Origin of the sequence: Streptomyces sp. NPDC096132 (assembly GCF_044763345.1) — a bacterium.
Classification (GTDB): Bacteria; Actinomycetota; Actinomycetes; order Streptomycetales; family Streptomycetaceae; genus Streptomyces.
The window spans coordinates 16294-73964 of the sequence record NZ_JBIWGA010000001.1; the positions used below are offsets into that span (position 1 = coordinate 16294).

The 57671-nt window shown below is 71.9% G+C and carries 39 protein-coding genes and 1 other RNA gene (1 of these 40 running past the window's edge); 19 read left to right on the top strand and 21 right to left on the bottom strand.

The window, feature by feature from the left end:
- Positions 1-208 precede the first annotated feature (208 nt).
- On the bottom strand, positions 209-787 hold the full coding sequence (locus tag ACIRF9_RS00070; protein ID WP_403813900.1) for a GNAT family N-acetyltransferase: 579 nt from the start codon (positions 785-787) through the stop codon (positions 209-211).
- Between the two features lie 281 nt (positions 788-1068).
- Between ACIRF9_RS00070 and secA the strand changes: the two genes are divergently transcribed.
- Positions 1069-3912 carry a preprotein translocase subunit SecA gene (gene secA, locus ACIRF9_RS00075; protein WP_403813903.1) on the top strand — a complete coding sequence of 948 codons (2844 nt, stop codon included), beginning with the start codon at positions 1069-1071 and terminating at the stop codon, positions 3910-3912.
- 236 nt (positions 3913-4148) lie between these two features.
- Here the strand turns inward: secA and ACIRF9_RS00080 are convergent, their stop codons facing one another.
- Positions 4149-4739 carry an Rv3235 family protein gene (locus tag ACIRF9_RS00080; RefSeq protein ID WP_403813906.1) on the bottom strand — a complete coding sequence of 197 codons (591 nt, stop codon included), beginning with the start codon at positions 4737-4739 and terminating at the stop codon, positions 4149-4151.
- A gap of 324 nt (positions 4740-5063) precedes the next feature.
- On the opposite strand from ACIRF9_RS00080, the gene ACIRF9_RS00085 reads away from it, so the two are divergent.
- The gene (locus ACIRF9_RS00085) at positions 5064-5579 is read left to right on the top strand and encodes a DUF6912 family protein (RefSeq protein WP_403813909.1); all 516 of its coding nucleotides are present in this window, start codon (positions 5064-5066) and stop codon (positions 5577-5579) included.
- Between the two features lie 59 nt (positions 5580-5638).
- Positions 5639-6307, top strand: a complete 669-nt coding sequence (locus ACIRF9_RS00090) for an HAD family hydrolase (RefSeq protein WP_403813911.1) — start codon at positions 5639-5641, stop codon at positions 6305-6307.
- A gap of 53 nt (positions 6308-6360) precedes the next feature.
- On the opposite strand, the gene ACIRF9_RS00095 is transcribed toward ACIRF9_RS00090, so the two are convergent.
- Complete coding sequence (locus ACIRF9_RS00095) at positions 6361-6927, bottom strand: DJ-1/PfpI family protein (RefSeq protein ID WP_403813914.1); 567 nt, start codon at positions 6925-6927, stop codon at positions 6361-6363.
- A gap of 940 nt (positions 6928-7867) precedes the next feature.
- On the opposite strand from ACIRF9_RS00095, the gene ACIRF9_RS00100 reads away from it, so the two are divergent.
- Positions 7868-12823 carry an NAD-glutamate dehydrogenase gene (locus tag ACIRF9_RS00100; RefSeq protein WP_403813917.1) on the top strand — a complete coding sequence of 1652 codons (4956 nt, stop codon included), beginning with the start codon at positions 7868-7870 and terminating at the stop codon, positions 12821-12823.
- Positions 12824-12890: 67 nt separating this feature from the next.
- On the opposite strand, the gene ACIRF9_RS00105 is transcribed toward ACIRF9_RS00100, so the two are convergent.
- Both ACIRF9_RS00105 and ACIRF9_RS00110 read right to left on the bottom strand, forming a co-directional pair.
- On the bottom strand, positions 12891-13763 hold the full coding sequence (locus ACIRF9_RS00105) for an ABC transporter ATP-binding protein (protein ID WP_403813920.1): 873 nt from the start codon (positions 13761-13763) through the stop codon (positions 12891-12893).
- Positions 13756-14673, bottom strand: coding sequence for an ABC transporter permease (locus tag ACIRF9_RS00110; RefSeq protein ID WP_403813923.1), 918 nt, complete (start codon positions 14671-14673; stop codon positions 13756-13758). The genes ACIRF9_RS00105 and ACIRF9_RS00110 overlap by 8 nt, the downstream gene beginning before the upstream one ends.
- Before the next feature lie 191 nt (positions 14674-14864).
- Here ACIRF9_RS00110 and ACIRF9_RS00115 point away from each other — a divergent pair, with 191 nt between their 5' ends.
- Entirely contained in the window at positions 14865-15500 is a 636-nt protein-coding gene (locus ACIRF9_RS00115) for a TetR/AcrR family transcriptional regulator (RefSeq protein ID WP_403813925.1), read from the top strand.
- A 49-nt stretch (positions 15501-15549) separates the two neighbouring features.
- On the top strand, positions 15550-16194 hold the full coding sequence (locus tag ACIRF9_RS00120; protein WP_403813927.1) for a response regulator: 645 nt from the start codon (positions 15550-15552) through the stop codon (positions 16192-16194).
- 66 nt (positions 16195-16260) lie between these two features.
- On the opposite strand, the gene ACIRF9_RS00125 is transcribed toward ACIRF9_RS00120, so the two are convergent.
- The 3 genes from ACIRF9_RS00125 to ACIRF9_RS00135 all read right to left on the bottom strand — a co-directional run bounded on the left by ACIRF9_RS00125 (position 16261) and on the right by ACIRF9_RS00135 (position 19578).
- Positions 16261-17190 (bottom strand): ADP-ribosylglycohydrolase family protein, encoded by a 930-nt coding sequence (locus ACIRF9_RS00125; protein WP_403813930.1) that lies wholly within the window; start codon positions 17188-17190, stop codon positions 16261-16263.
- Between the two features lie 93 nt (positions 17191-17283).
- Positions 17284-18270, bottom strand: coding sequence for a UDP-glucose 4-epimerase GalE (gene galE, locus ACIRF9_RS00130; protein WP_403813933.1), 987 nt, complete (start codon positions 18268-18270; stop codon positions 17284-17286).
- Positions 18271-18333: 63 nt separating this feature from the next.
- Positions 18334-19578 carry a glycosyltransferase 87 family protein gene (locus tag ACIRF9_RS00135; RefSeq protein ID WP_403813936.1) on the bottom strand — a complete coding sequence of 415 codons (1245 nt, stop codon included), beginning with the start codon at positions 19576-19578 and terminating at the stop codon, positions 18334-18336.
- 92 nt (positions 19579-19670) lie between these two features.
- On the opposite strand from ACIRF9_RS00135, the gene ACIRF9_RS00140 reads away from it, so the two are divergent.
- Positions 19671-21254, top strand: coding sequence for a glycosyltransferase family 39 protein (locus ACIRF9_RS00140; RefSeq protein ID WP_403813939.1), 1584 nt, complete (start codon positions 19671-19673; stop codon positions 21252-21254).
- Here ACIRF9_RS00140 and ACIRF9_RS00145 read toward each other — a convergent pair.
- Positions 21202-21705, bottom strand: coding sequence for a MarR family winged helix-turn-helix transcriptional regulator (locus tag ACIRF9_RS00145; protein WP_403813942.1), 504 nt, complete (start codon positions 21703-21705; stop codon positions 21202-21204). The genes ACIRF9_RS00140 and ACIRF9_RS00145 overlap by 53 nt on opposite strands.
- 142 nt (positions 21706-21847) lie before the next feature.
- Here ACIRF9_RS00145 and ACIRF9_RS00150 point away from each other — a divergent pair, with 142 nt between their 5' ends.
- Positions 21848-22261, top strand: a complete 414-nt coding sequence (locus ACIRF9_RS00150; RefSeq protein ID WP_403813945.1) for an organic hydroperoxide resistance protein — start codon at positions 21848-21850, stop codon at positions 22259-22261.
- A gap of 52 nt (positions 22262-22313) precedes the next feature.
- On the opposite strand, the gene ACIRF9_RS00155 is transcribed toward ACIRF9_RS00150, so the two are convergent.
- The 9 genes from ACIRF9_RS00155 to ACIRF9_RS00195 form a co-directional block, all read right to left on the bottom strand.
- Positions 22314-23894 carry a hypothetical protein gene (locus ACIRF9_RS00155; protein ID WP_403813948.1) on the bottom strand — a complete coding sequence of 527 codons (1581 nt, stop codon included), beginning with the start codon at positions 23892-23894 and terminating at the stop codon, positions 22314-22316.
- Between the two features lie 122 nt (positions 23895-24016).
- Positions 24017-25318, bottom strand: coding sequence for a hypothetical protein (locus tag ACIRF9_RS00160; protein ID WP_403813951.1), 1302 nt, complete (start codon positions 25316-25318; stop codon positions 24017-24019).
- A 60-nt stretch (positions 25319-25378) separates the two neighbouring features.
- On the bottom strand, positions 25379-27595 hold the full coding sequence (locus tag ACIRF9_RS00165) for a CDP-glycerol glycerophosphotransferase family protein (protein ID WP_403813953.1): 2217 nt from the start codon (positions 27593-27595) through the stop codon (positions 25379-25381).
- A gap of 8 nt (positions 27596-27603) precedes the next feature.
- Complete coding sequence (locus tag ACIRF9_RS00170; protein ID WP_403813956.1) at positions 27604-29808, bottom strand: CDP-glycerol glycerophosphotransferase family protein; 2205 nt, start codon at positions 29806-29808, stop codon at positions 27604-27606.
- Positions 29809-29859: 51 nt separating this feature from the next.
- Positions 29860-32115, bottom strand: coding sequence for a CDP-glycerol glycerophosphotransferase family protein (locus tag ACIRF9_RS00175; RefSeq protein WP_403813959.1), 2256 nt, complete (start codon positions 32113-32115; stop codon positions 29860-29862).
- A 153-nt stretch (positions 32116-32268) separates the two neighbouring features.
- On the bottom strand, positions 32269-33120 hold the full coding sequence (locus ACIRF9_RS00180; protein WP_403813962.1) for a carbohydrate ABC transporter permease: 852 nt from the start codon (positions 33118-33120) through the stop codon (positions 32269-32271).
- Positions 33117-34457 (bottom strand): carbohydrate ABC transporter permease, encoded by a 1341-nt coding sequence (locus ACIRF9_RS00185; protein WP_403813965.1) that lies wholly within the window; start codon positions 34455-34457, stop codon positions 33117-33119. The genes ACIRF9_RS00180 and ACIRF9_RS00185 overlap by 4 nt, the downstream gene beginning before the upstream one ends.
- Positions 34458-34464: 7 nt before the next feature.
- The gene (locus tag ACIRF9_RS00190) at positions 34465-35847 is read right to left on the bottom strand and encodes an ABC transporter substrate-binding protein (protein ID WP_403813968.1); all 1383 of its coding nucleotides are present in this window, start codon (positions 35845-35847) and stop codon (positions 34465-34467) included.
- A 215-nt stretch (positions 35848-36062) separates the two neighbouring features.
- A complete protein-coding gene (locus ACIRF9_RS00195; protein ID WP_403816029.1) occupies positions 36063-39923 on the bottom strand; it encodes an FHA domain-containing protein in 3861 nt (1286 codons plus the stop codon).
- 400 nt (positions 39924-40323) lie between these two features.
- Here ACIRF9_RS00195 and ACIRF9_RS00200 point away from each other — a divergent pair, with 400 nt between their 5' ends.
- From ACIRF9_RS00200 to ACIRF9_RS00215, 4 genes are all read left to right on the top strand, one after another.
- Entirely contained in the window at positions 40324-42057 is a 1734-nt protein-coding gene (locus ACIRF9_RS00200) for a serine/threonine-protein kinase (protein ID WP_403813969.1), read from the top strand.
- 111 nt (positions 42058-42168) lie between these two features.
- Entirely contained in the window at positions 42169-43425 is a 1257-nt protein-coding gene (locus ACIRF9_RS00205) for a serine/threonine-protein kinase (RefSeq protein WP_403813972.1), read from the top strand.
- A gap of 176 nt (positions 43426-43601) precedes the next feature.
- Positions 43602-44708: a peptide chain release factor 2 gene (gene prfB / locus ACIRF9_RS00210; RefSeq protein WP_403813975.1), complete on the top strand. Its 1107-nt coding sequence runs from the start codon at positions 43602-43604 to the stop codon at positions 44706-44708.
- Positions 44709-44978: 270 nt separating this feature from the next.
- Entirely contained in the window at positions 44979-45830 is an 852-nt protein-coding gene (locus ACIRF9_RS00215) for a hypothetical protein (RefSeq protein WP_403813978.1), read from the top strand.
- 108 nt (positions 45831-45938) lie between these two features.
- Here the strand turns inward: ACIRF9_RS00215 and ACIRF9_RS00220 are convergent, their stop codons facing one another.
- The gene (locus ACIRF9_RS00220) at positions 45939-46130 is read right to left on the bottom strand and encodes a hypothetical protein (protein WP_055639109.1); all 192 of its coding nucleotides are present in this window, start codon (positions 46128-46130) and stop codon (positions 45939-45941) included.
- 246 nt (positions 46131-46376) lie between these two features.
- Here ACIRF9_RS00220 and ftsE point away from each other — a divergent pair, with 246 nt between their 5' ends.
- The 7 genes from ftsE to ACIRF9_RS00255 all read left to right on the top strand — a co-directional run bounded on the left by ftsE (position 46377) and on the right by ACIRF9_RS00255 (position 56264).
- Complete coding sequence (gene ftsE / locus ACIRF9_RS00225; RefSeq protein ID WP_059203505.1) at positions 46377-47066, top strand: cell division ATP-binding protein FtsE; 690 nt, start codon at positions 46377-46379, stop codon at positions 47064-47066.
- A gap of 42 nt (positions 47067-47108) precedes the next feature.
- Positions 47109-48026, top strand: a complete 918-nt coding sequence (ftsX, locus tag ACIRF9_RS00230) for a permease-like cell division protein FtsX (RefSeq protein ID WP_403813983.1) — start codon at positions 47109-47111, stop codon at positions 48024-48026.
- Positions 48027-48094: 68 nt separating this feature from the next.
- The gene (locus ACIRF9_RS00235) at positions 48095-49261 is read left to right on the top strand and encodes a S41 family peptidase (protein WP_403813986.1); all 1167 of its coding nucleotides are present in this window, start codon (positions 48095-48097) and stop codon (positions 49259-49261) included.
- A 98-nt stretch (positions 49262-49359) separates the two neighbouring features.
- The gene (gene smpB / locus ACIRF9_RS00240) at positions 49360-49902 is read left to right on the top strand and encodes an SsrA-binding protein SmpB (RefSeq protein ID WP_403816031.1); all 543 of its coding nucleotides are present in this window, start codon (positions 49360-49362) and stop codon (positions 49900-49902) included.
- Between the two features lie 98 nt (positions 49903-50000).
- Positions 50001-50395, top strand: a transfer-messenger RNA (tmRNA) gene (ssrA, locus tag ACIRF9_RS00245).
- Positions 50396-50696: 301 nt separating this feature from the next.
- Positions 50697-55637, top strand: coding sequence for a ricin-type beta-trefoil lectin domain protein (locus ACIRF9_RS00250; protein ID WP_403813989.1), 4941 nt, complete (start codon positions 50697-50699; stop codon positions 55635-55637).
- Positions 55638-55661: 24 nt separating this feature from the next.
- Complete coding sequence (locus tag ACIRF9_RS00255; RefSeq protein WP_403813992.1) at positions 55662-56264, top strand: contact-dependent growth inhibition system immunity protein; 603 nt, start codon at positions 55662-55664, stop codon at positions 56262-56264.
- 44 nt (positions 56265-56308) lie between these two features.
- Here ACIRF9_RS00255 and ACIRF9_RS00260 read toward each other — a convergent pair whose 3' ends face one another.
- The gene (locus ACIRF9_RS00260; protein WP_403813995.1) at positions 56309-57310 is read right to left on the bottom strand and encodes a LacI family DNA-binding transcriptional regulator; all 1002 of its coding nucleotides are present in this window, start codon (positions 57308-57310) and stop codon (positions 56309-56311) included.
- Positions 57304-57671, bottom strand: partial view of an alpha-xylosidase gene (gene yicI / locus ACIRF9_RS00265; protein ID WP_403813997.1) — the 3' end only. It continues 1900 nt past the right edge of the window; the window shows 368 of its 2268 coding nt (coding positions 1901-2268); its start codon lies beyond the right edge, outside the window; the stop codon is at positions 57304-57306. Before yicI ends, ACIRF9_RS00260 begins: the two co-directional genes overlap by 7 nt.

Below are 57671 nucleotides of genomic sequence, written 5' to 3' on the forward strand. Positions count from 1 at the left end.
GCGCGGGGGGGGGGGGGGGCCGGGGGGGGGGGGGGGGGGGGGGTTGGGGGGGGGGGGGGGGGGGGGGGGGGTTTCGCCCCCGCCGGCCCTGCCCTTCCCGTCCCCGGGGGCTGCCGCCCCCGGACCCCCGCTTCGGCCCTGAAGGGGCCTCGTCCTCAAACGCCGGACGGGCTGAAGACGCGTACCCCCGACTCGGCCTCCGGACGGCTCAGGACATGTACCCCGGTGTCGGCAAGTACGGTGCCGCCGACGGGAGGCCCAGGTCTGAGGGGAGGAGGGAGGCGATCCAGCAGTCTCGGCGTACGCCCTTGTTGTTGATGGCTGAGCGGAGGGTGCCTTCCAGGGTGAAGCCGGCGTGCTGGGCGACCGCGCGGGAGGCGGTGTTGCCCACTTCGGCGCGCCATTCGACGCGGTCGACGGCGAGGTGGGTGAAGGCCCAGCGGGCGGCGGTGAGGGTGGCCTCGGTGGTGTAGCCGCGGCCGCGGTGTTCCTTGGCGGCCCAGAAGCCGACCTCGGCGGTGCCGAGGGTGCGCATGGTGAGGCTGAGCATGCCGGTGAGGGCCCCGTCGGGGAGGAACACGCCGAAGGTGTACATCGAGGCGGTGGCCCAGCCTTCGGGGGCGATCTGCTCGGTGAAGCCGCGGGCGTGTTCGGGGAGGTAGGGGGAGGGGATGGTGGTCCAGCGCTGGATGTCGGGGTCCTGGGCGGCGGCGTACACGGCGTCGGTGTCGTGGGGGCCGACGGGGCGCAGGACCAGGCGGTCGGTGGTGAGGGTGACGGGCTCCATCGGGGGATTGTGGTGGGGTGCGGTCGGGGGACGCCATCGGTTTGCGGGGTGTGAGCGGGTGATCACAATTCGCGCAATTCGTGGTGGGTGGGCGGCACTATCGGCGGGGACCGGACGTTGTCCTGTTTGAAGAAGATTTTGGAGCGTGTGCGCGACAGTGTGCGGTCCTCGCCACGGCAGGCCTCCCGGGGTGGCGGGGTCCTCGCATACGATGGCCGTTGCTCAGTAAGTCAAATGGAAACCGACCGTCCCAGGCCCGACCGGCAAGGAGACCAACCCCCGTGTCCGTCCTCTCGAAGATCATGCGTGCAGGCGAAGGCAAAATCCTGCGCAAGCTGCACCGCATCGCGGACCAGGTCAACTCCATCGAAGAGGACTTCGTCGACCTCTCCGACGCCGAGCTGCGGGCCCTCACCGATGAGTACAAGCAGCGGTACGCCGACGGTGAGAGCCTGGACGACCTGCTGCCCGAGGCGTTCGCCACGGTGCGTGAGGCCGCCAAGCGCGTCCTTGGCCAGCGTCACTACGACGTGCAGATGATGGGTGGTGCCGCCCTGCACCTCGGCTATGTCGCCGAGATGAAGACCGGTGAGGGCAAGACGCTCGTCGGCACGCTTCCCGCGTACCTGAACGCGATCTCCGGCAACGGCGTGCACCTGATCACGGTGAACGACTATCTGGCCGAGCGCGACTCGGAGATGATGGGCCGTGTCCACCGGTTCCTGGGTCTGTCCGTCGGCTGCATCCTGGCGAACATGACGCCGGCCCAGCGCCGCGAGCAGTACCAGTGCGACATCACGTACGGCACGAACAACGAGTTCGGTTTCGACTACCTGCGCGACAACATGGCGTGGGCGAAGGACGAGCTCGTCCAGCGGGGCCACAACTTCGCCATCGTCGACGAGGTCGACTCCATCCTGGTCGACGAGGCCCGTACGCCGCTGATCATCTCCGGTCCGGCCGACCAGGCCACGAAGTGGTACGGCGACTTCGCCAAGCTCGTCACGCGCCTGAAGAAGGGCGAGGCGGGCAACCCGCTGAAGGGCCTCGAGGAGACCGGCGACTACGACGTCGACGAGAAGAAGCGCACGGTCGCGATCCACGAGGCCGGTGTGGCCAAGGTCGAGGACTGGCTGGGCATCGACAACCTGTACGAGTCGGTGAACACGCCGCTGGTCGGCTACCTGAACAACGCCATCAAGGCGAAGGAACTGTTCAAGAAGGACAAGGACTACGTCGTCATCGACGGCGAGGTCATGATCGTCGACGAGCACACGGGCCGTATCCTCGCCGGCCGCCGCTACAACGAGGGCATGCACCAGGCGATCGAGGCGAAGGAAGGGGTGGACATCAAGGACGAGAACCAGACGCTCGCCACGATCACCCTGCAGAACTTCTTCCGCCTCTACAAGCGTCACGACCTGGACGGCAAGGAGAGCCCGGGCCTGTCCGGCATGACCGGTACGGCGATGACCGAGGCCGCCGAGTTCCACCAGATCTACAAGCTCGGCGTGGTTCCGATCCCGACGAACAAGCCGATGATCCGCAAGGACCAGTCGGACCTGATCTACCGCACCGAGGTCGCGAAGTTCGAGGCGGTCGTCGACGACATCGCCGAGAAGCACGAGAAGGGGCAGCCGATCCTCGTCGGTACGACGTCCGTCGAGAAGTCGGAGTACCTGTCGCAGCAGCTGTCCAAGCGCGGTATCCAGCACGAGGTGCTCAACGCCAAGCACCACGAGCGTGAGGCGCAGATCGTCGCCCAGGCCGGTCGCAGGGGCGCGGTGACGGTGGCCACCAACATGGCCGGCCGTGGTACGGACATCAAGCTCGGCGGCAACCCCGAGGACCTCGCGGAGGCGGAGCTGCGGCAGCGCGGCCTCGACCCGGAGGAGCACATCGAGGAGTGGGCGCACGCCCTGCCCGCCGCGCTGGAGAAGGCCGAGCAGGCCGTCAAGGCGGAGAAGGACGAGGTCGAGGAGCTCGGCGGGCTCTACGTGCTGGGGACCGAGCGGCACGAGTCGCGTCGTATCGACAACCAGCTGCGCGGTCGTTCCGGCCGTCAGGGCGACCCGGGCGAGTCCCGTTTCTACCTGTCGCTGGGTGACGACCTGATGCGTCTGTTCAAGGCGCAGATGGTCGAGCGCGTGATGTCGATGGCGAACGTCCCGGACGACGTGCCGATCGAGAACAAGATGGTCACGCGCGCGATCGCGTCCGCGCAGTCGCAGGTCGAGCAGCAGAACTTCGAGACCCGTAAGAACGTCCTGAAGTACGACGAGGTCCTCAACCGTCAGCGTGAGGTCATCTACGGCGAGCGGCGCCGTGTCCTGGAGGGTGAGGACCTGCACGAGCAGATCCAGCACTTCATGAACGACACGATCGACGCGTACGTCTCCGCGGAGACCGCCGAGGGCTTCCCGGAGGACTGGGACCTGGACCGCCTGTGGGGCGCGTTCAAGCAGCTGTACCCGGTGAAGATCACCGTGGACGAGCTGGAGGAGGCGGCGGGTGACCGGGCCGGTCTGACGGCCGAGTTCATCTCCGAGTCCATCAAGGACGACATCCACGACCAGTACGAGGCGCGGGAGACGCAGCTCGGCTCGGAGATCATGCGTGAGCTGGAGCGGCGGGTCGTGCTGTCGGTCCTGGACCGCAAGTGGCGTGAGCACCTCTACGAGATGGACTACCTCCAGGAGGGCATCGGCCTGCGCGCGATGGCGCAGAAGGACCCGCTGGTCGAGTACCAGCGTGAGGGCTTCGACATGTTCGCCGCGATGATGGACGGCATCAAGGAGGAGTCCGTCGGCTACCTGTTCAACCTGGAGGTCCAGGTGGAGCAGCAGGTCGAGGAGGTGCCGGTCGAGGACGCGGCTCCGGTCGACATGGAGAAGCAGGACGTGGTGCCGGCGCAGGCGGGCGCGCGTCCGGAGATCCGCGCCAAGGGGCTGGACGCTCCGCAGCGGCGGAACCTGCACTTCTCCGCACCGACCGTGGACGGCGAGGGCGGCACCATCGAGGGTGACTTCGACGCCGACGACGAGCCGGTGCGGTCCGAGGCCGACGGTCTCACGCGCGCGGAGCGCCGCAAGCAGGCGAAGGCCGGGCGGCGCCGCAAGAAGTAGCAGCGTGCGGGTCCGCGGGGCCGTTGCCGAGGGTGACGGTGTCGTGGGGTGCGCGAGGGCTTGAGGGCCGGGTCACCTGGGGTGTCCCGGCCCTTTTGCGTGCCCTTCGGTGTGCTGATGGGCGCGGCCCTCGCCTTGAAGCCTTGGTGGGGCTGAATCCCTGCTGGGCCGTGGGCGCCCTGGAAGAGGCGCGGCAGACGCGTCAGGGGCGGCCTGGTGGCCTGTGGGGGGCCTCCTCAGTCGTCCTGGGTGTGCGGCTTGCGGGGGCCTCCCACTTCCACGGCTGTGCAGCGCCAGCGGCGGTCGGCGCCGAGCTCCAGGCGGAAGGCCAAGGCGCGCAGGCGGTCGCCGGCGCCGATGCGGGCGAAGGCCTCGATCGCGCCGGGGCGGGGGACGTAGTAGCCGATGTCCCGGACGATCGGGCGGACGCCGTGGGTGGTGCGCAGGGGGCCGTGTTCGGCGAGGTCGGAGAGGTCGTCGTAGGCGCGGCCCTTGGTGTGGCGGAGCATCGAGTGGACGGGGCGTTGGCCGCTGAGGACCGCGAGGAGGCGGTCGGCGAAGAGGTCGGTGGGGCGGGGCTGGGCCGGTGGGCGGTGGGAGTTGTGGGTGGGGTGGGGGGATGCGGGCCGGGGCTGGGGCTGGGGTGTGGGCGGTTGAGTCGGGCGGGGCTGGGGTGTCGGGGTCTGGGGCGTGTGGGTGGGTGTTGGGGGTGGGGTCGGGCGGGTCTGGCGGGTGCGGGGTGGGGTGTCTGTGGGGCGGCGGGTGTCCCGGCGGCCCGGAGGGCGGGTGCCGGGCGTGCGCTGGAGCCTCGTCATGACCTTGTTCATCGTGTCCCCGTTCGATCGGCCTGATGGACGACGGCCCGGCCTTCTACCGGTCGGTAACTTGCCGTCGTCGATCTTGTACGGGGTTGCGGTACGTAATGGCAAGGGAGCGGAGAGTGTCCGAGGGGGTGTCGGGCGGTTCACCTATCAGGGTGGTCGGGGAGGGGAAAAGGCCCGGCAGGCGAGATGGTGGGGGTGAATTTCCAGGCGTGGAGTGGACGCGTTCCGGGGTGCGGGGAGGGGCTCGAAAGGGGACGCGCGCACGTATCCTGAAGGTCCTCCGGGCCGAGCGACGGCCCGTATCCGACGACGAAAGAGCGGCCGGCCATGCGCGTCTACGTCCCCCTGACCCTCCCCGGCCTCGCCGAGGCGCACAAGACGGGGGAGCTGGGGTCCGGGCCGCTCGTCGCGTACGCCGTCACGCCCGCGTTGCGCGAGTGGTACCTGTCCGACGACATCGAGGAACTGGAGTACGCGGCGCTCAGCCGGGCCGCGCTCGCCTCGCTGCGGCTGCTCGCGGCGGACGCGGGTGCGCCGCGCCGGCGGGTCGTGGTCGCCGTCGACGTACCCGACCGCGCGGCCGTGGTCGACCCCGACCGGGGGCTGGATCCGGCGGCGCTGGGGGAGGTGCGGGTGTCGGAGGCCGTGTCGCTGGCCAAGGCGGCGTCGGTGCATGTCGACGCGGGGGACGCGGAGACCGACGTGACCGCGGCGGCGCAGGCGCTCGGGGCGGCGGACGACGGGGACGACGACGCGCAGTTCGTGGTGGACGGGGCCGAGGACCATGAGCTGCTGTGGTTCGCCACGCAGGAGATTCCGAATCTGGTGGGCGCCGGGGGCTGAGGGGCGGGGTGGCGTGCCTCGGCTCTTGATTGTCAGTGGGGGCGGGTACGTTTTCTGGCATGGGGAAGCAGCGGGTGGCGGCGCACATCGTCTGGGACTGGAACGGGACACTGCTCGATGACAACGACGCGATCATCGGGGCGACCAACGCGGCGTTCGCGGAGTTGGGGCTGGAGCCGCTGACGTTGGAGCGGTACCGGGCGCTGTACTGCGTGCCGGTGCCGAAGTTCTACGAGCGGCTGATGGGGCGGCTGCCGACGGACGCCGAGTGGGAGGTCATGGACGAGGTGTTCCACCGGTACTACGCGGAGCACCGGGTGCGGTGCGGGCTCACCGCGGGGGTGGTGGAACTGCTCGCAAGGTGGCGGTCGGCGGGGCACAGTCAGTCGCTGCTGAGCATGTACGTGCATGAGGAACTGGTTCCGCTGGTGCGGGGGTTCGGGATCGAGCCGCACTTCTTGCGGGTGGACGGGCGGGTCGGGCCGTCCGGGGGGAGCAAGGCGGAGCACATGGTGCGGCATCTGGCCGCGCTGGGTGAGGTGGAGCCGGCGCGGACGGTGGTGATCGGGGACGCGGCCGATGACGCGGTGGCGGCGTTGCATGCGGGGGCGCAGGCCGTGCTGTACACCGGGGGGTCGCACAGTCGGGCCAGTCTTGAGGGGGTGGGGGTGCCGGTGGTGGATTCGTTGGCGGAGGCGGTCGAGGTTGCGGGGCAGTTGGCGGCCTGAGGTGAGGTGAGGTGAGGTGCGGCGGTTTGGGGGCGCCGCACCTGTGGGTGGGGTCAGGTGACAGGGGCCTTCTTGCGCAGGATCGTCAGGAACTCGCGCATCCAGGCGGGGTGGTCGGGCCAGGCCCGGGAGGAGACGAGGGTGCCGTCGACGACGGCCTCGCTGTCCTGGTAGGTGGCGCCGGCGGACTGCATGTCGATCTCCAGGGCGGGGTACGACGTGACGCGGCGGCCATGGAGGGCGTCTGCGGCGGCGGTGAGCAGGGGGCCGTGACAGATCTGGGCGACGGGTTTGTCGGCGTCGAAGAACGACTTGAGGATCTTGCGGAGTTCGGCGTCGTTGCGGAGGTATTCGGGGGCGCGGCCGCCGGGGATGACGATGGCGGCGTACTGGCCGGGGTCGACCTCGGAGAAGGCGAGGTCGGCGGGCCAGGTGTAGCCGGGCTTCTCGGTGTAGGTGTCGAAGCCGGGTTCGAAGTCGTGGACGACGAACTGGAGCTTTTTGCGGGTGGGGGCGGCGATGTGGACCTCGTAGCCCTCTTCGAGGAGGCGCTGGTAGGGGTAGAGGACTTCCAGGGCTTCCGCTGCGTCGCCGGTGACGATGAGGATTTTCGTGGGCATGGTGGGCGGCTCCTCTCGGGCGGGCGCTGTCCTTGGCAACGTGCCTCTCGGGGGTGGCCTTGCCAAGAGGTGGGGGCGCTTTCAGGGTCTCTCCGGGAGGGGGCCGACGTCGACTCCTCTCGCCCCCGCCGCCCTTACCCGTCCCATCCCAGGGGCTCCGCCCCTTCGACCCCACCAGAGGCTCCGCCCCTGGACCCTGGCGGGGACTGCGTCCCCTGCACCCCTGGCGGGGCTCCGCCCCTGCACCCCTGGCGGGGCTCCGCCCCTGGACCCCGGCGGGGACTGCGTCCCCTGCACCCCTGGCGGGGCTCCGCCCCTGGACCCCGGCGGGGACTGCGTCCCCTGCACCCCTCGCGGGGCTCCGCCCCTGCACCCCTGGCGGGGCTCCGCCCCTGCACCCCTGGCGGGGCTCCGCCCCTGGACCCTGGCGGGGACTGCGTCCCCTGCACCCCTCGCGGGGCTCCGCCCCGCCCCCACGACACCACCTCCTGCACCCACCCCCACCCCCCACCCCTGTGCAGAACGTCAAAGTTCTCCCCCCTGTTTTGTACACATACGGCTCATGACGGGCCCCCGGTGGGGAGCGATAGCCTTAGTGGCGTGATCAGCGCGATAGCTCGCGGGGGTGTTGTTGCCCCTGCCCTGCGCCCGGTGTGTGCGGACCATCTCCGCGGCCGGGCGGCGGACGCTGGTTCTTGCGGGCGGGGCCGGGGCGCAAGGGGCCCCAGGGCGGCGCGTACGTCCGAGAAGTGCGTGACGTGGAGAGCAGCGTCACACCTCGGAGTGGTGCCGAGAATGGCTGATAACCCCCCGCTCATCTCACCTTGCGGCATAGCGTCGGAGCAGACCGGAGACCCCGGGCCGTGGCGTCGAGCCGCAGGGGAAGAGACCGCACTTCCTTCTACGTCACGCAACGGCGCGCGACAGGAGTCAGAGGACAATGCAGACCAAGCTGGACGAAGCCAAGGCCGAGCTGCTCGAGAGGGCGGCGCGGGTCGCTGAGAACAGCCCGGTCGGGGGGCACCTACCGACTGGGACGACGGGCGAGGGCACGTCGGGCACGCCGGGCACCCCGGACCACGACGCCCTGCTCGCGTTCCTCCAGCGTTACTACCTGCACACCGCTCCGGAAGACCTCAAGGACCGCGACCCGGTCGATGTCTTCGGAGCCGCGCTCTCCCACTACCGGCTGGCCGAGAACCGGCCACAGGGCACCGCCAACGTCCGGGTCCACACACCGACCGTCGAGGGGAACGGGTGGACCTGCAGTCACTCCGTCGTGGAAGTCGTCACCGACGACATGCCCTTCCTCGTCGACTCCGTCACCAATGAGCTGACCCGGCAGGGGCGGGGCATCCACCTCGTCATCCATCCGCAGGTCGCGGTGCGGCGTGATGTGGCCGGCCGGCTCATCGAGGTGCTGGGCGCCCCGCCCGCCGCCGGTGACCTTCCGCACGACGCGCACGTCGAGTCCTGGATCCATGTGGAGATGGACCGGGAGACCGACCGGGCCGACCTGAAGCAGGTCACCGCCGAGCTGCTGCGGGTGCTCTCCGACGTCCGTGAGGCCGTCGAGGACTGGGAGAAGATGCGGGACTCGGCGCTCCGGATCGCCGACGGTCTGCCCGGTGAGGACACGCCCGGCGACCTTCCCGCGGCCGAGGTCGAGGAGGCCCGTGAGCTGCTGCGCTGGCTCGCCGCCGATCACTTCACCTTCCTGGGGTACCGGGAGTACCAGCTGCGCGAGGACGACTCCCTGGCCGCCGTGCCGGGAACCGGGCTCGGCATTCTGCGGGCCGATCCGCACCACGCCGACGGGGACCACCACCCCGTCAGTCCCTCGTTCGAGCGGCTGCCCGCCGACGCCCGCGCCAAGGCCCGTGAGCACAAGCTGCTCGTCCTCACCAAGGCCAACAGCCGGGCCACCGTGCACCGCCCGTCGTACCTCGACTACGTAGGTGTGAAGAAGTTCGACGACGAGGGGAACGTCGTCGGGGAGCGGCGGTTCCTCGGGCTGTTCTCCTCCGCCGCCTACACCGAGTCCGTGATGCGGGTGCCGGTCGTGCGGCGCAAGGTCGGCGCCGTGCTGGAGGGCGCCGGGTTCTCGCCCAACAGTCACGACGGGCGCGATCTGCTGCAGATCATGGAGACCTATCCGCGTGACGAGCTCTTCCAGACGCCCGTCGACGAGCTGCGGTCCATCGTCACCAGCGTGCTGTACCTGCAGGAGCGGCGGCGGCTGCGGCTGTACCTGCGGCAGGACGAGTACGGGCGCTACTACTCCGCGCTCGTCTACCTGCCCCGAGACCGCTACACCACCGGCGTCCGGCTGCGGATCATCGACATCCTCAAGGAGGAGCTGGGCGGGATCAGCGTCGACTTCACCGCCTGGAACACCGAGTCGATCCTGTCCCGGCTGCACTTCGTCGTCCGCGTCCCGCAGGGCACCGAACTGCCCGAGCTGTCCGAGTCCGACAAGGACCGCATCGAGGCGCGGCTCGTCGAGGCGGCGCGGTCCTGGGCCGACGCCTTCGCCGAGGCGCTCAACGCCGAACTGGGCGAGGAGCGGGCCGCCGAGCTGCTGCGCCGCTACAACAACGCCTTCACCGAGGGCTACAAGGCCGACCACACCCCGCGCGCCGCGGTCTCCGACCTCGTCCACCTCGAACGGCTCACCGAGGAGCAGAACTTCTCGCTCAGCCTGTACGAGCCGGTGGGCGCCGCGCCCGACGAGCGCCGCTTCAAGATCTACCGCAAGGGCGACGCGATCTCCCTGTCGGCCGTGCTGCCGGTGCTGAACCGGCTCGGTGTCGAGGTGATCGACGAGCGGCCGTACGAACTGCGCTGCACGGACCGGTCGGTGGCCTGGATCTACGACTTCGGGCTGCGCATCCCCAAGGCGCTGGGCGGCGGCACCACCGACCTGCTCGGCGACGACGGGCGTGAGCGGTTCCAGGAGGCGTTCGCCGCGACCTGGACCGGCGAGGCGGAGAACGACGGGTTCAACGCACTGGTGCTGGGCGCCGGGCTGAACTGGCGGCAGGCGATGGTGCTGCGCGCCTACGCCAAGTACCTGCGTCAGGCCGGGTCCACGTTCAGCCAGGACTACATGGAGGACACCCTCCGTACGAACGTCCACACCACCCGGCTCCTCGTCTCCCTGTTCGAGGCGCGGATGTCGCCGGGCCGGCAGCGTGCCGGGCTGGAGATCGTCGACGCGCTGCTGGAGGAGCTCGAGGCGGCTCTCGACCAGGTGGCCTCGCTCGACGAGGACCGGATCCTGCGGTCCTTCCTCACCGTCATCAAGGCGACCCTGCGGACCAACTTCTTCCAGAACACCGCGGACGGCACGCCGCACGCGTACGTGTCCATGAAGTTCGACCCGCAGGCGATCCCGGATCTTCCGGCGCCGCGCCCCGCGTTCGAGATCTGGGTGTACTCGCCCCGCGTGGAGGGTGTGCACCTGCGGTTCGGCAAGGTCGCGCGCGGCGGACTGCGCTGGTCCGACCGGCGTGAGGACTTCCGGACCGAGATCCTCGGGCTGGTCAAGGCACAGATGGTGAAGAACACCGTCATCGTGCCGGTGGGCGCCAAGGGCGGCTTCGTCGCCAAGCAGCTGCCCGACCCGGGCGTGGACCGCGACGCATGGCTCGCCGAGGGCATCGCCAGCTACCGCACCTTCATCTCGGCGCTGCTCGACATCACCGACAACATGGTGGCCGGGGAGGTCGTGCCGCCGGCCGACGTCGTACGGCACGACGAGGACGACACCTATCTGGTGGTCGCGGCCGACAAGGGCACGGCGACGTTCTCCGACATCGCCAACGAGGTCGCCGGGTCGTACGGCTTCTGGCTGGGGGACGCCTTCGCCTCCGGCGGCAGCGCCGGCTACGACCACAAGGCGATGGGCATCACCGCCCGCGGCGCCTGGGAGTCCGTCAAGCGGCACTTCCGTGACATGGGCGTCGACACCCAGGTCGAGGACTTCACGGTGGTCGGCATCGGTGACATGTCCGGTGACGTGTTCGGCAACGGCATGCTGCTCTCCGAGCACATCCGGCTGGTCGCCGCCTTCGACCACCGGCACATCTTCATCGACCCGAACCCGGACGCGGCGACCTCCTACGCCGAGCGCCGCCGCCTGTTCGAGCTGCCCAGGTCGAGCTGGGCCGACTACAACAGCGACCTGATCTCGTCCGGCGGCGGAGTCTTCCCCCGTACGGCGAAGGCCATCCCGGTCAACGCACACATCCGGGAGGCCCTCGGCATCGAGGGCAAGGTCGCCAAGCTGACTCCGGCCGAGCTGATGAAGGCGATCCTCAGCGCGCCGGTGGACCTGCTGTGGAACGGCGGCATCGGCACGTACGTCAAGGCGAGCACCGAGTCGAACGCCGACGTCGGCGACAAGGCCAACGACCCGATCCGCGTCGACGGCCAGGACCTGCGCGCCAAGGTCGTCGGCGAGGGCGGCAACCTGGGGCTGACCCAGCTGGGCCGGATCGAGTTCGCCCGCCACGGCGGCCGGATCAACACGGACGCCATCGACAACAGCGCGGGCGTGGACACCTCCGACCACGAGGTGAACATCAAGATCCTGCTCAACGGGCTCGTCTCGGACGGCGACATGACCGTCAAGCAGCGCAACAAGCTGCTCGCCGAGATGACCGACGAGGTCGGTGCGCTGGTCCTGCGCAACAACTACGCGCAGAACACGGCGATCGCCAACGCCCTCGCCCAGTCCAAGGACATGCTCCACGCCCAGCAGCGCTTCCTGCGCCACCTGGTGCGTGAGGGTCATCTGGACCGGGCGCTGGAGTTCCTGCCGACCGACCGGCAGATCCGTGAGCGTCTCGGGTCCGGCCACGGTCTGACCGGCCCGGAGACGGCCGTCCTGCTGGCGTACACGAAGATCACGGTCTCGGACGAGCTGCTGCAGACGTCGCTGCCCGACGACCCGTATCTGCGCGGTCTGCTGTACGCGTACTTCCCGACGGCGCTGCGCGAGCAGTTCCCGGAGCACATCGACAGCCACCCGCTGCGCCGTGAGATCACCACGACCGTGCTGGTCAACGACACGGTCAACACGGGTGGTACGACGTATCTGCACCGGCTGCGGGAGGAGACCGGCGCCTCGCTGGAGGAGATCGTGCGGGCGCAGACCGCGGCTCGGGCGATCTTCCGCTCGGCGCCGGTGTGGGACGCGGTCGAGGAACTCGACAACACGGTCGAGGCGGCCGTGCAGACCCGGATCCGGCTGCACTCGCGGCGGCTCGTCGAGCGCGGCACCCGCTGGCTGCTCAACAACCGGCCGCAGCCGCTGCAGCTCGCCGAGACCGTCGACTTCTTCGCCGAGCGCGTCGAGCAGGTCTGGTCGCAGCTGACCAAGCTGCTGCGCGGCGCGGACCTGGAGTGGTGGCAGAAGATCTACGACGAGCTGACCGGGGCCGGCGTCCCGGACGAGCTCGCCTCCAAGGTGGCCGGGTTCTCGTCGGCGTTCCCGGCGCTGGACATCGTGTCGGTGGCCGACCGCATGGGCAAGGACCCGCAGGACGTCGCCGAGGTCTACTACGACCTCGCCGACCGGCTGCACATCACCCAGCTCATGGACCGCATCATCGAGCTGCCGCGCGCCGACCGCTGGCAGTCCATGGCCCGCGCCTCCATCCGTGAGGACCTGTACGCGGCCCATGCGGCGCTGACCGCGGACGTCCTGGCCGTCGGCAACGGCACCTCGACGCCCGAGCAGCGGTTCAAGGCGTGGGAGGAGAAGAACGCGGCGATCCTGGGCCGGGCGCGCACCACGCTGGAGGAGATCCAGGGCTCGGAGACGTTCGACCTGGCCAACCTGTCGGTCGCGATGCGCACGATGCGGACGCTGCTGCGGACGCATTCGTAGGGGAACGCGGTAAGGGCATACGGAAAGGGGCGCCTCCCTGACGGGGGGCGCCCCTTTCCGCTCTGTTTCAGACCGTCGCGGCAGGCTGGGGAGCCGGCTTCTTCGGGGCCGGCTTCTTCTTGGCCTTCTGGTCCCCGCTGAACTCCTCGTAGGCGTCCATGACCTCTTCCGTCGGGCCGTCCATCTTCAGTTCGCCGCGCTCCAGCCACAGCACCCGCTCGCAGGTCTCGCGGATGGTGCTGTTGCTGTGGCTGACCAGGAAGACGGTGCCGGCGTGCTCGCGCATCTCGCGGATGCGTTCGGCCGAGCGCTTGCGGAACAGCGCGTCACCGGTGGCCAGGGCCTCGTCGATGAGCAGGACGTCGTGGTCCTTGGCGGCGGCGATGGAGAACCGCAGCCGGGAGCCCATGCCGGAGGAATACGTGCGCATGGGCAGGGAGATGAAGTCGCCCTTGTCGTTGATGCCGGAGAAGTCGACGATCTGCTGGTAGCGCTCCCTGATCTGCTCCTTGGACATGCCCATGGCCAGGCCGCCGAGGAAGACGTTGCGCTCGCCGGTCAGATCGCCCATCAGGGCCGCGTTGACGCCGAGGAGGGAGGGCTGGCCGTCGGTGTAGATCCGGCCGCGCTCCACCGGCAGCAGGCCGGCGACCGCCTTGAGCAGGGTCGACTTGCCGGAGCCGTTGGTGCCGATCAGACCGATGGCCTCGCCCTTGTAGGCGACGAAGGAGACGTTCTTCACCGCGTGCACCAGACGGGTGCCCGCCGCCTTCTCGGCCTGCTTGCGGCGCAGGATCCGGTTGAGGGCCGCGGTGGCGCTGCCGCGGCCGCCGCCGGTGCCGTTGACGCGGTAGACGATGTCGACGCCGTCGGCGATGACGGTGGGGGCCCGCTCGTCGGCGAGGTCGAAGGGCTCGGTGCGGGATGCGTTGTCAGCCACGGCCGTACGTCTCCTCAGCCTTCCAGAAGTAGATGAAGCCGCCGACACCGGCGAGCAGCGCCCAGCCGGTCGCCCACGCCCACACGTGGGGCGGCAGCTGACTGGCGTGGAAGCTGTCGATCAGCGCGAAGCGCATCAGGTCGATGTAGACGGCGGCGGGGTTGGCGCGCAGCACGTCCGTGACCCAGGCAGGCCAGTCGGTGTGCTTGCTGAGCAGCTTGTCGATGCTCCACATCACGCCGGACACGTACATCCAGGTGCGCAGCACGAACGGCATCAGCTGGGCGATGTCCGGGGTCTTCGCCCCCGCGCGGGCCAGGATCATCGACACGCCCGCGTTGAAGACGAACTGGAGCAGCAGGACGGGGAGGACCAGCACCCAGGACAGCGCCGGCGGGACGCCCATGACGAACAGGATGATCAGCAGCGCGGCCATCGAGAAGAGCAGCTGCTGGAGCTGTTGCAGGCAGTACGAGATCGGCAGCGCGGCCCGCGGGAAGTGCAGGGCCCGCACCAGGCCGATGTTGCCGGAGATGGCCTTGGTGCCCGACATGATCGAGCTCTGTGTGAACGTCCACACGAACACACCCGTGACCAGGAAGGGGATGTAGTCCGGGACGCCCTTCTTGGTCCCCAGCAGCAGGCCGAAGATGAAGTAGTAGACCGCCGCGTTCAGCAGCGGGGTCATCACCTGCCAGATCTGGCCCAGCTTCGCGTCGCTGTACTGCGAGGTGAGCTTGGCGGTGGCGAACGCGGTGATGAAGTGGCGGCGCGCCCACAGCTGGCGGATGTACTCGGGCAGGGAGGGGCGGGCACCGCTGACCGCGAGGCCGTGACGGGCGGCGAGGGCCGCCAGGTCGTCGGGGGGTCCGGCCTGTGTCGTGGGCGGTGTGTGGAGGACCTGGCTCACATCCGCTGCTTTCACTCGGGGGGTGGAGGTGCGTGCGGTCGTCCGGCCGCACAGCCTTTCGCCCGGCGTTCTCTTACGTTTCTCTTCACGTTTTCTTACGTCGGGACGGGACCGTATCGTCGCAACGTGAGCGTAGGCCCAGTTGACGTCGGAACGCAACCGTTTCGTCGTAACGGCCTATGCTGGTCGGCATGACGACGAACGCGACGAACGCCGACGAACCGCAGGCGAAGCCGCGCCGCCGGGCTCCCGCGGGCGCGGCCGTGCTCCGTGAGGATGTGACGGAAGCCATCCGGGCGGCCGTGTTCGAGGAGCTCGCGACCGTCGGCTACGCGCGGATGTCCATCGAGGGCATCGCCCGGCGCGCCGGCGTGGGCAAGACCGCGGTGTACCGGCGCTGGCGCTCCAAGCTGCACCTGGTCCTCGACCTCGTCTCGGCACTCGCCGTACAGGGCCTGCCGGCCCCCGAGACGGGCGGCCTGGAGAGCGACCTGCGGATGCTGTACGAGGTGACCTCACGCGCGCTCCGGCATCCCGCGGCCTCGCAGATCATCCCTGACCTGCAGGCCGAGGCGGCCCGCAACCCCGAGATCGCCGAGGCGTTGCAGAAGACGCTGCGCGAGGGCCAGGAGGGGGTCGCGCTGAAGATCGTGGCGGCGGCGCAGCAGCGCGGGGAGGTCCGCGCGGGGCTGGAGGAGGAGCTGGCGCTCGATCTGATCTCGGGTCCGCTTTACTGGCGTTCGGTGGTGATCCGCAGCCCGAAGCTGCCCAAGGGCTACCTGGGCGCGCTGGCGCGGGCGACCGCGGAGGCGATCAAGGCGCTGTGACCGGGCAGCTCCGGGCGCCGTGACGGGAGTCGACGGGAGTCGAGGTGGCATGAGAGTCGTCATAGCCGAGGACAACGCCCTGCTCAGGGAGGGCCTCGTCCTGCTGCTGACATCGGCCGGGCACGAGGTGGCGGCCGTCGCCGGCTCCGGCCCCGAGATCCTTCCCGCGCTGCTGGAGCACCGGCCCGACGTGGCCGTGCTCGACGTGCGGATGCCGCCGGGCTTCCGCGACGAGGGGCTGCGGGCCGCCCTGGAGGCCCGCGAGAGGATCCCCGGCCTGCCGGTGCTGGTGCTCTCCCAGTACGTCGAGGAGTCCTACGCGGCCGAACTGCTGGGCGGCGGCGCGAGCGGCGTCGGCTACCTGCTGAAGGACCGCGTCGGCCGTGTCGACGAGTTCCTGGACGCGCTGGAACGCGTCGCGGGCGGCGGTACGGCCCTGGACCCCGAGGTCGTCACCGAGCTGATGACCCGCCGCAAGGACTCCCCGCTGGACCTGCTCACCCCGCGCGAGCACGAGGTGCTCGAGCTGATGGCCGAGGGCCGCGACAACACCACCATCGCGACCACGCTCGTCATCACCGAGCGGTCGGTCAGCAAGCACATCGGCAATGTGTTCCTGAAGCTGGGCCTGCCTCCGAGCGACAGCGGACACCGCCGGGTGCTGGCCGTGCTGGCGTATCTCAACAACGCCTAGGTGTGCAGCTGACGGACGCCTATGACAGGGGGTCCTGGGCTTTCTGTCGTAGGCGTTCGCAGGCGGTCAGGCCGCCAGCCGCCGTGCCAGGTCGGTGAGTTCGGGGAGGCGCAGCACCCGCTCGCCCCACCCCGGCAGCGGTACGTGCACGGCGGTCGTCCAGCGCTTCGGGACGGCCTCGATGCCGTACACCGCGCCGGCCAGCCCGCCCGTGACGGCCGCGACGGTGTCCGTGTCGCCGCCCACGTCCACGGCGGCGCGGACGGCGTCCTCGAAGGAGGAGGTGGTGCGCAGGGCCCAGACGGCGGAGCCCAGGCAGGGCCAGACCGCGCCGTTGAACTCGGTGGCGAGGTCCGGGTGCCAGTCGGGGGCGAGGACCGTGGCGTAGCGCGCGCGGTGTCCGGGGCGGACCTCGGCGAGGGTGTCCGGGAGCGCGGCCAGCGGGTCGGCGCCGGTCAGCGCGGCGCGGACCAGCTCGTGGAAGATCGCCGTGCCCTCCCAGGCCGCGGCGTCGCCGTGGGTGAGGGCGGCGAGACGGCGGCCCGCGTCCAGGGTCGCGGCGCGGCCCCGGGGCGCGAAGTGCACGGCGGAGGTGGCCGCCCTCATCAGCGCGCCGTTCCCCGCCGCCCGCCCGCTCACCTGGAAGTGCAGCGCGGCAGCCGTGTCCCACGGGTCGCCGCTGCTCAGCACGGCCTCGGTCTGCAGGCCGATGTCCTTGGGGCCGGCGGCCGCCCAGCGCCGGAACCGCCGGAAGGCATCCGCCGGGTCCAGCCCGCCGCACTCCACCAGCGACTCCCCGACGAGCACCGCCATCTGCGTGTCGTCGGTCGCCTCGCCCGGGTCCCAGCCGCCACCCCCGCACATCTCGCCGCCCTGCCCCGGGGCCGGGAACCGGGCCGAGAAGGCGCCCTCCGGACCGAACTCGAAAGGCGCCCCCAGCGCGTCCCCCACGGCGGAGCCGACGACACACCCGACGGCACGTGCGACATCGATCATCGCGCCAGCCTACGAGGCCGGCCGCACGGCCTACGAGGCCGGCCGCACGGCCTACGAGGCCGGCCGCACGGCCTACGAGGCCGGCCGCGCCGCCTACGACGTCGGCCGCGCCGCCTCCGGATGCAGTCGTACCCATCCCCTCCAGGCCGAGGTGATCATGTCCTGGACGTCGTGCTTGGCCTTCCAGCCCAGTTCGGCGGCGATGCGGTCGGCCGAGGCGACCACCCGCGCCGGGTCGCCGGGGCGGCGGGGGGTGACCGTGGGCGGTCGGTCGTATCCGGTGACGGTGTTGACGCGGTCGATCATCTCCCGGACCGAGACGCCCTCCCCGCGGCCGATGTTGAGGGTGAGGTCGCGGCCGGGTGAGGCCCGCAGGGCGTGGGCGGCGGCCACATGGGCCTCGGCCAGGTCGACGACGTGGATGTAGTCCCGTACGCAGGTGCCATCGGGGGTCGGGTAGTCGTCGCCGAAGACGCGCGGCGGCGCGTTCTCGGTGAGCTTCTCGAAGACCATGGGGACGAGGTTGAGGACCCCGGTGTCCGCCAGCTCGGGGGAGGCCGCCCCCGCCACGTTGAAGTACCGCAGGGAGGCCGTGGAAAGTCCCGTGGCCCGGCCCGTCGCGCGGACCAGCCACTCGCCGGCCAGCTTCGTCTCGCCGTACGGCGACATCGGCACGCAGGGCGTGTCCTCGGTGACCAGGTCGACGTCCGGCATGCCGTACACGGCGGCGGAGGAGGAGAACACGAAGGACGGCACCCCGGCCGCGGTGACCGCCTCCAGCAGGACTCTGAGCCCCTCCACGTTCTCCCGGTAGTAGTGCAGGGGGCGCTCCACCGACTCGCCGACCTGTTTCTTCGCCGCGAGATGGACGACGCCGGTGACCTCGTGCTCGGCGAGGGTGCGGGCGACCCGCTCGCCGTCCAGCGTCGAGCCCACCACCAGGGGTACCCCGGCGGGCACGCGCGCGGCGACTCCGGTCGACAGGTCGTCGTACACCACCGCCCGCTCGTCCGCCTCCGTCATCGCCCGGACGACGTGCGCCCCGATGTAGCCGGCGCCGCCGGTGATCAGCCAGGTCATGTCGACCTTCCCCCTCGTCGGTCGTTCAGTCAGGTGGCGGACAATTGACGCAATGGAGTCGTCTCACAGTGAAGCAGGCGCGCGGCTCTCGTGCAGGGGCTGTGGATAACTCCCGGCGCGCTTCTCCTCGTGCGCCGTGCTCGCGCGCCACAGGCGGACGTAGGACAGCACGGCCGCCGCGAGCAGCATGCCGTTGCGCAGGACCATCAGCCCGGTGCCGGTCCACGTGCACTCGATGACCTCGCCGTACTTGACCGGGAAGATCACGGCGCTGACCGCGGTCGACGCCAGGATCAGCGCGGCCACCGGGCGCTGGGTGGTGTGCCGGGAGGTCAGGCAGACGGCGGCCAGGCCCACCAGCCAGATCATGTACTGCGGGCTGATGACCCGGCTGGTCACGGTGAACAGCAGGACGGCGGTCAGCGCGGCGTCGTACGGCACGGCCTCGGTCCAGTGGCGGGCGCGGATCCGCCACCACAGCAGCAGGCCGAACGCGACGGCGGTGAGGGCGAGCGAGGCGTGCGCCACGCTGGAGACGTACGGCCCGGTGAACTCCATCGCGCCGTACCGGTAGTGGACCTTGCCCGGCCAGTCGGCATGGGTCGCGAGGGAGAGCAGGGTGCCGCCCAGGGACTCGATCTGTACGCCCCTGCCGCCCTGCTGGAGCAGGAAGGCGAGCGGGTTGCGGAACACGAACACCAGCAGCAGGAACAGCGAGGCGCCGGTCAGCGCCACCGACGACCACACCGACCGGCTGTCGGGCCCCCGGCGGACGCCCACCAGCACCAGCGCCGGCCACACCTTCACCAGTGCCCCCAGGGCCGCGAACGCCCCGCATGCGCGCGTGGAGCGGGACAGCGCCAGCAGGGAGAACACGGCGAGCGCCGTGACCTGCACGTCGTAGCGGGCGAACGGGACGCGGACCAGCAGGGGAAGCCCGCCCACCCAGACCGCGGCCCCGGCCAGTGTGCGGCCGGGGCGGGTGCCCGCGCGGGCCAGCGCGAACGCGATCGCCGCGTCCGAGAGGACCGTGAGGGCGACGAACGCCTGGAAGTACGTCCACCACGGCAGCAGGCCCGGCGACAACAGGACGAGACCGGCGCCCGGCGGGTACTGCCACAGCGTGTCGTGCGCGGGGAAGGCGCCGTGCGAGAGGACGCCGTACCAGTGGTGGTACGTGCGCCACACCTCCCGGCTCACCCGGCCGCCCAGGATCCCGAGGGAGTCGTGGGCGAGCAGCCACAGCATCAGGGCACGGGTGGCCAGCCAGGCGGCGGCGAGGGCGAGGAGAAGACGACGACGTTCCATGACGGCGGATCGTAAGCCGCTCGAATGCCTCTTTAGTTCAGATACTCCGTCAATAGCCAGGAAGCGGTACTAAGTCGCACAAAATAAGGCCCGTGAACGTGGTGAACACGGGGCGTGCGGAGGGTGGGAGGCCGTGGCGTGCGGCCGTGGCGGTCGCCGTCCCCGCCGGTGTCATGCTCGTGCTCGGCCTGTGGGGGCTCGACCGGGGCGGCATGTGGCGCGACGAGGCGGTCACCTTCCAGGTGGGGCGGCGCTCGGTGCCGCAGATCTGGCGGCTGCTGCACGGTGTGGACGCCGTGCACGGCCTGTACTACGCCCTGATGCACGCCGTCCTCGCCGTCCGTCCCGACGAGGTCGCCCTGCGGCTGCCCTCCGTCTGCGCGGCGGCGGCCGGCGCCGGTCTGGTCGCGGCCCTCGGCGTACGGCTGGCGCGGCCGCGCGTCGGCCTGTGGGCGGGCCTGCTGTACGCGACGACCCCGCTGGTGGGCCACTACGCGCAGGAGGGCCGTTCGTACGCGCTCGTCGGCGCGGGCGCGGCCGGAGCGACCCTGTTGCTCGTCCGGGCGCTCCAGGGGCGGTCCTGGTGGCCGTACGGCGGCGTGCTCGCCCTGACCTGTCTGCTGCACGAGCTGGCGGTGCTGCTGGTGCTCGCGCACGCGGTGACGCTGCTGTACGCGCGCGTGGAGAACAGGGTCCGGGCGCGGTGGGCCGTGGCGGCCGGCGCCGCGGTGCTCGCCCTGGTTCCGCTCGCCCTGGTGTCGAAGGACCAGGCCGGTCAGGTGGCGTGGCTGCCCCGGCCGGGACCGGGCAGTGCGCAGCGGCTGCTGCACGCGTTCCTCGGGCCGACCGGGTTGGTTTTCTGGACCTGCCTGGTCCTCGCACTCGTCGCCCTGCCGGGCCCCCGCCGGCTCACGCTCGCGTCGGTGGCCCTGCCCTGGGCGGTCGTGCCGCCGCTGACCCTGCTCACCGTCTCCCAGCTCCGGCCGATGTACGACGACCGGTACGTGCTGTACGCCCTCGCCGGGGCACCGCTGCTGGTGGCGGCGGGAGCGGACCGGCTGCTCGGGGCGAGGTCGCCGCTGTCGCCGCTGGCGGGAACCCTCGCCGTCGCCCTCGCGTTCACCCAGCAGCTCCCCCTGCACCGCCAGGACCGCACCCTGCGCGCCCGCCCCGACACCCTCGCCGCCGTCTCCGCGCTGACCGCGCGCGAGCTGCGGCCGGGGGACGCCGTGGTGTTCCTGCCGACCATCGGGCGGCGGGCGAAGGTGGCGCACCCGGAAGGCTTCCGGGGGGTGCGGGACGTGGCGCTCAAGGCCTCCGGACCCGCCTCCGGCACGCTCTACGGCCGTGAGCGGGGCGCGGCCGAGCTGCGCCGCCGTCTGCTCGCGCTGGACCGGCTCTGGGTGCTGGCCGAGCCGTACGCCCTGCGTTCCCCGTGGTACCCGCGCAACCCGACCGAGCGGGTCAAGCTGACCGTGGTGACGGAGGACTTCGTGCCGAGCGAGCCGAGGCGGGAGTTCGTCCGGGACGGGGTGACCCTGCGCCTGTACACCCGCCGTCCGCCGACCCCTGGGGGTTCCCCGGCTCCCGCCGGTTCCCCGGCGCGCACCGCTTCCCCGGCCCCTACCGGTTCCCCGGGTCCTCCTCCAGCGCCGCCGCGTCCAGCGCGCTGGTGAGCTGGTCGAGCCGCTCCCGCAGCTCGCTGATCTCGTCCAGTCGGAAGCCGGTCGCCGAAACGATCCGGCGGGGCACCTGCAGCGCCCGTTCCCGCAGGGCCGAGCCCTCCTCGGTGAGCCGGATCTCCACCGAACGCTCGTCGCGCGCGCTGCGCTCCCGGCGCACCAGGCCGGCCGACTCCAGGCGTTTGAGCAGCGGGGAGAGTGTGCCGGAGTCCAGGCGCAGATGTTCGCCGAGCCTCTTCACGGGCAGGTCGCCGTGCTCCCACAGGACCAGCATCACCAGGTACTGGGGGTAGGTCAGCCCGAGTTCCTTGAGGATCACGCGGTAGACGCCGTTGAACGCACGCGACGCGGCGTGCAGGGAGAAGCAGATCTGGCGGTCCAGGAGCAGCCAGTTCTCCGGGGGGACGGGGACGGGGGCGGAGGTGGGGGTCGACGTCGGGGTCATGTCTCCAGGGTAGCTCCAGCGAGCCATTTAGTTGTGCACAACTGAATTGTGTGCTCTACTTATCTCCGTGAGCGGCCCGGACGCGAGGAGCGTCCCGGCCGGCCACCCCCCGTCACAGACTTCCGAGAGGGATGGTTCATCCATGGACGCGCTCTACACCGCAGTCGCCACCGCCACCCACGGCCGTGAGGGCCGCGCCGTCTCCAACGACGGCAAGATCGACCTCGCGCTCGCCATGCCGGTGGAGCTGGGCGGCAACGGTCAGGGCACCAACCCGGAGCAGCTGTTCGCCGCCGGCTACGCGGCCTGTTTCGGCAGCGCCCTTGGTCTCGTCGGCCGCCAGGCGAAGGTCGACGTCTCCGACGCCGCCGTGACCGCCGAGGTCGGCATAGGCAAGCAGGGCGAGGGCTTCGGCCTGAAGGTGACGCTGCGCGTCGAGCTGCCCGACACGCTGGACGAGGCGACCGGCCGCAAGCTCGTCGAGACCGCCCACCAGGTCTGCCCGTACTCCAACGCCACCCGCGGCAACATCGACGTCGACCTCGTCATCGAGTAAGCACCGCGGACGGCATCGAGCAGAGCCACCCCGTGACCACCCCTGAGAGCGGTTACTCCCCCGTAGACCGCTCTCGGGGGTTTCCCACGCGCGCCAGCACCTCGCCCGTCCGCCGGCTCCACGCCACCACCACGGCCTCCTCGGGCACCGGGTGCCAGCGCGTCAGCAGCAGCCAGCGGATGCGGTAGCGGCGGGCGATCACCGCCCGCTCCGCGCGGGTCGAGTCGTGGTCGAGATAGGCACGGACGTCCGCCAGCCGGCGCAGCCGCGCCCGCTCGTCCAGCGCCGCGTCGGGCCAGGCGGGCGCGGCCAGGTTCGGTCCGTACCCGGCGATCGCGTGGACGGCGAAGTACCCGTCGGTGACCACCACCTCCCCGGGCCCGATGTGCTGCGCGGCCCAGTCGTACGCCGGCCAGCGCGGCGGCTGCTCGAAGCCCACCGGGTCCAGCGCGCGCGGCACGACCGCCCCCGCCTGCACCGTCAGCAGCCCCAGACAGGCCCCGCAGGCCGCGACCGCCCCCAGCACCCGCCGCCCCGGCCCCCACGGCCGGGGCGCCGCCAGTTCCACCGCCGGCGCGAACTGCAGCGGCACCAGCGTCAGGCCGAGGATCCGCCCGTAGGTGTAGTGGCCGCTGACGTACCCGTACGCCACCACCAGGCAGTCCAGGGCGAACATCAGCACCAGCGGGTCGCGCGGCGAGCGCCGCCCCCGCGCCCACAGCGCCGGCAGCCCCAGCAGGGCCAGCCAGAAGTGGCCGGTCATGCCGTCGTACAGCCGCCGGTGCATCGCGTCCACGCTGCCGTCCCCGGCCAGCGCGAACACATCGAAGTACGGCCATCCGGCCGTGACCGCCAGCGCCCCCGCCCCCGTCACCGCCCAGCGGGCCGCCACCGCGGGCCGCCACGCCCGCTGCCACCCCAGGACGACGGCCAGGCCGCCCGTCACGGCCGCCACCGCGGTGATCGGATGCACCAGCAGGATCACCCCGTACAGCGCGCCGAGGCCCGCGTACCCGGTGAAGCCGCGCAGCCCGCTCGGGCCGACGTAACGGACCAGGCGTTCGTCACGCGCGCGTGCGCCCGTCAAGGCCCACGCCCAGAAGGCGAGCCCGATGGCGAAGGTGGACGGATAGCCGAGGTTGCCGGTCATCGACATCAGCCCCAGATAGCCGCTCCACCAGGCGCGTTCCGTGCCCCACAGCAGGGTCATCGCCGCCAGCGCGAGGACGGGCGCCCACGGCCTCGGCGTCAGCGCGCGCACGAAACGGCCGATGCCGCTCAGCAGCACCAGCAGGTTCACCGGCCCGGCGACCCGCAGCACCTCCCACCCCGTCAGCCCGGTCAGCCGGGCGAACGCGCCCTCCGCCACCGCGTACGGCGAGTAGTAGGGGCTGCCCGCACCCGGCAGGTCGGCCATCGGGTGCCGCGGCCGGAGCAGATGGGCCTTCAGGCGTTCCACGACCGCCGCGTGCACACCGGCGTCGCAGCACAGCGGCACCCGCCAGAACGCCAGCGACATCACCAGCCAGAACAGGAAACCGAAGACCTGGAACGGGCTCGGACGCCACACCCGCCCGCCGCGCAGCGCCCCGGCACCGCGCGCGGGCCGCCGGGTCAGGACACCGGCGCTCACCGGGCGGAAACCGAAAAGCGGCAGACGAGGGCAAAGTTGAGCATCAGGGGCATTGGCCGTATGTTCCCGCCCGCATCAACGGCCTTGCCGACTGTCACCCCATCGGGTGAGCCCGATCGGAGTCATCCCCGCGAATGGGCCCGATCGGACGGACCGGACCGCTCCTGCGCCGGCAGTACGATCCGCGCCCGCAGCAGCACCGACTCCAGCAGCAGCGGCAGCCCCAGCACCGGCAGCAGCCACGCCAGCACGATCAGCCGGTCGCCCCAGATGGTGATGTCCGGATGCCCGGCCTGGGTGAGGAACCCGGTGAACGCGGCGGCCACGACGCACACCCCGGCCGCCCGCCGCCCCCGCAGCACCCCCCACGCCCCGGCCGCCAGCGCCACCGGGAACAGCGGCTCCCACGCCTGCCGACGCGTCCACTCCACCCAGAAGTTGAACTGAAGGTGCAGGAACTCCGGCCACACGCGCGTGCGGTCCGGCCGGGAGAAGTGACGGGTCAGCAGATCCTGCATGCTCTCCGACTCCGACGGGAGGTGCAGCAGCCGGGCCAGCAGCAGGGTCCCCAGCACCCCGCAGCAGCCCACCGCCGTCACCACGACCGGCCCGCGCCCCGGCACCCGCCCGGCCCGCCGTCGCCGTACGAGGACCAGCGCCCCCGCGCCCGCCAGACACAACCCGAGGAACAGCGCCTGCGAGTGCTTGACCGTGAACAGCGCGGCCAGCGACCCCCCGACGAGCCGCGCACCCGCCCACACCCGCCGCCCGTCGCCGTCCCCCTCCAGGGCCAGCGCACACCCCCACACCGCGGCCAGTGTCAGCGTCAGCATCAGCCCCTCGGTCATCGGGCGCATCGCGGTCGTGCCGCACGGCAGCACGTAGTACAGGGCCTGCCCGGTCAGACACACCGGGGCCGGCGCGCGCAGGGTGCGCAGCACCAGGAAGACCAGCACCCCGCCCGCCACTGTCACCGCGACACCCGCCAGCCACAGTCCCCACGTCACCCCGAACAGCGCGAGGAACGGCAGCAGGAACACCGGATACCCGGGCCGCGCCTCGAAGATCCGCATGAAGCGCTCCGGCATGAACGGCACCGTGTGCCCGCCGGTCTGTCCCGCCCCCAGCCGCGCCCCGACGTTGCGCCACTCCCGCTCCCGGCACTCGGCCAGCACCCGGCGGGTGGGATCCGGCGCATGGAAGCGGACCACGTCCACGCTCTGCCGCCGGGCCGCGATCGAGGCGCCGCCCCGGCAGGCGTAGTCGATGGTCGCGGCCGCCGCCTCCCGTTTGTCCTCCCCGCGCAGACTCAGCGCGTACGACAGGTAGTTCTTGGTGTCCGGGGTGTCCCGGCCGGTGACGTTCGCGAGCTGGAGCACCGCGAACACGGCGGCCAGGACCAGCACCCAGGCGCGAGACCGCATCCGAACTTTCGTGACATCTGGGAATTTCACGACATCTGGACTATCACGCCCGCCGTGCGCTCAGGTCGACGCGAGCTCCTCGTGCGCCGCGCCCGGAGCGGGCACCCGCACCGGAGCGACGTCCGGGAACTCCTCGCCCAGCAGCAGCCGCCGTACGACCCGCTCGGCGGCGCGCCCGTCGTCGTACTCGCAGAACCGGGCCCGGAAGTCCGCCCGCAGCCGGGTGGAGTCCTCGTCCCGCCAGCTGCCGGAGGCCAGCAGCCAGGCCAGTTCGCGGTAGCTGCGCGCGACATGGCCGGGTGCCTCGGCGGTGATGTCGAAGTAGACGCCCCGGCTCGCCGTGTACGCGCTGAAGTCGTCGGCGTGCACGACGATCGGGCGGTCCAGGTTGGCGTAGTCGAACATCAGGGCCGAGTAGTCGGTGACCAGGACGTCCGAGGCGAGCATGACGTCCTCGACGTGCGGCTCGTCGGTCGCGTCGACGAGCACACCGCGCCGGTGCAGGTCCGACAGGCCCATCCCGCGCGCGTGCCCGGTCGCCAGGGACGGGTGCAGACGCACCACGAGGGTGTGGTTCTCGCCGAGGTCGGCGGCGAACCGGGCCAGGTCGATCCGGTCGACGTGCCCCCCACGGACGTACTCCCGCCGGGTCGGCGCGTACAGCACGACCGTGTGCCCGGCCGGGATGCCCAGCCGGGCACGGACCGCCGCACCCGTCTGCGGGCCGGCGCCGACCAGCACGTCGTTGCGCGGGCTGCCGGTCCGCGCCGACGCGAAGTGGCACGGGTACGCCCGCTCCCACACCAGCTCCGAGTGCCGGTTGGCGACCAGGCTGTGGTCCCAGCGGTCGGCGCGACGCAGCATCTGCGGCACGTCGACGCCGAACCGGGCCCCCGGCTTGGCCAGCAGATCGGCGGCCATGTACTTCAGCGGGGTGCCCTGATGGGTGTGGATGTGCACACTGCCCGGGCGTTTGACCAGGGTGCCCGGCCAGTTGACGTTGTTGACGAAGAAACCGGCCCGCGCGGTCACCCGGCGGTACTCGGGGGAGTCCAGGAGCACGTGCTCGACGCCCTCGGGAAGCCGCGCGGCCGTCTCCTCGTCGCGCACCACCCACACCCCGCGCAGCTGCGGCGCGATCTCCCGGGCCTTGCGGTAGACGGCCCCCGGATCGCCGAGCACGCCCCGGTGCGAGAACGCCGAGTACACGACGAGCCGCGGATCCGGCGCCCGCAGCGCCCGCATCCCGTCCTGCGCCCGCCGTGCGCGGTCCCCGGCCGCCCGGCGCACCAGGCCGGCCCGGCGGGCCGCCTCGTGGCCGACGCGGCCGGCCTGCCGCTTGAGCCGATAGGCCGCGTAACCGCCCTCCAGGACCCGCAGCTCGGCAGGGACGGGCTCCCCGTCGGGCCGGTGGGCGCGGAACATCGCGGCCGTGCGGCGGAAGAACTCGCCCTTGTCCGACGGCGGCAGCCGGTCCGGCTTGGCGAGGATGTCCAGGCAGTGCTCGCCCATCTTGCGGTGCAGATAGGGCGACCAGTCCGCCAGTTCGGGGCGGGAGCCGACGAAGGCGAAGACCCGCTCGTACTGGTCGTGGATGTCGAAGTGCTTGCGGCTGGTGGTGGACAGGATGTTGCCCTGGCGGCGCTGGCGGTAGTTCAGACAGATCCGGTCCAGCGTCGCGATCCGGTCCGCGCTGAGCATGACCGGGAACGTCCAGGGGGTGTCCTCGTAGTAGCCGGGCGGGAAGGCGAAGCCGTTCTTCTCGACGAAGTCCCGCCGGTACACCTTGTTCCACACGACCATCAGCAGGTCGAGGATCTCGGGGTGTGCGGCGGCGGTGAAGGTGTCGTCGCCGACCTCCGTGAGGATGTGCGCGAGGGCGTTGCGGCGGGTGCCGCCCCACCAGTACGTGCGCGCGTAGTCGAAGACCAGGACGTCCGGGTCGTCGGACTCGGCCAGCCGGTCGGCCATCGCGCGCAGGGCGCCCGGGGTGAGCGTGTCGTCGCTGTCGAGGAAGAACAGGTAGTCGCCGCCGGCGTGGGGCATCCCGGCGTTGCGGGCGCGGCCGAGGCCGACGTTCTCCGGCAGGTGCAGCACCCGGACCCGGTCGTCGCGGGCCGCGAACTCGTCGAGGATCGCGCCGCAGCCGTCGGGCGACCGGTCGTCGACGGCGATCACCTCGAAGTCCCGGTACGACTGATCCAGGAGCGAGTCGAGACACTCGCGCAGGAACCCCTGCACCTTGAAACAGGGGACGATGATGCTGAAGCGGGGCACTGCGGGGGTCAGCTCCTTACGAGGGTGGAGGCGGCGGGGGCCGGGACGCGCTCGGCGAGCGGCAGCACGGGCTCGATCGCCTCCGGGGGCTCGCCGAGCAGCACCCGGCGCACCACGCGCTCGGCGGCCCGGCCGTCGTCGAACTGGCAGAAACGGGCCCGGAAGGCGGCCCGCAGCTCCTCGGAGGCGGGGGAGGCGTAGGAGCCGTCGCGGAACACGCGCGCCAGTTCCTCCGGCGTCCGGGCCACCGGTCCCGGCGGCTGCGCCATCAGGTCGAAGTACACGCCCCGCGTCTCGGTGTAGACGTCCCAGTCGTCGGCGTACACGACGATCGGGCGGTCCAGGTTGGCGTAGTCGAACATGATCGACGAGTAGTCGGTGACCAGCGCGTCGGCGGCCAGGCAGACGTCCTCGGAGGAGCGGTGGCCGGTGACGTCGATGATCCGGCCGGTTCCCCGGGCGGGGCCCCGGTCGTAGAAGTAGTGGGCGCGCAGCAGGACGACGACGTCCTCGCCGGCCGCCTCGCAGAACGCCTCCAGGTCCAGGCCGGTCTCGAAGCCGGTCCGGTGGTCGCGGTGCGTGGGCGCGTACAGGACGGCGGTGCTGCCCTCCGGGACGCCCAGCTCGCGCCGGATCCGGGTGACGTCCTCGGCGGTCGCCGTGTAGAAGACGTCGTTGCGCGGATAGCCGTACTCGAGGTGCTCGTACCGGCCGGGGAAGGCCCGCTCCCACATCTGCGTGGAGTGGGTGTTGGAGGACAGGTTGTAGTCCCAGCGGTCCACGCGCCCGAGCAGCTTGGTGAAGGAGCCGGTCGCGGCCGCCACCACCGGGTACGTCGACTGGTCGACGCCCATCCTCTTCAGCGGCGTTCCGTGCTGCGTCTGCACATGCACACTGCCCTGCCGCTTGACCACGCCCTCCGCGAAGTTGGCGTTGTTGACGAGGTACTTGGCGCGGGCCAGGACCTGCCAGGAGCGGCGGCTGCCGATGACCGCGTGATCGACGCCCTTCGGCATCGCGTGTGCCTGGTCGGGCTCGACGAGGAACACCGAGCGGACGTGCGGGGCGAGTTCGGCGGCCTTGGCGTGGATCGCGGCCGGGTTGCAGGCGTATCCGCGGCCCCAGTAGGCGCAGTACACCGCGAGGTTCGGATCGATACGGCGGCGCAGCTGGCGCCGGTAGAACAGGCGCGTGCGCAGCCCCCGGGGGCGCGGGACGCGCTGGGCGGCGGCCGACGCCTTCCGGTTCGCGCCCCGCAGCGCACGGAACGCGGTGTACGCCCCCGCCGACAGGAGCCGGTGCTGCACCCCGAGACTCCCGCCCGGCCCGCGAAAACCCGCCGGCCGGTGCCGGCGGTACAGCTTGCCCGCACGGCGGAAGAAGGCCCGGCGACGACGGCCCGGCAGCCGCGCGGGGTGCGCGGCCGTCTTGAGGACGAGGCCGAAGAGCTGCTCGAACAGCGGGCCCGACCGGTCGGCGGACAGGCCGAGTTCGGCCGCCCCGGTCAGCACCAGTTCGGCCCGGTCCAGCAGTTCGGCGTGGTGCTCGCCCGGCAGGTTGAGCCGGCTGCCCTGCCGGCGCAGCAGATGCCGTACGACGACGGAGCGCAGGGCCGCGACCCGGCCGGCCCGCAGGGTGACCAGGCCGCCGAAGCCGACGTCGGTGAAGTGGCCGTCGGGGAAGGCCAGCCGGTGCTCGGTGAGGAAGGCGCGGCGGTAGGCGGCGCTCCAGGCGGGCAGCCGCACCCCGGTGACCTGGGGGGCCTCGGCCGGGGCGAAGGCACCCCTCGGGGTCTTCGCCAGCAGCGGGGCCGCCGGGTTGGTCGGCTCCCCCTCCCACCACGGCGTCCGCTCGTGCTCGAAGTACAGGACGTCCACGTCCCCGGTCGCGGTGAGGCGGGCGTCCAGGGCGGCCAGGGCGCCCGGGACGAGGGTGTCGTCGCCGTCGAGGAACAGCAGATACACGCCGTGCGCCGCCCGCATCCCGGTGTTGCGCGCCCCGGCCAGGCCCGCCGACGGCGGCGAGTGCACCGGCGTCACCCGCGAGTCCCGTTCCGCGTACCCGGCGGCGAGGGCGGCGGCCGGCGTGCCGGGCGCGTCGCACACCGGGATCAGCTCGAAGTCGCCGAAGGACTGGGCGAGGACGGAGTCCAGCGCCAGGGACAGCCGGCCGGCGACCCCGTGGGACGGGACGATGATGCTGAAGCGGGGCATACTGCTCTTTCTCCGTGGATCCGTGTCGCTTACAGCGGTGTTCAACGGTGGTCAGCGGCTGTCGGTGACGGGGAGCGCACCGGACGGCTGTGGCACCGCGCCCAGCGGGGGCTGCCCCGCGGGCGGCGCCGGCCGCCGCTCGGCGAGCGGCACCACCGCCGGTACGTCGGGCTCGCCCAGCACGACATGCCGTACGACCCGCTCGGCGGCGTGTCCGTCGTCGTACGGGCAGAACCGCTCGCGGAACGCGGCGCGCAGCTGGGCGGAGCGGGAGCCGCGCCAGTGGCCGGTGACGAAGATGTCGATCAGCTCGTCCTCGCTGCGGGCGATCGCGCCCGGCGGGAAGGCGCGCAGGTCGAAGTAGGTGCCGCGGGCCGCCCGGTACGCCGCCCAGTCGTCGTCGGGGACGTGGACGACGATCGGGCGGTCCAGGTTGGCGTAGTCGAACATGATCGACGAGTAGTCGGTGACCAGGACGTCCGAGGCCAGACAGAGGGACTCGACACCGGGATGGTCGCCGACGTCGATGACCCCGGGCGTCCGGCGCGTGAGGGCGGTGTCCTGCCAGTAGTGGGCGCGGGCCAGGATCACGAAGCGCGGCCCCAGCCGGCGCACGACGCGCTCCAGGTCCAGGGCCGCGCGCTGGGTGCGGCGGTAGTCGCGGTGGGTGGGGGCGTACAGGACCGCGACCGTGTCGCGGGGGATGCCCAGGGACTCGCGCAGCCGGGCCACGTCCGCCGAGGTCGCCCGCTGGAAGACGTCGTTGCGCGGATAGCCGTACTCGAGGGTCCGGTAGCTCCCGGGATAGACGCGCTCCCAGGTCAGGGTGGTGTGCCGGTTGGCGGACAGGAGGTAGTCCCACTTGTCGACGCCGCGCAGCAGCTCCTCGAAGTCCATGTCACGGGCGGCCGCCGGGTGCTCCAGGAGGTCGAGACCCATGTGCTTGAGGGGCGTGCCGTGCTGGGTCTGGACGAAGACCTGGCCGCGCCGCTTCACCAGCCGGCGGTCGAAGTTGACGTTGTTGACGAGGTACTTGGAGCGGGCCAGCGCCGTCCAGTAGGCGGCCGTGCCGGGGACGAGGTGCCGTGGGCCCGGCGGGACGGCCTGCCGGTGCTCGGGGCGGGCGATCCAGGCGGTGCGCACCTGCGGCGCGAACGTGCGGAACGCGGCCTCCAGCGCGCCCGGGTTGCAGCCGTGCCCGCGCCCCCAGTACGCCCCGAACACCGCGCGGTCGGCACGCAGCGGCAACCGCAGCTGGACGCGGTAGTGCGCCTGGAGCAGGGCCGCCCGCAGGGCCCGGGCCAGCTTCACACCGAGCTTCAGGGCGCGGCGGCGCAGTGTCATGCCCGCCTGGAGCGCCCGGTAGGTGCGGTGCAGGCCCAGGTGGACCAGCGCGTGGCGCAGCCGGGAACGCAGGGGGACCGTGCTGCCCGGGGTGCGGTGACGGCGGTAGTGGGCGCGGGCCCTGCGCAGGAACTCGGCGCGCGAGCCGCGCGGCAGCCGGTCCCGCCGGGTGAAGACCGTCGTGAAGTGGTCGACCATGCGGCGGAACAGCACCGGCCGCCACCGGGCGAGTTCGGGGCGCTCTTCGAGGAACGCGAAGACCCGGTCGTACTGCTCGAACACGTCGAAGTGCCGACGGCTCGTCGTGGACAGGATGTTGCCCTGCCGGCGCTGGCGGTAGTGCACACAGACCCGGTCGAGCGTCGCGATCGAGTCGGCCGCCATCAGCGCCGGGTACGTCCACGGGGTGTCCTCGTAGTAGCCCGGCGGGAACGTCAGGCCCACCCGCTGGACGAACTCCCGCCGGCACGCCTTGTTCCACGCCACCATCAGCACCCGGAACAGGCCCGGCCGGTCCTCCAGACGGAACGGCGCCGACCCCTGCTCGCTCAGCAGCGCCGCCCGCTGGTTGCGTTCCGCCCGGCCGTCCCAGTACGTGCGCGCGTAGTCGTAGACCAGGACGTCCGGCTCGCCCGTCTCCTTCAGACGCTCGGCGATCGCGCGCAGCGCGTGCGGGGTGAGCGTGTCGTCGGAGTCCAGGAACAGCAGGTAGTCTCCGCTCGCCACCCGCATCCCGGCGTTGCGGGCCCGGCCCAGACCCACGTTCTCCGGCAGGTGCACCGCCCGCACCCGCGGATCGAGGGCGGCGAACTCGTCGATGATCTCGCCGCAGGAGTCCGGCGAACGGTCGTCGACGGCGATCAGTTCGAGATCGGTCCACGACTGGGACAGCACCGATTCGAGGCACTCGTGCAGGTACGCCTGAACCTTGTACGCGGGGACGATGACACTGAACCTGGGCAAGGGACATCCATGGGTCGGCGCGGGCAGGGCCTTGCCCGGGAACGGCCAATGGAGTGATGAAGTTACGGTTCGTACGGCATTCGGGGGATTTCGGGTGAACGAAAGGGGGCGGGACCGTGACGTCCCACCCCCTCGGGTTCGTTGTTCCCCGGGCTATTTGACCGCGCCGGCCATCACACCGGACACGAACTGCCGCTGGAACGCGAAGAACACGGCCAGCGGGATCACCATCGAGATGAACGCGCCGGGCGCCAGCACGTCGATGTTGTTGCCGAACTGCCGCACCTGCGTCTGCAGGGCGACCGTGATCGGCTGGCTGTCGGCGTTGGTGAAGACCAGCGCCACCAGCATGTCGTTCCACACCCACAGGAACTGGAAGATGGCCAGGCTCGCGATCGCCGGACCGCCCAGTGGCATCACGACCCGGAAGAACAGCCGCAGTTCACCCGCCCCGTCCAGCCGGGCCGCCTCCAGCAGTTCGCGGGGGATCTCCGCGAAGAAGTTCCGCAGCAGGAACACCGCGAACGGCAGACCGAAGCCGACGTGGAACAGGATCACCCCGAACACCGAACCGAACAGGCCGATCCTGCCGAAGAGTTCGGCGATCGGGATCAGCGCCACCTGCACGGGCACCACCAACAGCCCCACGACCGCCAGGAACCACCAGTCGCGGCCCGGGAACTCCATCCACGCGAAGGCGTATCCGGCGAGCGAGCCGACGGCGACGACCAGGACCGTCGCCGGGACGGTGATCAGCACCGTGTTGACGAGCGAGTCGGTGATGTCGCCGTTCTCCAGGAGCTTCTGGTAGCTGTCGAAGGTGAGTTGGGAAGGCTGGGAGAACACCTTCCACCAGCCGCTCGCGCTCATGTCCTCCGGGGAGCGGAGCGAGGAGATGAGCAGGCCGATGGTCGGCACCAGCCAGAACAGACCCACGACCATGAGGAACGCGCGGACCAGACCGCTGTTGAGCTTCTCGATCAGCCACCTGCCCGCCGTCGTCATCGCCGCACCTCCCGCCGCAGCCGCCGTACGTTGAACCACATCACCGGGATCACCAGCAGCAGCAGGAACACCGCGATCGCGCTCGCGACACCCGGCTGGTCCTCGGAGAAGCCCTTGCGGTACAGCTCCAGCGCCAGCACGTTCGCGTCGTCCTGCGAGGAGCCCGGCGCGATGATGAACACCAGGTCGAACACCTTCAGCACATTGATCATCAGGGTGACCGTGACGACCGCGAGGACCGGTGCGAGGAGCGGGACGGTGACCCTGCGGAACACCTGCCACTCGTTGGCGCCGTCGACGCGGGCGGCCTCGAGGAGCTCACGGGGGACACCCGCCAGTCCGGCCGCGATCAGCACCATCGCGAAACCCGCCCACATCCAGATGTACGAGCCGATGATCGCCGGGGTGACCAGGGACGGGCCCAGCCAGTCCAGGCCGTTGTACGGCTCCTTGAAGTTGCTCGCGGGCAGCCGCAGTTGGGCTCCGTCCGCCGTGTCCGGCAGCGTGAAGGTGCCGTCGTCGGCGGCCTTCGTCGAGGCGACCACCTTGCCGTCCTTGACCGCCTCGATCTTCATCCCGGCATAGCCCAGCTCGGAGGGGTCCGGGGCGCCGAGGGTGCCGACGCCCTTGCCGCGGGTGAAGTCCTGCCAGGTGACGCCGGTGATCTTCCCGAGTTCGGGCAGGGGCTTCACGGCCCTCTTGGCGTCGTCGGGCAGCTGGTCGGGGGCGACGCCCACCAGGGGAAGCGCCACCATGTCACCCATGCGCACGGGCGCCTTGGTGACGTAACCGCCGCCCTGCGCCACGAGCGGCGACTCCCGGCCCGGGTGGGCCTTCGGGAACGCGGACGCCTGCGCGAACGTGTCGTGCACGCCCACCCACACCGCGTTCGCCACGCCCTTGTCCGGGTCCTGGTCGTAGACCAGCCGGAAGATGATGCCGGCGGCGAGCATCGAGATCGCCATCGGCATGAAGACGACCAGCTTGAACGCCGTACCCCAGCGCACCCGCTCGGTCAGCACCGCGAAGATCAGACCGAGCGCGGTCGCGACCGTCGGCGCGAACACCACCCAGATCACGTTGTTCTTCAGGGCCGCGCGGATGCCGTCGTCCGTGAAGAGGGCCTTGTAGTTGTCGACGCCGGCGAAACCGTCGCCGGACTGGTCGTAGAAACTGCGCACGACCGAGTACCCGATCGGGTAGACCACGAGCGCGCCGAGCAGCAGCAGGGCGGGCAGCAGGAACAGCGCCGCCACGGTCCTGCGGGTGCCGGTCACGCTCTTGCGCGGGCGCGGAGGGGCGAGGGCTACCGGAGCCCCCGCCGTTGCCGACTTCATCGCCGGGTCAGTTCCCGTACGCCGCCGCCGCGTCCGACTCCAGCTTCTTCTGGATGCCGGCCACGTCCGACGGGTTCTTCAGGAAGTCCTGCAGGTCCTTCCACTCGCCCTTGCCGGGCGTACCGCCGAAGGCCTGCGGGGCCTGGTCGGACATGTCGAAGCGGAAGTCGTCGCCGGACGCGATCAGCGCCTCGGCGATCCTGCGCTGCACGTCGTTCGGATACGAGGAGATGTCCACGTTCTTGTTCGGCGAGAGGTAGCCGCCGAGCTTCGCCTGGATGGTCGCCGCGTCCGGCGAGGCGAGGAAGGTCGCCAGCGCCTGCGCGCCCTTGGAGTCCTTCAGGATCACCGCCGCGTCACCACCGGAGACCACCGGAGCGGTGCCGCCGGCCGACGGGAACGGGAACACCTTGGCCTGCGTGCCCACCTTCGCCTTGGTGTCGGCGATGTTGACCTGCACGAAGTCGCCCTCGTAGACCATGGCCGCCTTCGGCTGGTCGCCGCCGGTGAAGGTCTGGGTCACCGAGGCCGGGAACTCCGTCTGGAGCGCGCCGCTCGCGCCGCCCGCGATCCAGTCCTGCTTGCCCCAGATCTGGGCGAGGGTGGTCAGGGCCTGCGTCACGGAGGGATCCGTCCACTTGATCTCGTGCTGGGCGAGCTGGTCGTACTTCTGAGGGCCCGCCTGGGAGAGGTAGACGTTCTCGAACCAGTCGGTGAGGGTCCAGCCGTCGGCGCCGCCGATCGAGAACGGCGTGACACCGGAGTCGTACACCGTCTGAGCGGTGGTCAGCAGGTCCTTCCACGTCTTGGGTTCGCTCGCGCCCGCGTTCTCGAAGACCGTGGCGTTGTACCAGATCAGCGACTTGTTGGCGGCCTTGTAGTAGACGCCGTACTGCTTGCCGTCCACCTTCCCGATGTCCTGCCAGCCCTGCGAGTAGTTCTTGGCGAGCTCCGCCTGGGCCTCGGCGCCCAGCGGCTTGGCCCAGCCCTTGTCGACGGCCTGTTTGATGGCGCCGGGCTGCGGCAGCATCGCCACGTCCGGCGGTGAGCCGCCCGCGATCTTCGACCCGAGGAAGTTGATGATCGGGTCCTGTGCGGGCACGAAGGTGATCTTCGCGCCGGTGCGGTCCTCGAACTCGGCGAGGACCTTCTTGAAGTTCGCCTGCTCGGTGCCGGTCCAGACGGCCGCGACCTCCAGGGTCGTGCCGTCGAGTTTGGGGAGGGTGAGGGTGCTGCCGGAGTCCTCGGTGCCGGTGCCGCTCCCGTTTCCGCTGCTCTTGTCGTCGTCGCCGCCGCACGCGGTGAGCGAGAGCGCGAGCGCTCCCGCCAGCAGCGTGGCGGCCGCCTTCACGGTCCTGCGTGTCCGGATGGTGCTGCTCGTCCTGCGCATCACTGCCCCGTTCTTCGTTCCTCATCGAACGTTCGAGCGCTGTCCCGTGGCCTCTGGTCTACGCCGGGTGCCAGGGGTCGGCAAGAGCGCCTGCGCTGTCAACCGAGCTATCGATACCGCGTCGTGACTGCAGGGTGCACGCTTCTTCGTGCGGGCGTGGCGCCGGAGGCTGCCGCCCCCGGACCCCCGCTGTCGGCCCTGAACGGGCCTCGTCCTCAAACGCCGGACGGGCTGAGCTGCCGCGAGGCTCGTTCCAGGGCGCTGGCCAAAAGGGCCAGGTCCGTCGGGCCGTTGCCCAGTTCGCGGACCGGCCTGCGGGTGGGCGGGTCGCCCATGCGCTGCCATTCCAGCGGGACCACCGTGGGGCGCAGGGTGGCCGTGCGGGGGATGCGGCCCGTGACACGGCCGCCCTGGAAGGGGGTGAGGCGGCCGTCCGCGCCCTTGAGACGGCCCCGGCCGGGGGCCGGTTCGTCGGCGCCCGAACCCGGGGCGTCGAGACTGATCCGAACGGTGGAACGGCGGGCCGGTTCCGACTCCGCCGCACGGCCGTCCGGACCCGTGGCCGCCACCAGGTGCACACCCAGCCGCTCGCCCTCCCGGGCCACCGCCTCCAGCGCGCGCATGACGGACCCGGCGGCGGGCCGGCCCGGAGAGCCGAGGGCGGGGGAGACGAGGGCGTCGAGGTCGTCGACGACCACCACGAGACGGGGCAGCGGCGCCGGCGGCTCGGCCTCCCGGCGGGCGGCGGCCGAGGGCCGCAGCCGGAGGGTGGAGCTGGGCGGGGCGTCGAGGTCGGCGGCGCCGGCCCCCGCGGGCGGCGGGGTCTTCGGGGTCCGCTGCGCGACGATACGGCCGGAGACCGCGCGGTGCGTGTGCCACTCGGCGAAGTCGGACCGACCGACCAACTCGGCCCGCCGCTTCAGCTCGGCGCTCAGGGACTGGGCGAACTCCCGCATGCGGACCGGGTCGTTGGCCGTCAGATGACCGGTGACATGCGGGAGGTCCGTACACACGCGCAGACCGTCGCCGGGGCCGCCGGTGCCCTTGCCGACGGTGTCGCGGCCGTCCAGCAGCAGCACGCTCAGCCGGTCCGGCCGCTCGGCGGCGGCCAGCGAGGCGACGACCGCCCGCAGCAGCTCCGTACGACCGCTGCCGGTCGGCCCCTCGATGAGCAGATGGGGGCCCTCGGCGGAGAGGTCCACGGAGACCGGCCCGCGCGGACCGGCGCCCAGGACGGCCCAGGCCCGGCCGCCGAGCGCCTCGGGGTCGTCGGCCGCGTCCGCCCAGCGGGCCATCAGGGAGGCCGGCGTGGCACGGGCGAGACCCAGCTCGTCGAGGAGACGGGCCGACGGGGGCAGCGGCGCCGACACCCGCGGGTGCCGCTCACCGCCGCCGTCGGGGCGCAGCGGCGCCAGGGCGCGCGCGAAGCGCTCGGCCCAGGCGAGGGAGACCGCGTCCACCGCGGCGAGCGTGCCCGGGCCCACCGGGCCGGACCTGCCGTCGCCCTCCGGCGCGACCCGGAACAGCCGCAGCGCCGTCGCCACGTCCCCGCTGAGCAGCGCGACCGCCCCACACGCACGGAACGCGGGCGCCGCCGCGCAGGCCGCCTCGTACGTCTGAGTCACCGGCGCGGCCGGGGACGCGGCGGGCGTCTCGGCCAGACACAGCACATGGATGCCGGCCCGCGGTCCCGCCACCGCCAGCCGGGTGACCGCTTCCCGCAGGTCGGCGCCGCCCGGGTCGCCGTCCACGACGACCACCGTGCAGGGGCCGGGGAAGCCGTCACCGTCGTCGGCGCGGGCCCAGGACGGGCGGTGGGCCGTGCGGGGCGCCGGGGCGCCGGCCGCCGGGTGGTCCTCCAGGCGCCGCAGCAGCTCGTCGGTGCGGGCCGCGGCCTGGTCGTGGTCGTAGGCGAGGAGGAGACGGCAGTCCTGCCCGTGGCCCGGACGCAGATGGGGCAGCCAGCCGAGCCAGGACCACTCGGCGGTGCGCTCCTGCTCGCCGCGCGCGCGGTCCGTGCTGATCAGGACGATCTCCAGGGCGTCCGGCGAGTGCAGCGCGGCGAGCTGGGCCAGCACCGCGCGGGCCAGCCCCGACAGGCGCGGGCGCGGCCCGGCCAGGCCCAGCGCCCCCGCCTCGCGCAGGCCGGCGGTCACCGGTACGGCGGGCAGCAGGCCGGAGCCGTCGGGGGCCGCCCGGTCCGCGGTGCCGAGCCGGACCGTGAGCGCCTCCGGGTGACCCGGGCCGCGCTCCCACAGCCGGGGGCCCGGGGCCAGGGCCGTCAGCAGCAGCGCCGCGGGGTCCGGCCAGGTCTCCGGGGCGGGCGCGGGCAGGGCAGAGGGCTCCGTCTTCGCTCCGGGCGCGTGGTCGTGGACGTCCGACCCGTCCTCGGCGCCGCCGCGCCCGCCGGCCAGCCGTCGCGCCCAGGCGGACAGGCCGCCGCGTTTGCGCACGCCGGGCGGGATGTCGGTGCCGCGCAGGGGGGTGCCTTTGCGGCGGGAGGAGGCGGGGGACGCGGGAGAAGCGCCGTCGGGGTCGGCGGGGGAGGAGCCGTGAGGGCCCTGCGGGTGGTGCGGGGTCCGGGGGTGCTGTGCGGGGCCGGAGCCGGGCCGGGCGGCGGGCGCGGTGCGCGGGCCCCGGACGCCGTCGTGGGGCTCGCCGCCGTCCGGCTCGTCGGTGTACGTCGGCCCGAAGGGGCCCACGCCGGTGCGGCCCGCGTGGGTGTCGTCGGGGGAGCGGGTGCCCGGGGCGGGTGCGCCGCCGGAGGGGAACGGGGACGGAGCGGTGCGGTGGTCCGCGGGACGCGCCTCGCCGGTACCCCGGTGGTTCTCGATGTGCGGTGCGGCGGCCTGGCCGGGGACCAGGGGGGTCTCGCCGGGGGTGGGGGTGCGCTCGGACCGGACGGCCGGGGAACCGCTCCAGTCGGCCGTGCCGTAGGTGTGGCCGGTCGGGCCGTGGGGCTGCGCGGGGTCGCCGGGGTCGCTCCCCGCGCGGGCGGTGGTCGCGCTCGGGTCGGCGGGGTGGCGTCCGGTGCGCGGGTCGGCCGCCCCGGCCGACCCGGCGGCTCGGGCGCCGGGCACGCGTGCGTGAGCCGCTCCGTCGGCACCGGCGCCCCGGCCGCCGCTCGTCTCGCGCGCGGGGGTGGAGCCCGGCGTGCCCGCTCCGTCGGGGGAGGCGTCCAGGCCGGTGCCGGGCACGCGCGCGGGGGCGGAGCCGTGCGTCCCGCTCCGGCCGGCGGCCGTGCCCGGCCCGTCACCCGTCCCACGGGGGTGGGCCGGCCCCGCCGCGCCCGTCTCGCGTCCGTCGGCCGAACCGGCCGTACCCGCCGTGCGCACGGGGCCGCGCGTCTGCCCTGCGCCCGGGTGGCCCGGTCCTCGCGTCTCCGAAGGGGCCGCGCACTCCGTCGTCGTGTCGCCGCACGGCACCCGCACGTGTCCCTCGCCGTCCGGGGTGGTCGCCACGCGGGCGCCCGGGCCGCCGGGGGGAGCGAGCCGCAGGGCCGACTCGCCGATCCGCAGCAGCGCGCCGGGGGCGAGGCGCAGGGGGCGGGTCTGGACGCGGGTGCCGTCCAGCGTGGTGCCGTTGGTGGAGCCGAGGTCGGTGACCGTGGCGCGGCCGTCGGGGGAGAGCGTCACCGCGCAGTGCAGACGGGAGACGTCCGGGTCGTCGAGCGGGACGTCGGCCTCGGCGGAGCGGCCGACGCGGACCTGACCGCCGTGCAGCAGATGCACCCCGCCCGCGTCCGGACCCGCGACCACGTGCAGCCGGGCCGGGGCGTCGTCGACCTCGGGATGCGGCTCGGGGTCGTCCGGGGCGCCCACGGACAGCACGGCGCCGTCGATCAGCGGGGGCTCGCCGAGGGTGCAGCGCTGGGTGTCGAGCCGCTCCGCGCCCGCGTACAGGACGACGGACGCGCCGCCCGCGCTCTCGCCGGAGACCGCCGCGGCCAGGGCGGACGCCACCGCGGCCAGGGCCGTGCCGGCCGGCGCCGTGACCAGGACGTCGCAGCTCGGGGCGCGCCCGCGTGCGTCGGCATGCGGGCCCAGCGGGTCTACGACGGTCAGCCGGATCTGCATCGCCGTCAGCGGTCCCTTCTGCGCGGGCGCGGACTTCCCCCCACCCCACACGAGCACATCGGCCAGTACTGCAGGCATCCTCGCACCTGTCACTGACAATCCGCCCACCGCCGGAGGGCAAGTGATCTTGATTGGTCGGCTCTGCCCGCAAAAGTGCCTGACCATGGCATCGCCCGCGATCATCCGGCGATCAGTTGAGATCGGTCACGCCCGGCTCCGGCAACCGGCGGCCCGGGGCGCGCGTCTTCCCTTCGAACGGGCAGGGGAGAGGGCGCGTAACCGTACGTAAGGCCCAAAGGAAGAGGACAGCCCAGTCCGGGGACCACGGCACTACAGTGGGTCGGAACATCGGGCAGACCGAACAAGCAAGCAGGCAAGCAAGCAGCAGGGAGCGCGTGACGTGCGGCCAGTCGGCAGCAAGTACCTGCTCGAGGAGCCGCTCGGACGCGGCGCCACGGGCACCGTCTGGCGAGCCCGCCAGCGCGAGACAGCGGGCGCCGAGGCGGCCGTGCCCGGCCAGCCCGGGGAGACCGTCGCGATCAAGGTCCTCAAGGAGGAGCTCGCGAGCGATCCCGACGTCGTGATGCGGTTCCTGCGCGAGCGGTCCGTGCTGCTGCGCCTGACCCACCCGAACATCGTCCGGGTCCGCGACCTGGTCGTCGAGGGCGATCTGCTGGCGCTCGTCATGGACCTCGTCGACGGCCCCGACCTGCACCGCTACCTGCGCGAGAACGGGCCGCTGACGCCCGTCGCCGCCGCGCTGCTCACCGCCCAGGTCGCCGACGCGCTCGCCGCGAGCCACGCCGACGGCGTCGTGCACCGCGACCTGAAGCCGGCCAACGTCCTGTTGAGGCAGGACGGCGGCCAGATGCACCCGATGCTCACCGACTTCGGCATCGCCCGACTGGCCGACTCCCCGGGCCTGACCCGGACCAGCGAGTTCGTCGGCACGCCCGCGTACGTGGCGCCGGAGTCCGCCGAGGGCCGCCCGCAGACCTCCGCCGTCGACATCTACGGCGCCGGCATCCTGCTGTACGAGCTGGTCACCGGCCGTCCGCCGTTCTCCGGCGGCTCCGCCCTCGAAGTGCTCCACCAGCACCTCAGCGCCGAGCCGCGCCGCCCCTCCACCGTCCCCGACCCGCTGTGGACGGTCATCGAGCGCTGCCTGAGCAAGAGCCCCGAGCGCCGCCCCAGCGCCGAGAACCTCGCGCGCGGGCTGCGGATCGTCGCCGAGGGCATCGGCGTGCACGCCAACTCGATGCAGATCGCCGCCGCCGAGGGCGTCGCCCATCTGCTCGCACCGGACCCGGCGCCCGCACAGGTGCCGGGCGCCGGAGCGGGTGCCGGGGCAGGGGCGCCCGCGGGGGCGTACGACCCGAACGCCGCGACCAGCGTGCTGCCGCACACCGGCGTGCCCGGAGGGCCTCCGGGCGCCGCCGACCCGACCGCCGTGCTGCCGCACGCGGGTGGTCCGGCGGGGGCGGCCGATCCGACCGCCGTGCTGCCGCCGGTGCCGCCGCACCAGCCGGGCGGGCAGGGCGGGCCCGGGCAGCAGCCCGAGCAGCCGCATCCCTGGCAGACCCAGCTGCGCGCGGCCCGCGACCGCAACGAGCAGACGCAGGTCCAGCAGTATCTCGACCCCGGCGAGGACCCGCTGCGCCGCCGCCCCCAGCGGCAGGTCGCCCGCCCGCAGCAGCAGCCGCAGCAGCCGCCGCAGCGCCCGCAGCAGCGGCCCCAGCAGGCCGGGTACGGCTATCAGCAGCAGCCCCAGCAGCAGTACGCGCCGCAGCAGCAACAGCAGCCGCAGCGGTACGCCCCGCCTCCGCAGCAGCAGCCCCAGCCCCAGCGGCAGCCGCAGCGGCCCGCGCCCGAGCCGCGGCAGCCCCGTGAGCCGAGGCAGCGCGGCGCCAACCCGATGAAGATCCCCGGGCTCGGCTGCCTGAAGGGCTGCCTGTTCACGATCGTCATCTTCTTCGTGGCCGGGTGGCTCATCTGGGAGTTCAGCCCGCTCCAGGGGTGGATCGGCACGGGGCGGAGCTGGTGGGGCGAACTCAGTCACTGGTTCGACCAGTTCACCAACTGGGTCGGCGAGCTGGGTTCGAGCGCGGACCAGGGCGGTCCGGGCAAGCCCTGACCGCGAGTCTGTGGACTTGTCGACATCTGGCGGGTGATTTCCGTCTCCGCGGTGAAGGTTGGCTCTTGGGACGCGTAGTTTTATCGGCAACACGCGTCGGTAGGAGCAGTCTTGGCACGGAAGATCGGCAGCCGGTACACCGCCCACCAGATCCTGGGACGGGGCAGCGCCGGCACGGTGTGGCTGGGCGAGGGACCGGACGGACCCGTCGCCATCAAGCTGCTGCGTGAGGACCTCGCCTCCGACGAGGAGCTCGTGGGCCGCTTCGTGCAGGAGCGCACCGCCCTGCTCGGGCTCGAACACCCGAACGTGGTCTCCGTACGGGACCTGGTGGTCGACGGCAACGACCTGGCGCTGGTCATGGACCTGGTCCGGGGCACGGACCTGCGCACCCGGCTCGACCGGGACCGGCGGCTCGCGCCCGAGGCCGCGGTGGCCATCGTCGCCGATGTCGCGGAGGGGCTGGCCGCGGCGCACGCGGCCGGGGTCGTCCACCGGGACGTCAAGCCGGAGAACGTGCTGCTGGACATGCAGGGGCCGCTCGGGCCCGGCGGCTCGCACCGCGCGCTGCTGACGGACTTCGGGGTCGCGAAGCTGATCGATACCCCCAAGCGGACCCGCGCCACGAAGATCATCGGTACGCCGGACTATCTCGCCCCGGAGATCGTGGAGGGGCTGCCGCCGCGGGCCTCCGTGGACATCTACGCGCTGGCGACCGTGCTGTACGAGCTGCTGGCCGGGTTCACGCCGTTCGGCGGCGGACATCCGGGCGCGGTGCTGCGCCGCCACGTGACCGAGACCGTCGCGCCGCTCCCCGGCATCCCGGACGAGCTGTGGCAGCTGATCGTGCAGTGCCTGGCGAAGGGGCCGGCGTCGCGGCTGCGGGCGTCCGAGCTGGCGGCGCGGCTGCGGGAGCAGCTGCCGACGCTGGCGGGGATGCCTCCGCTGGACGTGGACGAGCCGGACGTGGAGCCGGTGGAGGACGGCGGCGCGGAGGCCGCGGAGGCGGGACCGGCGGGGGTGCCCGCCGCGCCCTCCGGAGGGCGGGTACGGCGGGGCTCGGTGCCGCTGGTCCCCGGGGCGAAGCCGGACTCCAACCGGGACACCCACACCTCGATGCGCGTGCCGGCGCCGGACGAGCTGGCGGGCGGGGCGCACGGGACGGCGCGGGTGCCGCGGGCCGCGGGGGCGCCCCGGCCGGGGTCCGCGCGCAACCGGGCGGCCACGCGGCGCCGGCGGATCACACTGGGCGCGGCGGCGGCGGTGCTGGTCGCGGCGGCGGGGGTCGGGACGTGGGCGGCGACCTCGGGGGACGACGCGGGGGCTTCGCCGCGGGAGACGGGGTCCTCGGCGCCTGCTACTCCGTGAGGCACCGGGGCCGACTCCGGGGGCTGCCGCCCCCTGACCCCCGCTTCGGCCCTGAACGGGCCTCGTCCTCAAGCTCCCCCGGAGGGGGCACCCCCAGACCGGCTGAGAGACGCCGGCCGGTGGTCGACGGTGAACGTGGGGCGGGCCCGGATGGCCGGTCCGTTACGCTGGAGGGCGTGGCAGTCGTCGATGTATCCGAAGAGCTCAAGTCCCTCTCCTCGACCATGGAGTCGATCGAGGCCGTTCTGGACCTCGACAAGCTGAGGGCAGACATCGCCGTGCTCGAGGAGCAGGCGGCCGCGCCGTCCCTGTGGGACAACCCGGACGAGGCGCAGAAGATCACCAGCAAGCTGTCCCACCTCCAGGCCGAGGTCAGGAAGGCCGACGCGCTGCGCGGCCGGATCGACGACCTCGCGGTGCTGTTCGAGATGGCCGAGGAGGAGGACGACCCGGACACCCGCGCCGAGGCCGAGTCCGAGCTCGCCGCCGTCCGGAAGGCGCTGGACGAGATGGAGGTGCGGACGCTTCTCAGCGGGGAGTACGACTCCCGGGAAGCGCTCGTGAACATCCGCGCCGAGGCCGGTGGCGTCGACGCCGCCGACTTCGCCGAGAAGCTCCAGCGGATGTACCTGCGGTGGGCCGAGCAGAAGGGCTACAAGACCGAGATCTACGAGACGTCGTACGCGGAGGAGGCGGGCATCAAGTCCACCACCTTCGCGGTGCAGGTGCCGTACGCGTACGGCACGCTCTCCGTCGAGCAGGGCACGCACCGCCTCGTGCGGATCTCGCCCTTCGACAACCAGGGGCGCCGCCAGACCTCCTTCGCGGGCGTCGAGGTCCTTCCCGTGGTCGAGCAGACCGACCACATCGAGATCGACGAGTCCGAGCTGCGGGTGGACGTGTACCGGTCGTCCGGCCCCGGCGGTCAGGGCGTGAACACGACCGACTCCGCGGTGCGGCTCACCCACCTCCCCACCGGCATCGTCGTCTCCTGCCAGAACGAGCGGTCGCAGATCCAGAACAAGGCCACGGCCATGAACGTTCTGCAGGCGAAGCTCCTCGAGCGGCGCCGGCAGGAGGAGCAGGCCAAGATGGACGCCCTCAAGGGCGACGGCGGCAACTCCTGGGGCAACCAGATGCGGTCCTACGTCCTGCACCCGTACCAGATGGTCAAGGACCTCCGTACGGAGTTCGAGGTCGGCAACCCCGAGGCAGTGTTCAACGGTGAGCTCGACGGATTCCTGGAAGCCGGAATTCGCTGGCGCAAGCAGCAAGAGAAGTAGGTTTGTCGACAAGGCAACCGCCCCTGAATCAGGGGCGGTTGCCTTTTACATCACATTCACAGCTCGAACATCCCCCAAAGACACCCGACTTGGACATTGCGTACGCAACGGCCTTGACGCTGCTTTGAAAAATCGGGAGGGTGCAGTGTGGCATGCGTATCTCCGGGGCGCATGTGAACCGGGGGGCTTTCGGCTACATCTCAGCCACCCCCGTTGATCACCGCCCCGAGCGCGGCCTATCGACGATCAGCTACTGGGGGTAGCAACCATATGACCAAGAAGACGCGGATCCGGGTCGCGCGCATCGCCGCCGGCGCCGTGATCGCCGCGGGCGCCTCGCTGACGGTCGCCGGCGTCGCCTCGGCCGACGAGGGTGGCCTGAGCGGACTTGTCTCCACCGTCGCCGGTGACGGCGACCCGTGCGACATCGGCACCGGCCCTGACTGCCCCGACCCGGGCGGCAGCAGCGAGGGTTCGTCGAGCGAAGGCTCGTCCAGCGAGGGTTCGTCGAGCGAAGGCTCTTCGAGCGAGGGTTCGTCCAGCGAGGGTTCGTCCAGCGAGGGTTCGTCGAGCGAAGGCTCTTCGAGCGAGGGTTCGTCGAGCGAGGGCTCGTCCAGCCAGGGCTCGTCGAGCGAGGGTTCGTCGAGCGAAGGCTCTTCGAGCGAGGGTTCGTCCAGCGAGGGCTCGGTGTCCATCGGCGGTTCCGTGTCCATCGGTGGCTCGGACTCCACCGGCGGCGACTCCAGCACCGGCGGCTCCAGCAGCAGCGGTGGTTCCTCCTCGACCGGTGGCTCCAGCAGCACCGGTGGTTCGAGCAGCACCGGTGGCGACGACTCCACCGGCGGCAGCTCCACCTCGGGCGGCTCCAGCAGCACCGGTGGTTCCACCAGTGGTGGCACCGACACCGACGGCACCTCCACCCAGGAGGAGGGCAGCTCCGCGCTGACCGACACCTCGGACTCCTCCGACGCGGCCGCCCAGGGCGGTGGCAAGGAGCTCGCCGAGACGGGTGCCGGCGAGACCACGTTCCTCATCCTCGGCGCCGCCACGATGATCGCCGGTGGTGTCGCCTTCCGCGTGCTGCCGCGTCTCGTCGGGGGCCGCGGCGGGGCCGCTGCCTGACGGTAGCCACTCCTGTGCGGGACGTCACCTGACGTGAACGCGAAAGGGCCCGGAGCTCATCGGCTCCGGGCCCCTTCGGTGTCGTACGCCTGGAGGGAGGCCTGTCGGCTACGCGGTCTGGTGGGCCAGCAGCGCCACCGCCGCCACCAGGACCGCCAGCAGCGCGATCAGCGCCATGGGGTTCAGCCCCGCGAAGAAGTTCTCCTGCTGCAGCCGCTCGCGGTTCGCACGGCACACGGGGCACCGGCCCTCGCTCACGGGCGCGGCGCAGTTAGCGCACACCAGCCGGTCGTACGTCATGCGCTCGCCCTCCTTGCACCGGTTCCACGTACACAACGCCCACGGGAACGAGAACGTTCCCCCTCCACTCTGCCAGGTTCCTCGGGAGGCCGCGCGGCCCGTCCGAAGAGGAGGGCGCGCAAACTCCCGTACAAAGTCCCGTACAAAAACGCACAAGCCTCCCGCAACCGCTCCCGGTGCCTGCGCTCGCGCACCCGGTTCGCGTATGGTCACGCTCATCTACCCCCGGCGACCCGTGGTGCACCCGTGATCCGATTCGACAACGTCTCCAAGGTCTACCCCAAGCAGACCCACCCCGCACTCAGGGATGTCTCCCTAGAGGTGGAGAAGGGCGAGTTCGTCTTCCTCGTGGGGTCCTCCGGCTCCGGCAAGTCCACCTTCCTACGGCTGATCCTCCGCGAGGAGCGCTGCAGCCACGGTCAGGTGCACGTCCTGGGCAAGGACCTCGCGCGCCTCTCCAACTGGAAGGTGCCGCAGATGCGCCGCCAGCTGGGGACCGTCTTCCAGGACTTCCGGCTGCTCCCGAACAAGACGGTGGCGGAGAACGTCGCCTTCGCGCAGGAGGTCATCGGGAAGTCGAAGGGCGAGATCCGCAAGTCCGTGCCGCAGGTGCTCGACCTCGTCGGGCTCGGCGGCAAGGAGGACCGCAGGCCGGGTGAGCTGTCCGGTGGTGAGCAGCAGCGCGTGGCCATCGCGCGCGCCTTCGTCAACCGGCCCAAGCTGCTGATCGCCGACGAGCCCACGGGCAACCTCGACCCGCAGACCTCCGTCGGCATCATGAAGCTGCTCGACCGGATCAACCGCACCGGCACGACCGTCGTGATGGCCACGCACGACCAGAACATCGTGGACCAGATGCGCAAGCGCGTCATCGAGCTGGAGAAGGGCCGCCTCGTCCGCGACCAGGCGCGCGGCGTCTACGGCTACCAGCACTGACCGCCCCCGCAGACGTTCACGGAAAGGCCCCAAGAACACGCCATGCGTGCCCAGTTCGTACTCTCCGAGATCGGTGTCGGTCTCCGCCGCAATCTGACGATGACCTTCGCCGTCATCGTCTCCGTCGCCCTGTCGCTGGCGCTCTTCGGCGGGTCGCTCCTGATGAGCGACCAGGTCAGCACCATGAAGGGCTACTGGTACGACAAGGTCAACGTCTCGGTCTTCCTCTGCAACAAGAGCGACGCCGAGTCCGACCCCAACTGCGCCAAGGGCGCGGTCACCGACGACCAGAAGAAGCAGATCAAGTCCGACCTCGACAAGATGTCGGTGGTCCAGACGGTGACGTACGAGTCGCAGGACGAGGCGTACAAGCACTACAAGGAGCAGTTCGGCGACTCGCCGCTGGCCGCCTCGCTCACGCCGGACCAGATGCAGGAGTCGTACCGGATCAAGCTGAAGGACCCGGAGAAGTACCAGGTCATCGCGACCGCCTTCGACGGGCGCGACGGCGTGCAGTCGGTGCAGGACCAGAAGGGCATCCTGGACAACCTCTTCGGGCTGCTCAACGGCATGAACTGGGCGGCGCGGGCGGTGATGGCGCTGATGCTCGTCGTCGCCCTGATGCTGATCGTCAACACCGTGCGCGTCTCGGCCTTCAGCCGCAGGCGTGAGACCGGGATCATGCGGCTGGTCGGCGCCTCGGGCTTCTACATCCAGGCGCCGTTCATCGCGGAGGCCGCCGTCGCCGGGCTGATCGGCGGCACGGTCGCCTGCGGATTCCTGGTGCTCGCCCGGTACTTCATCATCGATCACGGCCTGGCCCTCTCCGAGAAGCTCAACCTGATCAACTTCATCGGCTGGGAAGCCGTCCTGACGAAGCTTCCGCTGATCCTCGCCACCAGCCTCCTGATGCCGGCACTGGCGGCGTTCTTCGCGCTGCGCAAGTACCTCAAGGTGTGACGCACGCCCCCCGGGCCGTACGGTCAAGCGACCGTGCGGCCCTTCGTCGTTCGCCTAGACTCACCGCCATGTCAGGCCGTGACCTGTTCTGTCAGCCCCGCCGTTTCGGCCGCGGGGCCGCCCTGACATTGGTGTTCGCGAGTGTGCTCGTGGCCGGTGCGGCGACCGGATCGCTGCCGGGGGACGGCCGCCGGAGCGCGCCCGGTGCGACGCGTGAGGCCTCCACCGGGCGTTCCACGCAGGTGACGCGGGCGGCCGAGGAGGCCGCCGCGGTCGGCAAGTCGCCGATGGAGGCGGCGGAGCGCGCGGTGAGCCGCAGCGGGGACCGCTGGGCGGCCGTCTACTCCGCGGGCGAGTACGAGGAGTTCGAGGAGTCCCTCGACGGCCGCTACACCGGTGTGGGCCTGTGGGCGCGGCGCGAGCGGGACGGGCGGATCGAGGTGACCAAGGTGCGGTCCGGTTCGCCCGCGGCGAGCGCCGGGATCCGCGTCGGCGACCGGCTGCGCGGCGTCGACGGGCACGAGGTCGACGGCCGTCCGGTCACCGAGGTCGTCTCCTTACTGCGCGGTGACGCCACGGACGCCGCCGCCGGTACGACCGTCACGCTCGACCTGCAGCGCGGCACACGCGTGTGGACCCGGACCCTGCGCCGGGCCCTGCTGTCCACGGACTCCGTCACCGTCCGCAGACTCTCCGACGGCGCGACCGTCATCAGGATCTCCGCCTTCACCAGGGGCGTCGGTGACGCCGTCCGCGCCGCCGTACGGCAGGCCCCCGCCGACGGCGGGATCGTCCTGGACCTGCGCGGCAACTCCGGCGGTCTGGTCGCCGAGGCCACCGACACCGCCTCCGCCTTCCTCGACGGCGGCCTGGTCGCCACGTACGACGTGGACGGCGAGCAGCACGCCCTGCACGCCGAGCCCGGCGGTGACACCGACCGCCCCCTCGTCGCGCTCGTCGACGGCGGCACCATGAGCGCGGCCGAGCTGCTCACGGGCGCCCTCCAGGACCGGGGCCGCGCGGTCGTCGTAGGCTCACGCACCTTCGGCAAGGGCTCGGTGCAGATGCCGAGCACGCTGCCCGACGGCTCCGTCGCCGAGCTCACCGTCGGCCACTACCGCACCCCTTCCGGCCGTTCCGTCGACGGCACGGGCATCACCCCCGACCTGGACGTCACCGACGGGGCGCTGGAGCGGGCCGAGACCGTCCTCAGCGGCCTCGGCGACCCGTCCTGAGTCCTCCCGGCACCTCCGGGACACCTCGTAATCCCTCGTAATCGGCTTTCCCTCCGACCCCCTCCAGGTGCGAAAATGGCCGCACTATGAGCAAGGGAATGTACGTACCGAAGGAGTCCCAGCCCAAGCAGGGCGGGGCGGCCGGCAAGGTCAAGGACGGCGAGAAGGGCGGCAAGCGCAAGATCGTCGCCCAGAACAAGAAGGCCCGGCACGACTACGCGATCATCGACACCTACGAGGCCGGGCTCGTGCTCACCGGCACCGAGGTGAAGTCGCTGCGTCAGGGCCGGACCTCGCTGACCGACGGCTTCGTCCAGATCGACGGGGGCGAGGCGTGGCTGTACAACGCCCACATCCCCGAGTACAGCCAGGGCAGCTGGACCAACCACTCCGCGCGCCGCAAGCGCAAGCTGCTGCTGCACCGCGAGGAGATCGACAAGCTGGCGGCCAAGTCGGAGGAGACGGGTCACACCATCGTCCCCCTCGCCCTCTACTTCAAGGACGGCCGCGCGAAGGCCGAGATCGCGCTGGCGCGAGGCAAGAAGGAGTACGACAAGCGGCAGACGCTGCGGGAGCAGCAGGACCGCCGGGAGACGGACCGGGCGATCGCGGCGGCGAAGCGGCGGCAGCGGGCGGTGTAGTCCGCGGGCCGCCCGGAATACGGTGGCATCCGTGCGCGTTGGTCACGTACGATGGCATCGCACCCCAACAGAGGGTGCACGCTTTGAAAACACAACATGGGGATGATCGGTTTCGACAGCGGCTGTCGAAGCAGGGGAAGCGTGTCGAGAAAGCGGCAATGATCTCGTAAACCATATGTCGCAAAAAATAATCGCCAATTCCAAGAGCGATTCTCCCGAGCTCTACGCTCTCGCTGCCTGATCAGGTAGTGATCGTTTAGCTCCTTCATGGGAGTGTCAGCCCGGGCTCGTTCCCGACCCGGATCCTGGCATCAGCTAGGGGACTAAACCTTGATCCCGGTCACGGGGTGAAGAGGGAAACCTAACAGTGACTGGGCCCGTCGGCGACTTGTTCGCGTGATCGCCGGGGCCGAGAAAATCACAGCGAACTGCACACGGAGAAGCCCTGATTCCGCACCGTTGGACGCGGGTTCGATTCCCGCCATCTCCACTCATCCCATGTGGGCGAAGGCCCCGTCGCAGCAAGCGACGGGGCCTTCGTGCTGTCCGGCGCGACGATCACCGCGATCACGTTTTCTTCACGATCGCCACGAAAACTCTTGTTCTGAACCCGTCACTTCTGCCTATGGTGATCGCCGCGCCCGGCGGAGCTGACCACTCCACTGGACGGGCGCGACGACAGGCGACCGGGGGGACACCGTCGCCACGGGGAGAGACAGACCGTTCGTCATGCCGCGAGCCGGCTCCTCACGCATGCCCTGCCGCACGGGCGACCCCCGGTTGCCCGGCATGCGATGAAGGGATGCCTCTTGCGCCCCAGACGAGGGTTCATCACACCCGGATCACCACGGTCCGGACCACTTCGCTCCGCCCTGACCACGGCTGTGACGACCGCCGTGGCGGTGGCCCTGGTCGGCGGTCTCGCCGTCCAGCCGGACCTGCTGGGCCGGTACGCGGCGGACGACATGGCCCCGGTGGCCGACAGCTACGACGGATTCGACGCCAAGGCCGCCGAACAGCTCCGGCAGGACCAGTGCCTGCTGACCGAGGTGCTGCGGATGGGCGGGCCCACCATGTCCGCCGTCGCGCAGGACGGGCTGAACCAGACCCCGGACAAGCTGCACACCGCGGCCGACCGCGCGTACTGGAACGACACCCCGCTGTCCACGACGTTCCAGCAGGACCGCGACGCCGCCTCCAAGGAGGGCACGGCGCTGCACGACCACGTCCGGGACTGGAGCATCTCCGGTCTGTCCACGCCCGGCGGCTTCGACTCGGGCGTCGACTTCGAGTGGCCGCCGGGGCTCGGCGGCGACGAACGGCCGAACTTCTTCCAGCAGACCGGCCTGTCCAAGTGGATCTGGGAGCAGTTCTGGAAGTCCGAGGGCGACTTCTACCGTGATCCGACCCCGAAGGCCGACGAGGCCACCGTCAACGCGGTCAAGGACCTCGGCACCCCGCTCTACGGCACGTCCCCCGACCCGTCGCTGCCCAGTTCGCAGTGGCAGCAGGCGTACGCCGAGCACCAGGCCTGGGACGACCTGGTCAACTGGTCCATGGAGCCGACCGGCGAGGACAACGCCCGGCTCTTCCTCTCCTTCGGCGGCTTCCCGCGCACCGCGCCCGAGCCGGGCAGCGTCGAGTACCGCATCGCCGTGGAGGACCTGAAGAGCCGGTTCGCCTCCTGCGCCTGGCGCACCCCGGTCGACCCGAACAAGGTCCTCGGCAAGGAGGTCGCCACCGCGTCCGCCGAGTGGCAGCAGGAGATCACCGCCCAGGCCGCCCAGCGCAACCAGATCCTGACCGCGAGCGCGGCGGCCACCAAGGCCCTCGCGGCCGGCTCCAAGGCGCTGGGCGAGATGCTGGGCCAGTCCTGGCGGGCCGACCACCTGGTCCGCTGGCAGGACTGGTGGTCGGCGGGCGGCCCCGGCTGGATCGGCGACAGCCCGGTCGTCGTGCACGCCAAGGGCGCGCCCGACCAGTGCCTCGACGTCGCCGGCGGCAAGAAGGACAACGGCACGGCCGTGCAGATCTACACCTGCAACGGCTCCGCCGCCCAGAAGTGGCAGGTCCGAAGCGGCGCGCTGGTCAACGTCAACTCCGGCAAGTGCCTGGACGTGAAGGGCTCCGGCACCGCCAACGGCACGGTCGTGCAGATCTACACCTGCAACGGCTCCGCCGCCCAGACGTGGGAGTACAACACCCACGCGACCACCCGCCTGTTCCACCCGGGCACCGCCAACTGCTTCGACCTGGCGACCTACGACAAGGGCCGGGACGGCCGGATGTGGGACTGCACCGGCAAGGACCCGCAGAAGTTCGACATCGTCCCGTCCGGTCACAACGGCACGGACAAGCTGGACTACCCGACCAAGGCCCAGTTCGACAAGGCGAAGAAGGGCGTCGCGGACGCCCAGGCCGAGGCGAAGAAGCAGCTCGACGTGCTGAAGGCGCAGGCCGCCGCCGCGAAGAAGTCCGCCACGGACACGGACACCGCCACGCAGGCCGCCTACGCCGTCGCCGACAGGGCGGGCGCCCCGCGCGGCCGCGGTCTGCTCGTCGGCCGGCAGAAGGCACAGGTCACCAAGGCCACGTCGGCCGCGCTCGAGGCGCTGGCCAAGGCCGGTGACACGGCGTACGCCGCGACCAGGGCCGCCGCCGGCGACAGCGCGACCATCGCCGCCCGCGCCCTGACCCAGGCCGCCCAGTCGAAGGCGGCGTTCCGTACCGCCGCCGCGAACGAGGCCCGCGCCCAGGCGAAGGCCGCCGCCGACGCCGCCGCCGTACAGGCACAGAACGCCAAGGCCGCCCGTGACCTGGCGAAGTCCAAGCTCGCCGAGACGCAGAAGGCGGAGGCCGACGCCAAGGCCGCGGCCTCCACCGCGCACGCCAAGCGGCTCGCGGCTCAGGCGGAGGAGGCCACGGCGAAGGCGGAGAAGGAGACCGCCGCCGCCAAGCAGGCCGAGGCCGCCCAGCACAAGAAGAACGCGCAGGGCTATGCGACGGCGGCCGGCGAGGCCAAGGGCCGGGCGGAGAGCGCCGAGTCCACCGCCCGCACCAAGCGACAGGACGCCGAGGCCGCCCGGGACCGGGCGAAGGGCAAGCGCGACGACGCCTGGGACGCCGAGAGCAAGGCGAACGCCGCCCGCGCCAAGGCCGACGCCAAGGACGCCTACGCCGAGGCCCACGACTCGGACTCCGACGCCAAGCAGTCCCGCGCCGCGGCGGACGAGGCGGACCAGGCCGCCGACGACGCGGAGTCGGCGGCGACGTCGGCCCGCGCCGAGGCGAACGCCGCGACGCGGGCCGCGGCCGACGCGGACGCCGCCGCCACGCGTGCCGAGGCCGCGGCGAAGCGGGCCCGTGCCGCTTCCGACGAGGCCCAGGCCGCCAAGCTGAAGGCGGACGCCGCCGTCCGCACGGCGACCAGCGCGGCCGCGGACGCCATCAAGGCGTCCCAGACCGCCGCCTCCGCCGCCCGCACCGCCGTCGCCCTCGCCGACGAGGCGGAGAAGAAGGCGGCCGACGCCAAGGCCCAGGCCGACGCGGCGAAGGCCGAGGCCGCCAAGGCGGTCGCGGGAGCGGCCGACGCGGCCGGTCACGCCTACACCACCGCGCAGGCCGCGGAGGACGCCGGCGCATCGGCACAGCAGGTGGCCGCTCCGGCCAACGACGCGGTCCAGCTCGGCTCCCCGTACGTCAGCACGGACTCCGCCGCCGGTCTCGTCGTCCTGTCGGGCCAGTCGGCGAAGACGATCGCCGAACAGCAGCAGGCCGTGGCCGAGGCGCACGCCGTCAACGCCCAGAAGAACGCCGAGCAGGCGGCGAGCCTGGCCAACGCGGCGACCGGTGACGCCAAGGCCGCGTACACGCTGGCCGCGGAGGCCGCCGGGTTCGCGGCGAACGCCCGCAAGTCGGCGAAGGAGGCGCTGGGTTACGCCGCCGAGGCGGCCCGGTACGCGGCGGACGCGCAAGGCTCACTGGCCCGCACCATCGAGTACGACCGGCAGGCCGGCGTCGACGCGGCCGCCGCGGACAAGGCGGCGGGCCGGGCCGAGGGCTACGCGACCGAGGCCCGCTCCTCCGCCGACCAGGCGGCCCTGGACGCGGAGGCCGCCCGCGCGGCGGCGTCGCAGGCCGAGCAGGCGGCGAAGGACGCCCGCGCGGCGGCCGACCGCGCCGACGCCGAGGCCACCCTGGCCGAACAGGCGGCGAAGGACGCCCAGGAGTACGCGGACTCCGCGCAGCAGGCGGCCGACTCGGCCGAGCGCAAGGAAGCGAACGGGCAGGTCGCCTCGGGCGCCGGAACCGGCGTCAACGGTGTCTTCTACGTCATCGAGAAGATGACCGACGCGGCACCGGCCAAGCAGCTCAACCCGTGCGACTACACGCTGCAGGGCTGCACGGTGACGTACGAGCTGCACCTCGACATCACGGTCAGCTACTACTTCTGCACCAACCCCGACGTCCCCGCCACCGAGTCCGGCTGCCCGGCGGAGGACACGGTCTTCCTCAAGACGGAGGTCATCAGGAACCAGAAGCAGGAGTGGACCCACCACTTCACCGCCGGTGAGATCACCCGGCTCGGCTGGCAGGCCCTCTTCGGCGACACCCTCGGCGCGGTCCTGTACGAGGTCGTGCTGGGCGACGCCGTCCGCTGCTACCACGGCGACAAGGCCGGCTGCGCCTGGTTCGCGTCCAACTTCATCCCGGGCAAGGTGTTCACGAAGGCCGCCGAGGCGATCCGCGCGCTCGACGCCGCCATGAAGACCGGCATCGGGGTCGCCGACGCGTTCAAGGCGCTGAAGGCCCTGGACGTGGACCCGCAGACGCTGGCCCAGATCGAGCGGAGCGTGAAGGCCTACGAGGACGCGCGCACGGCCTGCAGGATCAACAGCTTCCCCGGCGGCACCGAGGTGGTCCTGGCCGACGGACGCCGCAAGGCGATCCGTGACGTGCGGTTCGGCGACCTGCTCCTGGCCACCGACCCGGTCACCGGTGACACCCGGGCCGAGCCGGTCACCCGCACGTTCGCGCACCCCACCGAGGATCTGCTGGACATCACGCTGGCGGACGGCGGACGGCTGACGAGCACACCGGGCCACCGCTTCTACGTCCCCGGCCGGGACTGGACCCTCGCGTCCGACCTGCGCGCCGGTGACAGCGTGCGCACCTCCGACGGAACGCTCCGCGCGGTGACGGCGGTGCGCGACCGCGTCGTCCCGGCGCCCCGGACGGTCTACGACCTGACGGTGTCCGGCCTGCACACGTTCTACGCCGTGGCGGGGAGCACCCCGGTCCTGGTCCACAACTGCAACGACATCGTGCTCGACGAGAGAAGCTTCCCCGGCCTGGCGCACACCCTCTCGGACCATGTACGGCCCGACCGGGCGGCGGCCGAGGCCAAGGCGGCCGAGAAGACGGCGAAGTACGGCCGGGACACGCCGAACAGTGTGTGGGTGAGCGAGGCCAAGGCCCAGGAGGTCGTCGACGCCGCCCTGGCCGACAAGGCGAGCATGATCAGCAACTGGCTCAGAGGCTCCAAGAACGAACTGGAGTGGACGGGGACCTTCGGGCCGAAGAGCGACTCCCTCGGCAAGGTGTACTACGCGGACGGAAGGGCCCCGACCGCGGCGGGCAACACCTACTACATCAAGCTGGTGAGGGCGCCGAAGGTGAAGGGGCAGCCGAAACACCCCCGGGGTTACTACGTGCAGACCTGCTACCCGAAGTAACCCGAAGTGAGGAGGAGACACGCGGTGCAGCGATTCACCGAGTTCGGTTTCGGCGTGCCCTGGGTGATGGGCTTCTTCCACCAGGACTGGATTTACGACGGGCCCACGGCCGCCGACGTCGTGGCGAAACACCTGGCGGAGGAGAGCGTCGAGGAGACCCTGGCGGTCCGCCGGGACGCCCGCGTCCTCGCCGACAGCCTGTCCTCGGAGAAGCTCGAGGTGCTGTGGACCGCCGGAGCGCAGTACATGCCGGGCTTCGTGGGGATCACGGGAGCCCAGTGGACGCGGACGGTCGTCGGTCTGTGTGACGCGAGGCTCTCCACGGAGGCGGACGTCCGTCCCCTCACCGGCGCCGACATCGAGGACGGCCCCTCCCAGCGGGACGCGGTCGTCGCCGAGATCGAGCGGGCGGAGTTCCTGGCCCCCGAGGTGCGCGAGGCGCTCGTCGACTGCGCCCGTGACGGCACTGCGGACCTGGCGTTCCGGGTGCTGCTGAGCGCCGTGGAGCACGCTCCCGGCGCGACGCTGTCCCCCGATCAGTACCGCAGGATGGAGACCATCGGGTCGGCCCTCCACTACGGCGAGTTCGTGGTGGACCGGGTCCGGTTCCTGGTGGAACAGCCCTGACCGCGAGACCGGGGCCCGCACTCGGACGAGTGCGGGCCCCGGTCTCATGCGCTCCTCGGTGCCGTACTCGCCCGCCCCGTCAGCCGTGGCTGCAGCAGGGTCGCCTCGGGTACGGCCCCGCCGCCGAGCTTCTCCATCAGCAGCTCCACCGCCCGCGTGCCGACCTCGGCGGACGGCAGGGCGACGGAGGTGATCCGGAGGGACTCGGCCAGCTCGTCCGGGCAGATCGCCGTGACCGACAGGTCGCCGGGTACCCGCAGGCCGAGCTGTGCGAAGGCGTCGATCAGCGGTTCCAGGACCGCCTCGTTGTGGACGACCACCCCCGTCAGCGCCGGCTGCTCCCGCAGCAGCCGCTCCGCCACCCGCCGCGCCGCCGCCGGGGTCGCCTCGCAGGGGTGGACGGCCGAGGCCAGACCGCCCCGGTCGGCGGCGGCGGTGAAGCCCTGCACCACGCGCTGCGCGAACGCCGTACCCCGCACATACACCTCCGGCGGCGACCCGACGAGCGCCACCACCCGGTGCCCGAGCTGTGCCAGATGCTCCACGCACCGCTCGCCCGCCCTGCGGAAGTCGAGGTCGATGCAGGTCAGCCCGGCCGCCTCCTTCGGGAACCCGATCATCACGGACGGCCGGTCCAGGGAGCGCAGCAACGGCAGCCGGGGGTCGTGGAGCTGGACGTCCATCAGGATCAGGGCGTCGACGAGGGCGGTGTCGGCGACCCGCCGCAGCCCGTCCTCGCCCTCCTCCTGGGTGAGGAGCAGCACGTCGTGGTCGTGGCGCCGCGCCGCCGTCACCACCGACACGGCGAACTGCATGACGACCGGGACGTGGATGCCGGCCCGCAGGGGGACGACCAGGGCCAGCACGTTGGAGCGGCTGCTCGCCAGGGCGCGGGCGCCGGCGTGCGGGCGGTAGCCCAGCTCGCGGGCGGCGGCCTCGACGCGCTGCCGGGTCTCCGCCGAGATCGGGCGCTTGCCGCTGAGCGCGTACGACACCGTGCTGGGGGAGACCCCGGCCCGCCGCGCCACATCGGTGATCTTCACCATCGGCCCGGCTCCGGAACGTCCAGGGTCAGGAAACCCGTTCCCGTCTCCGCCCGCGCCACCGCGTCCCCCGCCGCCAGCGCCCAGGGCGCCGACGGGTCGCTCGCCGACGCCCGCAGCGTGTCCCCTTCCCGTACGACGGTGAAGGTCACGTCCCCGACCCGTACCGTCACCCGCGCCCCGCGCTCCAGGCCGTACGCCCGCAGGGTCACCCCGTCGGCGTGCGGATAGTCGGGCCGGTCGGCGTGCGCGCCCACCGGGAGGACCGCGCCCGGCCGCACCAGCAGCGGCAGGCTGCGGAACCCGTGCCGTTCGCGCACCCAGCGCGGGCCGGTCACCGTGCGCCCGGTGAGGTAGTGGGTCC

Bases quoted from the DNA above. Each gene is read 5' to 3' on its own strand.
- ACIRF9_RS00070 (WP_403813900.1), bottom strand. From the start codon at position 787: ATGGAGCCCGTCACCCTCACCACCGACCGCCTGGTCCTGCGCCCCGTC.
- ACIRF9_RS00080 (WP_403813906.1), bottom strand. From the start codon at position 4,739: ATGAACAAGGTCATGACGAGGCTCCAGCGCACGCCCGGCACCCGCCCT.
- ACIRF9_RS00085 (WP_403813909.1), top strand. From the start codon at position 5,064: ATGCGCGTCTACGTCCCCCTGACCCTCCCCGGCCTCGCCGAGGCGCAC.
- ACIRF9_RS00090 (WP_403813911.1), top strand. From the start codon at position 5,639: ATGGGGAAGCAGCGGGTGGCGGCGCACATCGTCTGGGACTGGAACGGG.
- ACIRF9_RS00095 (WP_403813914.1), bottom strand. From the start codon at position 6,927: ATGCCCACGAAAATCCTCATCGTCACCGGCGACGCAGCGGAAGCCCTG.
- ACIRF9_RS00100 (WP_403813917.1), top strand. From the start codon at position 7,868: ATGCAGACCAAGCTGGACGAAGCCAAGGCCGAGCTGCTCGAGAGGGCG.
- ACIRF9_RS00115 (WP_403813925.1), top strand. From the start codon at position 14,865: ATGACGACGAACGCGACGAACGCCGACGAACCGCAGGCGAAGCCGCGC.
- ACIRF9_RS00120 (WP_403813927.1), top strand. From the start codon at position 15,550: ATGAGAGTCGTCATAGCCGAGGACAACGCCCTGCTCAGGGAGGGCCTC.
- ACIRF9_RS00125 (WP_403813930.1), bottom strand. From the start codon at position 17,190: ATGATCGATGTCGCACGTGCCGTCGGGTGTGTCGTCGGCTCCGCCGTG.
- galE (WP_403813933.1), bottom strand. From the start codon at position 18,270: ATGACCTGGCTGATCACCGGCGGCGCCGGCTACATCGGGGCGCACGTC.
- ACIRF9_RS00135 (WP_403813936.1), bottom strand. From the start codon at position 19,578: ATGGAACGTCGTCGTCTTCTCCTCGCCCTCGCCGCCGCCTGGCTGGCC.
- ACIRF9_RS00145 (WP_403813942.1), bottom strand. From the start codon at position 21,705: ATGACCCCGACGTCGACCCCCACCTCCGCCCCCGTCCCCGTCCCCCCG.
- ACIRF9_RS00150 (WP_403813945.1), top strand. From the start codon at position 21,848: ATGGACGCGCTCTACACCGCAGTCGCCACCGCCACCCACGGCCGTGAG.
- ACIRF9_RS00160 (WP_403813951.1), bottom strand. From the start codon at position 25,318: ATGCGGTCTCGCGCCTGGGTGCTGGTCCTGGCCGCCGTGTTCGCGGTG.
- ACIRF9_RS00170 (WP_403813956.1), bottom strand. From the start codon at position 29,808: ATGCCCCGCTTCAGCATCATCGTCCCGTCCCACGGGGTCGCCGGCCGG.
- ACIRF9_RS00180 (WP_403813962.1), bottom strand. From the start codon at position 33,120: ATGACGACGGCGGGCAGGTGGCTGATCGAGAAGCTCAACAGCGGTCTG.
- ACIRF9_RS00185 (WP_403813965.1), bottom strand. From the start codon at position 34,457: ATGAAGTCGGCAACGGCGGGGGCTCCGGTAGCCCTCGCCCCTCCGCGC.
- ACIRF9_RS00190 (WP_403813968.1), bottom strand. From the start codon at position 35,847: ATGCGCAGGACGAGCAGCACCATCCGGACACGCAGGACCGTGAAGGCG.
- ACIRF9_RS00195 (WP_403816029.1), bottom strand. From the start codon at position 39,923: ATGCAGATCCGGCTGACCGTCGTAGACCCGCTGGGCCCGCATGCCGAC.
- ACIRF9_RS00215 (WP_403813978.1), top strand. From the start codon at position 44,979: ATGACCAAGAAGACGCGGATCCGGGTCGCGCGCATCGCCGCCGGCGCC.
- ACIRF9_RS00220 (WP_055639109.1), bottom strand. From the start codon at position 46,130: ATGACGTACGACCGGCTGGTGTGCGCTAACTGCGCCGCGCCCGTGAGC.
- ftsX (WP_403813983.1), top strand. From the start codon at position 47,109: ATGCGTGCCCAGTTCGTACTCTCCGAGATCGGTGTCGGTCTCCGCCGC.
- ACIRF9_RS00235 (WP_403813986.1), top strand. From the start codon at position 48,095: ATGTCAGGCCGTGACCTGTTCTGTCAGCCCCGCCGTTTCGGCCGCGGG.
- smpB (WP_403816031.1), top strand. From the start codon at position 49,360: ATGTACGTACCGAAGGAGTCCCAGCCCAAGCAGGGCGGGGCGGCCGGC.
- ACIRF9_RS00250 (WP_403813989.1), top strand. From the start codon at position 50,697: ATGAAGGGATGCCTCTTGCGCCCCAGACGAGGGTTCATCACACCCGGA.
- ACIRF9_RS00260 (WP_403813995.1), bottom strand. From the start codon at position 57,310: ATGGTGAAGATCACCGATGTGGCGCGGCGGGCCGGGGTCTCCCCCAGC.